The organism is uncultured Nostoc sp. (assembly GCF_964245575.1).
Taxonomy (GTDB): Bacteria; Cyanobacteriota; Cyanobacteriia; order Cyanobacteriales; family Nostocaceae; genus Nostoc.
In genome coordinates this window covers 1-42,303 of the sequence record NZ_CAXTNP010000027.1, presented here as the reverse complement: position 1 = coordinate 42,303, position 42,303 = coordinate 1, and the positions used below count along the sequence as shown (strand labels likewise).

40 protein-coding genes, 1 tRNA gene and 2 pseudogenes are annotated in these 42,303 nt (G+C 41.8%); 23 read left to right on the top strand and 20 right to left on the bottom strand.

Annotation, left to right across the window (positions count from 1 at the left end):
- From ACFFAP_RS06960 to alr, 14 genes and pseudogenes are all read right to left on the bottom strand, one after another.
- Positions 1-1,579 (bottom strand): NACHT domain-containing protein (locus tag ACFFAP_RS06960; RefSeq protein WP_375510534.1); only part of this gene is annotated, 1,579 nt, incomplete at its 3' end.
- 72 nt (positions 1,580-1,651) lie between these two features.
- Entirely contained in the window at positions 1,652-1,882 is a 231-nt protein-coding gene (locus ACFFAP_RS06955; protein WP_375510533.1) for a hypothetical protein, read from the bottom strand.
- A 607-nt stretch (positions 1,883-2,489) separates the two neighbouring features.
- Complete coding sequence (locus tag ACFFAP_RS06950; protein ID WP_375510532.1) at positions 2,490-5,513, bottom strand: response regulator; 3,024 nt, start codon at positions 5,511-5,513, stop codon at positions 2,490-2,492.
- 306 nt (positions 5,514-5,819) lie between these two features.
- Positions 5,820-8,645, bottom strand: a complete 2,826-nt coding sequence (locus ACFFAP_RS06945) for a methyl-accepting chemotaxis protein (protein WP_375510531.1) — start codon at positions 8,643-8,645, stop codon at positions 5,820-5,822.
- Positions 8,646-8,705: 60 nt separating this feature from the next.
- Positions 8,706-9,203 (bottom strand): chemotaxis protein CheW, encoded by a 498-nt coding sequence (locus tag ACFFAP_RS06940; RefSeq protein WP_375510530.1) that lies wholly within the window; start codon positions 9,201-9,203, stop codon positions 8,706-8,708.
- A 4-nt stretch (positions 9,204-9,207) separates the two neighbouring features.
- Positions 9,208-9,585 (bottom strand): response regulator transcription factor, encoded by a 378-nt coding sequence (locus ACFFAP_RS06935; protein ID WP_375510529.1) that lies wholly within the window; start codon positions 9,583-9,585, stop codon positions 9,208-9,210.
- A 207-nt stretch (positions 9,586-9,792) separates the two neighbouring features.
- Positions 9,793-10,860 (bottom strand): response regulator, encoded by a 1,068-nt coding sequence (locus ACFFAP_RS06930; protein ID WP_375510528.1) that lies wholly within the window; start codon positions 10,858-10,860, stop codon positions 9,793-9,795.
- A gap of 345 nt (positions 10,861-11,205) precedes the next feature.
- Positions 11,206-11,607, bottom strand: a complete 402-nt coding sequence (locus ACFFAP_RS06925; protein ID WP_375510527.1) for a hypothetical protein — start codon at positions 11,605-11,607, stop codon at positions 11,206-11,208.
- Between the two features lie 129 nt (positions 11,608-11,736).
- On the bottom strand, positions 11,737-11,928 hold the full coding sequence (locus ACFFAP_RS06920; protein WP_375510526.1) for a hypothetical protein: 192 nt from the start codon (positions 11,926-11,928) through the stop codon (positions 11,737-11,739).
- Positions 11,919-12,131 carry a hypothetical protein gene (locus ACFFAP_RS06915; protein WP_375510525.1) on the bottom strand — a complete coding sequence of 71 codons (213 nt, stop codon included), beginning with the start codon at positions 12,129-12,131 and terminating at the stop codon, positions 11,919-11,921. Before ACFFAP_RS06915 ends, ACFFAP_RS06920 begins: the two co-directional genes overlap by 10 nt.
- A 310-nt stretch (positions 12,132-12,441) precedes the next feature.
- On the bottom strand, positions 12,442-12,903 hold the full coding sequence (locus tag ACFFAP_RS06910; protein ID WP_375510524.1) for a DUF29 domain-containing protein: 462 nt from the start codon (positions 12,901-12,903) through the stop codon (positions 12,442-12,444).
- A 300-nt stretch (positions 12,904-13,203) separates the two neighbouring features.
- A pseudogene (locus tag ACFFAP_RS06905) lies at positions 13,204-14,289 on the bottom strand (ISKra4 family transposase).
- Between the two features lie 161 nt (positions 14,290-14,450).
- A tRNA-Leu gene (locus ACFFAP_RS06900) sits at positions 14,451-14,532 on the bottom strand.
- 108 nt (positions 14,533-14,640) lie between these two features.
- Positions 14,641-15,828, bottom strand: coding sequence for an alanine racemase (alr, locus tag ACFFAP_RS06895; protein WP_375510523.1), 1,188 nt, complete (start codon positions 15,826-15,828; stop codon positions 14,641-14,643).
- Positions 15,829-16,235: 407 nt separating this feature from the next.
- On the opposite strand from alr, the gene ACFFAP_RS06890 reads away from it, so the two are divergent.
- The 11 genes from ACFFAP_RS06890 (at position 16,236) to nuoH (ending at position 25,185) form a co-directional block, all read left to right on the top strand.
- The gene (locus ACFFAP_RS06890; protein WP_069070622.1) at positions 16,236-16,733 is read left to right on the top strand and encodes an HNH endonuclease; all 498 of its coding nucleotides are present in this window, start codon (positions 16,236-16,238) and stop codon (positions 16,731-16,733) included.
- Complete coding sequence (locus tag ACFFAP_RS06885; RefSeq protein ID WP_375510522.1) at positions 16,730-17,062, top strand: hypothetical protein; 333 nt, start codon at positions 16,730-16,732, stop codon at positions 17,060-17,062. Before ACFFAP_RS06890 ends, ACFFAP_RS06885 begins: the two co-directional genes overlap by 4 nt.
- A gap of 503 nt (positions 17,063-17,565) precedes the next feature.
- On the top strand, positions 17,566-18,849 hold the full coding sequence (locus tag ACFFAP_RS06880) for a bifunctional oligoribonuclease/PAP phosphatase NrnA (protein ID WP_375510521.1): 1,284 nt from the start codon (positions 17,566-17,568) through the stop codon (positions 18,847-18,849).
- 135 nt (positions 18,850-18,984) lie between these two features.
- Positions 18,985-19,128, top strand: coding sequence for a UPF0175 family protein (locus ACFFAP_RS06875; protein WP_375510535.1), 144 nt, complete (start codon positions 18,985-18,987; stop codon positions 19,126-19,128).
- 96 nt (positions 19,129-19,224) lie between these two features.
- Complete coding sequence (locus ACFFAP_RS06870; protein ID WP_375510520.1) at positions 19,225-19,695, top strand: DUF29 domain-containing protein; 471 nt, start codon at positions 19,225-19,227, stop codon at positions 19,693-19,695.
- 105 nt (positions 19,696-19,800) lie between these two features.
- Positions 19,801-20,211, top strand: coding sequence for a RusA family crossover junction endodeoxyribonuclease (locus tag ACFFAP_RS06865; protein WP_375510519.1), 411 nt, complete (start codon positions 19,801-19,803; stop codon positions 20,209-20,211).
- Positions 20,208-21,470, top strand: coding sequence for a hypothetical protein (locus ACFFAP_RS06860; protein ID WP_375510518.1), 1,263 nt, complete (start codon positions 20,208-20,210; stop codon positions 21,468-21,470). The genes ACFFAP_RS06865 and ACFFAP_RS06860 overlap by 4 nt, the downstream gene beginning before the upstream one ends.
- On the top strand, positions 21,463-21,852 hold the full coding sequence (locus ACFFAP_RS06855; RefSeq protein WP_375510517.1) for a type II toxin-antitoxin system VapC family toxin: 390 nt from the start codon (positions 21,463-21,465) through the stop codon (positions 21,850-21,852). Before ACFFAP_RS06860 ends, ACFFAP_RS06855 begins: the two co-directional genes overlap by 8 nt.
- 157 nt (positions 21,853-22,009) lie before the next feature.
- The gene (gene sixA / locus ACFFAP_RS06850; protein ID WP_375510516.1) at positions 22,010-22,504 is read left to right on the top strand and encodes a phosphohistidine phosphatase SixA; all 495 of its coding nucleotides are present in this window, start codon (positions 22,010-22,012) and stop codon (positions 22,502-22,504) included.
- 107 nt (positions 22,505-22,611) lie between these two features.
- Positions 22,612-23,748 carry a citrate synthase gene (locus ACFFAP_RS06845; RefSeq protein ID WP_375510515.1) on the top strand — a complete coding sequence of 379 codons (1,137 nt, stop codon included), beginning with the start codon at positions 22,612-22,614 and terminating at the stop codon, positions 23,746-23,748.
- Positions 23,749-24,066: 318 nt separating this feature from the next.
- Positions 24,067-25,185, top strand: coding sequence for an NADH-quinone oxidoreductase subunit NuoH (gene nuoH, locus ACFFAP_RS06840; RefSeq protein WP_375510514.1), 1,119 nt, complete (start codon positions 24,067-24,069; stop codon positions 25,183-25,185).
- 7 nt (positions 25,186-25,192) lie between these two features.
- On the opposite strand, the gene ACFFAP_RS06835 is transcribed toward nuoH, so the two are convergent.
- Positions 25,193-25,432, bottom strand: a complete 240-nt coding sequence (locus ACFFAP_RS06835; RefSeq protein ID WP_375510513.1) for a hypothetical protein — start codon at positions 25,430-25,432, stop codon at positions 25,193-25,195.
- 5 nt (positions 25,433-25,437) lie between these two features.
- Between ACFFAP_RS06835 and ndhI the strand changes: the two genes are divergently transcribed.
- The 5 genes from ndhI (at position 25,438) to ACFFAP_RS06810 (ending at position 28,194) form a co-directional block, all read left to right on the top strand.
- Positions 25,438-26,022: an NAD(P)H-quinone oxidoreductase subunit I gene (gene ndhI, locus ACFFAP_RS06830; protein ID WP_190890175.1), complete on the top strand. Its 585-nt coding sequence runs from the start codon at positions 25,438-25,440 to the stop codon at positions 26,020-26,022.
- Positions 26,023-26,102: 80 nt separating this feature from the next.
- The gene (locus ACFFAP_RS06825) at positions 26,103-26,717 is read left to right on the top strand and encodes an NADH-quinone oxidoreductase subunit J (RefSeq protein ID WP_375510512.1); all 615 of its coding nucleotides are present in this window, start codon (positions 26,103-26,105) and stop codon (positions 26,715-26,717) included.
- Positions 26,718-26,776: 59 nt separating this feature from the next.
- Complete coding sequence (gene nuoK / locus ACFFAP_RS06820; RefSeq protein WP_006199065.1) at positions 26,777-27,082, top strand: NADH-quinone oxidoreductase subunit NuoK; 306 nt, start codon at positions 26,777-26,779, stop codon at positions 27,080-27,082.
- 6 nt (positions 27,083-27,088) lie between these two features.
- Positions 27,089-28,009, top strand: a complete 921-nt coding sequence (locus tag ACFFAP_RS06815; RefSeq protein ID WP_375510511.1) for an NAD(+) kinase — start codon at positions 27,089-27,091, stop codon at positions 28,007-28,009.
- Positions 28,010-28,023: 14 nt separating this feature from the next.
- A complete protein-coding gene (locus ACFFAP_RS06810) occupies positions 28,024-28,194 on the top strand; it encodes a hypothetical protein (RefSeq protein ID WP_375510510.1) in 171 nt (56 codons plus the stop codon).
- On the opposite strand, the gene ACFFAP_RS06805 is transcribed toward ACFFAP_RS06810, so the two are convergent.
- A complete protein-coding gene (locus tag ACFFAP_RS06805) occupies positions 28,168-31,833 on the bottom strand; it encodes a response regulator (protein ID WP_375510509.1) in 3,666 nt (1,221 codons plus the stop codon). The two genes, ACFFAP_RS06810 and ACFFAP_RS06805, sit on opposite strands and share 27 nt — an antisense overlap.
- Positions 31,834-32,189: 356 nt before the next feature.
- Between ACFFAP_RS06805 and ACFFAP_RS06800 the strand changes: the two genes are divergently transcribed.
- Positions 32,190-32,423: a hypothetical protein gene (locus ACFFAP_RS06800; RefSeq protein WP_375510508.1), complete on the top strand. Its 234-nt coding sequence runs from the start codon at positions 32,190-32,192 to the stop codon at positions 32,421-32,423.
- 629 nt (positions 32,424-33,052) lie between these two features.
- Here the strand turns inward: ACFFAP_RS06800 and ACFFAP_RS06795 are convergent.
- The 3 genes from ACFFAP_RS06795 to rsmI all read right to left on the bottom strand — a co-directional run bounded on the left by ACFFAP_RS06795 (position 33,053) and on the right by rsmI (position 35,614).
- The gene (locus tag ACFFAP_RS06795; RefSeq protein ID WP_375510507.1) at positions 33,053-33,985 is read right to left on the bottom strand and encodes a hypothetical protein; all 933 of its coding nucleotides are present in this window, start codon (positions 33,983-33,985) and stop codon (positions 33,053-33,055) included.
- A gap of 55 nt (positions 33,986-34,040) precedes the next feature.
- On the bottom strand, positions 34,041-34,319 hold the full coding sequence (locus ACFFAP_RS06790) for a GlsB/YeaQ/YmgE family stress response membrane protein (protein ID WP_196525526.1): 279 nt from the start codon (positions 34,317-34,319) through the stop codon (positions 34,041-34,043).
- 434 nt (positions 34,320-34,753) lie between these two features.
- On the bottom strand, positions 34,754-35,614 hold the full coding sequence (rsmI, locus tag ACFFAP_RS06785; RefSeq protein WP_375510506.1) for a 16S rRNA (cytidine(1402)-2'-O)-methyltransferase: 861 nt from the start codon (positions 35,612-35,614) through the stop codon (positions 34,754-34,756).
- A gap of 101 nt (positions 35,615-35,715) precedes the next feature.
- On the opposite strand from rsmI, the gene ACFFAP_RS06780 reads away from it, so the two are divergent.
- From ACFFAP_RS06780 to ACFFAP_RS06755, 6 genes are all read left to right on the top strand, one after another.
- Positions 35,716-36,606: a sugar kinase gene (locus ACFFAP_RS06780; protein WP_375510505.1), complete on the top strand. Its 891-nt coding sequence runs from the start codon at positions 35,716-35,718 to the stop codon at positions 36,604-36,606.
- Positions 36,607-36,773: 167 nt separating this feature from the next.
- Positions 36,774-37,634 (top strand): 3'(2'),5'-bisphosphate nucleotidase CysQ, encoded by an 861-nt coding sequence (locus tag ACFFAP_RS06775; RefSeq protein ID WP_375510504.1) that lies wholly within the window; start codon positions 36,774-36,776, stop codon positions 37,632-37,634.
- A gap of 397 nt (positions 37,635-38,031) precedes the next feature.
- Positions 38,032-38,343 (top strand): RNA recognition motif domain-containing protein, encoded by a 312-nt coding sequence (locus ACFFAP_RS06770; protein WP_375510503.1) that lies wholly within the window; start codon positions 38,032-38,034, stop codon positions 38,341-38,343.
- A 123-nt stretch (positions 38,344-38,466) separates the two neighbouring features.
- Positions 38,467-38,661, top strand: a complete 195-nt coding sequence (rpsU, locus tag ACFFAP_RS06765) for a 30S ribosomal protein S21 (protein ID WP_069073011.1) — start codon at positions 38,467-38,469, stop codon at positions 38,659-38,661.
- A 577-nt stretch (positions 38,662-39,238) separates the two neighbouring features.
- Positions 39,239-40,315 (top strand): alpha/beta hydrolase, encoded by a 1,077-nt coding sequence (locus ACFFAP_RS06760; RefSeq protein WP_375510502.1) that lies wholly within the window; start codon positions 39,239-39,241, stop codon positions 40,313-40,315.
- A gap of 619 nt (positions 40,316-40,934) precedes the next feature.
- A complete protein-coding gene (locus ACFFAP_RS06755; protein WP_375510501.1) occupies positions 40,935-41,654 on the top strand; it encodes a hypothetical protein in 720 nt (239 codons plus the stop codon).
- 552 nt (positions 41,655-42,206) lie between these two features.
- Here the strand turns inward: ACFFAP_RS06755 and ACFFAP_RS06750 are convergent.
- Positions 42,207-42,303: pseudogene (locus tag ACFFAP_RS06750) on the bottom strand (photosystem II protein D1); the annotation flags it as partial.

Sequence of the window (42,303 nt, the reverse complement as noted above, 5' to 3'; positions counted from 1 at the left end):
CAGTAGTTGATTGCAGCAGTTGCACCAAGGCGGCGATCGCTTTTGTGCGGTCTGTTTGTTGCAGTGCTGATTTAACTTCCTTTTCGATTGAACTGCGACTGTTAATTGTCCACTCGGCAATTTGCCTTACTATTTCATCTGCTTTCAAATAATCTCTAAACTCTGTAATTCCTGCGGCAGCTAAAAAATAGGCGCGATATTCATAAAATTTTTGACATCCATCTTTAAAATTAACTAAAGCATCAATAAACTGTTGCTTTTGCTGGTTGAGGTTTTCTTCTCGCCCTAACCAAAGTAATATTGTTTGCTTCCATTGCGGCTCAAAGATACGATAAGTTCCTTGATCGGGATTTTTGGGAACGTGGTTGAGAAAGAAATGCCAGTCATCAATTGCTTTAGCAGCAAAGTACTCTTGAAATGAGGCATGAAAGAAAGCGTAAACAGGTTTTCTATTTGTATCTATCCCTACCCTGTTCAGCCAGCCGCGATTTAGTGCCAATTTCAGCAGCGAGTTTTCATTATCAGCATCTCCCAAAAACTGACTAACAAAATCCTGCCGCAAACGAAAACGGGTTACTTCTTTGTCTATAGCTTCTTTAGCTAATTTCCCCAACTCGACATTGAGTTGCTGACGCTGGTCAGAATCTGTAACAAATTCCTCTTTTTTCCAGTTGTAGAAGTCATCAACAAATTGCTGATAGAGTCCCGCTTGAGTATCCGGTAATTTGCCATCTCCTGCTTGCCAATTTAAGCACAGCAGCGTCAACCGCAGAGGATTTTTCACTAAATCCTGAATCCGTTCCTTACCTGATTCTTTCAACGCAGTACATAACTGCTTCCCAGTTTCGGGAATAGCAGTGAACCATTTGTCAATAAATTTCTCTTGTTGTGGATAAGAAAAATCTAAACTGCGATAAATATCAAAATTATCAAGTGCATTAATGCTGCCATCCCACAGATTAACCCGACAAGTCAGCACAATTCGCGCTTGAGAAATTAACCCTACTTCACGGAATTGTCGAGCAATTTCTGTTAGAGGATTAGATGCGGACATTTCATCTAACCCATCTAGCAGCAACCACACATTATTTTGATTAAACAGAGCAACAAAATCATTCTCTAGTTGCTCAGTGGCTTCAGCTTTACCTATTTTCTCAGCCACCTGAGTTAACCAAGTCTCGAACAGATAAGATTTTAGTTCCTTCTCTCGCAAATCTGCTAAAGATACCCAAATCACAATCGACTGGTGAATCTCACGAGATACCCACTCAGCAATCTGCTGTAACAGTGTTGTCTTTCCTGCTCCGGGTTCGCCAATAATTGCAATCCGCTTACCTTGACTTTTAGGCGTGTTCTTCTGTTTGAGAACTTCTTCAAGAAAAGCATCATGCTCAAATGTTTTGGTGATTTCTGTCTCCTTGTACAGTTTTGACCCCTGTTCTGGAGAAATATCACCTTGACGCTTCGATACTTTTTTGCGCTCAACTAATCCCAGTGGTACGTAAACATCATCAACTTGCAGGGCGATTCCTTCAGTTGATGTCAGAGGATTTGTAGTCAGCTTTCGCCGTTCTGCCAACAATTCACGGCAGACTTTGCGCCAGTCATCGAGAGTTAACTTTGTCCCATCCTCCCCTTGAGACGACTGTAGTCAAAAGTTGAAGTTATTAGTTTGGTTATTTATTTGTCCTTGATTTACAACCCCAATTTTTTCTGCTAGCTGCGTCAGATTTTGAATGGTTGGCTGTTGAGACTTGAGAGTATTTTCGATTTCTTGAATTTTTTGAGTGAGCTTTGGTTCTGCTTTTGCTGCTGCTTCAACTTCCACAACAGCTTGAGCAATTTCTGGGTCTGTGTCTGCTGCTGCTTTCAGTTCCAGCACTGCTTGACCATAATCTAAACGCTGCGGTTCATTTCCTTCAACAGCAGTGGTGAGTAATGGCGATTTATTCTTCTGGCGGAGTAATTCTATTAACTAACCAGGAGCCATCGATACAGCATGACCAATGTTTTTGCCGATTTCCTCCTGCGCTTTAGTCCAAAGCGTAGTTGCGATCGCAGTAGCAACAGCCGTCAGTGTTACAGTTACCATAAATTCACCATAGATCACGCGATGTCAGCAATTACTTCAAGCTTGACAAATACCATTTCGCAAAACCTTGGCGATTATTGCCAAGATAACTCAGTATATCACGCAATTAATTAGCAATTATCCAGTTAGGTTCTTAGTTGCAAGGAAGTAGCGAATTGCAAAAATCGTTAATTAACTCTATTGTGGAGAATCCATTGTGGAGAGTGCGATCGCTTAATTCATACTACTTGTCTGTGCGCGGACTAAGGAAAAAGTCAAATTTTTAACCCGCGCAGGCTGGTTTTGTTTGTGTAGCCGTGACTTCTAATCGCCAAGGCAGTAGAAGTTAAAACAAACAGTGCGTTACGCCAAAGGCTAACGCACCCTACGAAAATATATGAAACCTAGTTATGAATTATTAATTAGAAGCTGCCTTTTCTGCTACAGCACGAATTATTTCCTCCAGCGTTTGGAGTAATTCTTGCTCGTTATAAGGTTTAGAAAAGTAAGCCTTAGCACCCAATTGCATCGCCAATTGCCGATGTTTATTGCTGCTACGAGAAGTCAGCATCGCAACAGGAATATTTTTTGTATTAACGTCTGAATTTATCTTACCTAAAAAACCATAACCATCAAGGCGAGGCATTTCAATATCACAAATTACCGCCTCAACTATCAATCCACTATGGAGTTTTTCTAAGGCATCTTGACCATCTTTAGCTTGCTCTACTTGATACCCTCCTTTTTCAAGGGTCAGCGCTAAAAAGCGGCGAACATTAATCGAGTCATCTACGATTAAAACTGTGCCTTTCTGCTTAACAGATGCGGCTGATATTTTGTTTTCATCAAATATCAGGAACGGTGTTTTTAACCTTGCTGATGGTAATTGAGTACCTCTAGGAGTCCGCCGATTTGTAGCAATCCAATACAGCAACTCATTAATATTAACTAGTGGCACTACTCGACCATCACCAAGAATTGTGCAGTTGCTAAAGCCTTCAGGTAAAGGTATATTTCCCTCGACTTGGCGAATAGCAACTTCCTGTTCACCCCAGCAACGGTCTATTTGGATTGCTACTGGCTGATTATTACCTTTGACTACTAAGACGCTGTTAGCATTAATTGCTGCCGGAGCTTCTAATTCTGAGCGATCGTAGCGCAGGCAATTAAACTCTAAATATTGAGTCAGGCGAATCAGTGGTAGCATGTTTCCTTGCCAATTTAGAACTTCGCTACCTGCCATTTGGAAAACTCGCTCGTCTTGGAGTAAGGATATTTCTGAAATGACATCTGTGGGAAATGCCAATAGCATTTTGTTGATTTCTACCAGCAGAACTCGTGCCACGGAAAGTGTAAATGGTAGTGATAAGGTGAAGGTAGTACCAACTCCTGGTTCCGTATCAACTTTCACATCTCCTCGAATTAGTTTAAGGTTGTTACGAACCACATCCATACCGACACCGCGACCAGATAATGCTGTGACTTGTTCGGAGGTGGTAAAACCTGGTTCAAAAATTAGTGATAACAGTTCTTCATCACTAGCATTAGCGAGTAGAGAAGCATCCAATCCCATAGCTAGGGCGCGGGTACGAATTTTTTCCAGAGAAATGCCCCAACCATCATCACGGATAGTAATCAGAGTGCGATTGCTGCGGTGAGTAGCTGTAATTTCAATCAATCCTTGTTCTGGTTTACCCAGAAGGCGGCGAGTGCTAGAGTCTTCGATACCATGATCGAAGGCGTTCCTTAAGAGATGCATTAAAGGTTCGTTTAATGCTTCTAAAATGCTGCGTTCAATTAAAGTGTTGCCACCTTCAATTTTTAACTGGACATTTTTCCCATACTCTACATTTAAATCGCGCAAAGCTCTAGGAAAACGTTCAATTAAATCGGACAGTGGCCGCATTATGATGTGATTTAGCTTTGTTTGTAACTGTTTGGATGTTTTGTTTATTTTACGAGCAATTTGGTCTGTATCATCTACACTGAGTTGCACATCAGTTGTAACTTCCTGTACCTGAACAATGGTTTCCATAACTTCCTGCGATCGCAGGTTTAAATCGTTATAGCGATCCATTTCTAAGGCATCAAATCCCCTGTCTATGTTTTGTGTTTCATGGCTATTTTCAGCTTGTACTCGCATCCTAGCAGCTTGAGTGGAAATTTTGTCATAAGCTATACGTAATTCCTGGTTTTCTCGGTCGAGAACTTGGACTCGCTGGTTTAAGTTCCGAACGAGTTTGCGTAATCTTTCTAGTTGCGAGTTTAACCCGTTTCGCTGGACAATCAGTTCGCCAAATAAATCATTAATTTGCTCTAGTTGTTTGCTGGGAACTCGGACACTATTTTCATGAGTTTCCCGCTCTTTCGCAACGCCATTTGGCTCCCCTTTGCCTTCGCTAAATCTGGCATCTGGAGGATTATTTTCTCTGGCAAATATTGTATTGTGTTCAGTGACATTGACAGCATTAACATCATCTGCAAATTCTGCATCTAAAAATGTAAAGTTAGCAGCGATACCTGCGCCAGGCTGCGCCAAAGCTTCATGATTAGTCCAATTTTCTCTAGTGTTTTCTAGCGGCCAAATAGATGTTGAAACTACTTCTGTGTCTGTGGCGATATCTGGTATTATTTCGGCTGGTAATAGTGGCTGAGATTGCTTATAACTAGCAAAGTCAAGTTCTGTAGGCAAGTTATCTAGTTGATTTGTCAACACCAAAGCTTGCGATCGCCGCCATGCTTGCAATGCTAACTGGGCAATTTCGGGAATGCGCGAGCTGCTAACAGTTTCCAATAGTTGCGTTACTGACTCACAAAGCTTGGTAAAAGCTGCCAACTGGAGCATTTCACCCAAACCGCCCAATTCAGCTGCCATTATGACAAGTTCTTCATGCAATCCGGGCTGTTTGCTATCTGCCAATATAGATTCTAGGCGTTGCAAACACTCTTCTACTTCTGTGCCAAATAGCAAGGGAATAACGTCTTGGCCATCTTCTGGCGATAGCATGGTTGAGGCATCCTCAGGGGTGGGGTCACCCAAGCGATCGTGCAACTCATCAAAAATTGGGTAACAAAAGGTTGCTAACCACGCATCTTCGACAACATTTCCTTCTGCTAGCAATTCTACAATCTGACGTAGCCAGTCAACTCCAGATAGCAATAAACTTTGCAACTGGGTATCAATTTCGAGAGAATTTTTTTTAGTTTTTAAAACTTTAAAGGAATCTTCCAGACGGTGAGCTAAATCACTTAGTGATCTAAATCCCATCATCCCCGCACCACCTTTGATAGAATGAGCGGCCCGGAGTGCAGCATTGATTTTATCTAAATCGATGCGATTACTAGTATCGATTTCCAGTAATACCCCTTCTAAGGTATTCAAGTAATCAGTTGCTTCTTCCAGAAACTGCATCTGGATTTCTAGTTCTTTGTCTTGTAACATGGTTTTTTTCCTTAATTATTGGTCATTGGTCATTGGTCATTAGTCATTAAGTAGGACGACGTAAATAATTAAAGGTTTGTAGTGAAGGCTTTAGCCCTCAAAGTAGGGCTTTAGCCCTCACTACAAACTAATTTGAATATTTTTTACATGAGTTAGTATAGTTTGAATTATTCTCACCGACTTACTTAGTCATTAGTAATTGGTAACTAGACTTTGGACAAATGACAACGGACAAATAACAAAAGTCATTTGTCATTGGTCACTAGCAAATAATAAATGACTTTTGACAAATGACTTTTGACAAACTTAACTAACTTTGAAAGCCTCGACAGTCTCTTGTAACTGATGAGAAATCTCCACAGTTTGTTGCAGAGATTCGGAAACTTGGCGAGAAGAATCGCTGGTGCGTTGTGATACAGCAGCGATATCTTTCATCAATTGGCTAACACTTTGCGATGTTTCAACCTGAGATGCAGTTGCAGTGGAAATCGACTGCACTAAGGAGTCAATTTCACGCGATACATCTAAAATTTCACTCAGACTTTGTTTAGCCTCCTCCACAATTCGAGTTCCTTCTACCACTTGGCTAGTGCCTATTTCCATCGCCTGTACCACTTCACTGGTTTCTTGTTGAATATTTTCAACAATTTGTTCAATTTCTTGAGTTGCTGCGGCACTCCTAACTGCTAGTTCGCCGACTTCTTCAGCCACTACGGCAAAACCTTGACCTTCTTCACCCGCACGCGCTGCTTCAATACCGGCGTTAATGGCTAGTAAGTTAGTTTGAATAGCGATTTGGTTAATCAAGGAAACCACGCGAGAAATTTGTTGCGAAGATTCTCCCAAACGTTTCATTTTCTTAGCAGTTTCACCCACAGTTTCCCGCAAAGACAGGATGTTTTGTACTGTTAAATCCATCGCGTGTCCACTCTTAGTAGCGGTGTGAGCCGCATGATTGGCAACGAAAGCAGCTTTTTCGGCGCTTTCGGCTACGGACTGCATGGATTCGGTCATTTGGTCAACAGCATCCAAGGTACGGTTGATTTCGGCAGCTTGGGTGAGTGCTTCCTCTGCTAAGTGGCTGATGGCTCCTTCATTAGAGCCAATGGCAGCATTCACATGGATAGCAGCTTGTTGAACTTGGGTAACAATATCCCGGAGGCTTTCTACAATGGAGTTAAAAAAGTCGGCAACAGTGCCTATTTCCCCAGCCGTCACGTCTGCACGTACTGTCAAGTCGCCTCTGGCTGCACCTTCTACATTATTGAGCAGTTCTAAAAGTTGCTGTTGCAGTGTTTCTTTTTGATGCCGTTCGTCGTCAGAACCAACTACTGCAACATTCCTAGATTGTATCTCTTCTAATAACTTGGCTTGTTCTAAGGCATAGCCAATTTGAGTTGCTATCTGTTGAAACAAGTCAATTTCCGGCTGTTGCCAAACACGAGGATTTTCGCAATGATGAGCAATTAATAAGGATAAAAGCTGGCCTTGGGCAAGAATTGGTACGATCAAATTACCTTTGACAGCAAATTTTTCCAAAAATTGGACGTAATCGGCAGCATTTTTCAAGCTTTGGTCTTGATGAATGTTTGCAATTGCTTGCACCTGTCCATAGTGATAAGTTTCTATATAACGTTCCCGAAAATAAGGATCGTCAATTTTCACTCCGAGCATTTCCGGCCAATTACCAGTTACTGATTCAGCAACGACAACACCATCCCCAGTATTTTGATTCAGACTATAAATAATTACCCGGTCTGTTTTTAGCGATCGCTGAACTTCTTTTACTGCTGCGTGATAAATATCTTCAGTTTTGAGACTTCTCCGAATTCGTAAGGTGATATCTGTTAGTAATTTTGCCCCTTCAACGTCCAGTTCCTGTTCTTTAACTAAGACTTGCAATTGTTCGGCCATCTGGTTGATATTTGCACTCAATACCCCTAATTCGTCTTCTCTTGCAATTTCCAGACGGGTATTGAATTTACCTTGAGCAAGCTTTGCTAATACCGCAGTCGCATTTAAAATTGGCTGTGTAGTAAGTTTAGCTAACCGAGATGCGATCGCAGCTACAATCAATGCTGTCACTGCTGTACCGATGGCTATAATCCACAACAATTGTCTTTGCGGCTCAAATACAATTGCTGTGTCTGTGGATAAAAGTACTTGCCAGTTTAAATCTGGTAAGCCATCTAACTTACTCGCTGGTACGTAGCTGACTAGTTCTTCTTTTTTGTAAGTTTTGGGAACTTGTATAAAACTATCTACCTTATTGGCTGTTACCAGTTTAGGTAAACTAGAATACTCTCCCTTTGCCTCTTTCCCTAATAATTCCTTTTGTGGACTCAAGAAAACTTTTCCTGAAGCATCGAGCAAATGGTATTGTTGCCCATTGGCTACGTAGTTTTTGATGACTTCCTCTAAAGATTTTACGGGCATCCGCGCTCTTACCACACCAATGGTTTGGCTCGTCCTTGTCTGTTTCACAGGTGCAGCTATATAAATATTCACTACACCAGTATTTTTTGCTGCTTCAGGTTTACTGATGACAGGAATATCTTTTTGTAAAGCGTCTTGAAAGTAGGTACGGTCTTTTTGGTTGTCCAGGGGTTCGCCTGTGGATTGGACAATCAAGTTACCTTGGCGATCAAAAACAGCAATACTGTCATAAACTTTGTAGGCTTCGACAACTCGATCTAGAATTGCTTGTTTATCTTGAGTGGTAATATTTACACTAGCTTGGGGACTTGTCAAAAAAAGTAAACTTGAGATGATCTGAATATCTCCGTAGCGTCCCAACATGAAACGGTTAACTTTATCACTCAAGCCAATGGCTTCAGCTTGTTGAGATTGGGTAATTTGCTTAGTAATTGATTTGTTGGCGAAGCTAAAAGCGATCGCGCCGATGCCCAATATTGGGATTGTACCGATTGCGATCGCTAAAATAGTCGCTTTCTTAGCCAATCCGAGTTTTGCAAAAGAGGCAATAGCCTGATTTAGTAAAGAATTATTAGCCGTTTTACTAGTAGTTTTACTTGGTAGCTTTATGACACTACCATTTATTTTTTGGGATGAAATCAGTGATGCTCGATTTTGAGCGCCACTACCTTGATTCGCATTGGTTTTATTAAACATAAAAGTAATTCTCCTAACTATGTGAATAAGAACACTAAAAATCTTTTTTAGTAATACACCCTAATCACTGCGGAGAATAGAAGACTGCACAATTGCCTGAGCATCTAATACCAGTAATATTTCTTCTTGTTGCACAACGCACCCACATAAATAAGGAACTAAACTGGATGCCACTTGTCCTATAGGAGAATGAATATGATCAGGGATGAACTTAGTCGTACCTTTTATTTCTTGCACAACTAAACCCAACACCAATGATTCGACTTGAATAACGATCGCACTGTACTGCCGCAGTCGATAATCTAGGGATTCTAAATTGAGCATTCTTGGCAAATCAACAACCCAAATTATCCGACTCCGCCAATTCATCAATCCTAATATACAGGAGGGCATATTAGGCATTGAGGTTACAGATTCAATAGGCACAATAATTGCTTCTTGCGTATGTTTCATTGATAAAACAGCAGCAGTCTGTTGATTTAGCTGAAACTTCAGATAACCCTCTGCTAAATTATTTTGGGTTTCTTTTGAAGGAAGTGTAATGTTTATACTAGTCATTGATTCAAATTACCACTGATTTAATAGTGCGTAGCAGATGTTCGCGGGTATAAGGTTTAGTTATGTAGGCATCTGCACCTTGTCTCATCGCCCATAATCGGTCAATTTCTTGATTTTTTGAACTACAAATTACAATTGGCACTTTTGCAGTAATCGGATTTCTTCTCAGATAACGACATAATTCAAATCCGCTCATTTCTGGCATTACTACATCAGTAACGATCGCATCTGGTTTTTCTAACACAGCTTTTTCTAAACCCTCTTTTGCACCACTTGCTTTAATTACGTTGTAACCACTTTCTTTCAGATAATGACTCATCAATTCCAATTCACTGGGAGAATCTTCTACAATCAGAATTGTGCCAAGTAAAGTCAGACTCACTATTAAATCTCCTAAAAAATAACTGAAGGCTATTAAATTTGGTTATATAAGACTCCTCTTTGATTTTTGAAAAAACTCGCCCTTAATTCAAAAGGGCTGATTCCCTAGTAGAGATGCAATTAATCGCATCTCTACTCCCTACTTCCTCCCTACACAAATAAGTTCAAAAATCAAATCGCATTTCTATAGTTATTGGTTGTTACTAAATTAACCAAGATGTTTAAAAACCATTTTTAGCAATTCTGATTGTGTAAAAGGCTTAGTTAAATATCCTGATGATCTGACTAGTTTCGCCTTTGCCCTGTCGATAAATCCTGTTCTACCAGTCACCATAATGATAGGCGTATGTTTAAAAGCTGAATGTTTTCGTAATAAGGAACATAGCTCATAGCCATCTAAACTTGGCATCTCAACATCTAGCAATATCAGATCGGGTTTACTCCGAATAATTTGCATTAAAGCCTTGACAGGATCGTTAATCATCACCACTGAAAATGTTTTTTCATCCAAAAAGTGTTTGATGGAATTTAAAACTGTTTGGCTATCATCAATGCAGGCAATTGTATATAGTTTTTTGCCAACAGGTAGCTGAGTAGTTTTATTATTTTCCGGAATATCAAAATTGATTGGTATCGGTAACTTTTGCCCAAGTTTTATTTGCACTTGTGGCTGAACTTGAGACGGTTGTATTTTAGACAAAACTTGGGAAGCCCCACCAGCCGGAATTGATGACTGGATATTTTGCCGATTTCGTAACTGCTTTTGACAGTGTTCAACAAGTAACCGCAAATCCAGGCGACAGAACTTTGGTAATTCATCTAAAGAGCTTTCTGGGCTGAATTCATAGCTACCTTCTTTTAAGCATAAAAATGATTCCAGTACTTCTTTTGCTAATTCGTCTATCAGGCTTGCTGCTTGCACAGAGGTGATATAGTCCTGATTTACCAACCAACAAATAGCTTGGTAATCCGCATTGGGTATTGATTGATGTTCATTCTTCGTCTCAAACATCAGCCGCATCTGCACACGAGTGGCGCTGTTGAGAGCAGGAATTTGCTGGCTCAAGCGTCGCAAGTGACTGTCAAGCCGCTCAAACAGTTTATCTGAATAGGAGGCATAAGTAAGTTTACCGTCCTCTAGATAAATTGACCAAGAAACTATTCCAGTAGATATATTTAAGCACCCTGTAACACGCCGACTGGTTAATTGTGCCAACAGAGATAGCGGATGTAGTTTCTGGAACAACCTGTAGCTACCTATAGGAGTTATGCTCATTTTGCTTTTACTTCAGCTAAATTCGATATGTGTAAGTTAAATTTGTATAGAGTTATTCCACAATTGAAATCAAGTAAAAAGCATCAATTTTTTGTATTTTTAACTAAATCAGCTTATTTCTAGACTTTGTGGTGAAACTCAACGAAAACAGCGTTATTTTCAAACGATCAAATCTCAGTAAATTCGTAAATTATGATTAATTTACTTTCTGTTACTGAGATTTACAGACATTTCTGGACAATAAGACATAAAAATGTCAAGACTAGATGAAGCCACTTTCCATTGAGTAACCCCAATCTGACCACAGGAATAATACTGATTTTGTAGATAGTGATATATTTGGATTTATGTATTTACACTGAAGTTCAATCTAGTCTTTAAGCAAGTAAGGACTAGATGAAGCCACTTTTCATTAAATATCCCCGTTGTGACTACGGAGATAATACTGATTTTTTTGACAAAAATAAAACATAATTCAGAAGGGCTAGTAACCGTATCAGAAAAAGGGTTGAAATTAATCGGCGTCTTCAGGTAAATTTTTCTGGTTGTCCAAAATGCGCGATCGCACAGCAAGATTATTCTTTGGTAACAAGCGATCGCCCGCTCTAAATTCTCAGTCTGCTCTCCTCTGATTTTGTTAGCGTAAGCAAGACCGAGATTATTTTGCGTCCCTGCCCAATTTTGGGGAAAAGCTTGCTCGGTGTAGACCATCAGCGCTACTTCATAGCCAGTGATGGCAATTTCCATATTGCTGGCTTTGTCACCCGAGGGGAATTGTGCTATTAAATTGCTAAAATTGACAATAACTGCTGCTAGGGATTTCCCGTTATTTGCTTCTGCTTCCCACCGTGTATTTCTCCCCCAAAGGCGCAATATTTATGCTAACACCCCGTCGAGTTTGTCTGGATTCTTTGCCAGCAACGGGTAAACTACCTGGGTATTACCTCTACTTTCTGTAGTTGCTTGGATTACCTCCATCAAGAATTGGGCATATGTTCGTATCTCCTCCTCACTGAGAGATTGCAAATCTAATGTAATATCTAGATTCAACGTTTCCTTTAGTTGCATTGCAAAACGTTGGCACCCCAATTCGCTTTATTCTCATCTCCCTGCTGTGAAAACATCGCCCCCTTCGCTTCTAGCGTTTGCAAGAAGCCAAAATCCACTAATTCTTGGCTTGCTACCAAAGTCTCTAGGATTTCATCGTGACTACGGCAATTTAACAGGTTTTGAATGAGGTTGAAATACTCTTGCTGGCGTTGTTCGTTCATGGCTAAAGGCGTGAGGTATTATATTACACTTTGAGCATGAAAAAAATTTAATATCAGCCCCATAGACTCTGCAAAAGTTTAGAGTCTTATCACAGGCCATACTTTTCCGATACCGATTACCCTACACCTAACATTACAAAAAAAACTAGCTACTGAAGCTTTTAAGATTATCCCTTAATTGTTTATGAATGCTTTGGTGTAGCCCGCCACAGGCATCACCCACTGACAGTTTCAAATGACTTAAGGATGCGGATTCGCCATTTAAGCGCCAATTTACAGATTATGCTGTGGGTTAAATATCAACAATCCACTAATTAGGTAAAAAGTCTTCATCTAAACATTCATCCGCAGTAAACGGAGAGTCTACCCCAAAAGTATCAAGCGATAAACCAGTTTCATCACTGGCTTGTTTTCTCGCATCTTGATAACACTCAATCCAAACTTCTTGGAAATATGGTTTTAAACTAGGACTATCCTTAAAAGTTATTCTCAATCTGCGGCGATGTTCTCTAATAGTTCCTTTCCAACTATTAGAACGTTTTTCTGGCTGATATTTATATTTTAGTAGATGCATTAATAGAACAACTAAATTACTCGCAAGCACGTGTTTTTCACTTCTTGCCATGCATTCAATCTCTTCAATCAGATTTTCTAAATCAATCTCAGAAAATCTGCCTTCTTTTAATTGTTTAGCTGTTGTCTCTATCCACAGATAAAAATCTTGGTCGTAAAGATGAGAGTTTGTAAAGACCGTTGGTTGAGGCGCTGTCATCTGATTTTTAAACCTCCCAAAATCCAACTATTAAGGTTGATTTAATTCCGCTCTTGCTATGCCCGTGATACATCTAATATACGTTGCTTTTGGGCTGACTCTAAGTGGAAGTTGAGACTTAACGAGCAACAGAGTGAGTATATGATAACAAAATCTTTAGCAATCCGATTTGATTTTTGAGATCACGCAAGAAGTGAGCGATCGCAAAGTTAAAAAACACAGATAACAATCTTCTTACGCCAGCAAAGTATAGCTCTACTGGACTTTACTGCTGGGAGCATCTCACCTTTGCAAAAATATTTAGGTAGTAAGCTGACCATTGAGATAGGCAGATCGCAGTTGTAGCATTCGAGGCACGTTTGCTAATTTCCACTGTGCTCCAGAAATTTTTAACCGCTTACCGATCTGTTTAACCGCAGATTCTACAGCGCCAGAACCAATAGAGCATAAGCCTTCTTCTCATAAATACTCATAGTTAACAATTCCTTGAGAATGCTTTTTAAGATAGTTGATGAAGTTTTGGGCGGGCTTTTTTTTCAAATCGACAAATAGTGCGTAGGCGTAGCCCGCCGCAGGCATCGCTGACTCAATCTGACCCAGCCAAAGAAAAGTCTCTGCGGCTTTTAAACGTTTGATTGAGCCACCAACCTTGTAGAGGTTTTCCTTCAAGTGATACCAGTCTAAGATTTCCTGCCTTTGTTGCTCACTACCAATCTCCTGAAACAGATTCCAGACTCCATCATGCCCATCTCCCAAACAGACCAGAGGGGAAAGAAGACGTTGACTATTAACCCAATCTGTTAGGGACAGATTATCTTGGAAGAATGTACCGTAGTAAATACCTTGCAGGCGAACCGCTTTATAGTCTCGCCAATAGCTTTCTACACCCTTGACTTGAGAACGCAAACGGACTTTTCCTCCATCAATACTAACCTCTGATACTCCTTGAAGAGTCTGCGGCTCCTGAAAGTCCTGCCGATGAACCAGTCGTTGTAAGGTGCTGTGAGATAGTTTCATCCCTGTCAATTTCAATATCTTTTTCACCATCTTGAAATGATTCGTTTCCACTCAACAGCAGACAATTTTTTTCAAATAGTGGACTTAACTGGCTATAAGGCTTTAATCCCAATACTTCTGCTTGTTTATCCGTGACTGTAACCTTTCCCAAAACGCTCTTGACTATTCTTTTTCTACCTTTTTCTGTCCCTGTGACTTGTTTGATAAAAAAAAAGCAATTTTTGGACTTACTTGCTCTAGCATCTTGGTTCGTACTGCTTTTTCTAAACTCTCAAAGCTTTTTAGTTCTTCAGTCTGGGTGTTCCGATAAAGAATTTCTGCCGCTTCCACCAAGCAGGCTTCTAGGCGTTGGGAGTCTTCAGGGGTCATAGTAGTTGCATTTGCCACTCGTGAAGGAGAGTATAACTATTTTCCCTCACCTACACCTATATTTGCAAAGGTGAGATGCTCCCTTTACTGCTTGGAGTTGAGGATGAATTTACCAAAAGTGCATGAGCCTATTGACTCATGCACTTTCCGTAAATTAAAAATGCGGATGAAAGGACTTGAACCTTCACTCCTTTCGGAACTAGAACCTAAATCTAGCGCGTCTGCCAATTCCGCCACATCCGCATCAGTTTCCTATCATACCATGAGAAATTATTTTTGGGAATAGGGAGTGGGGAGTGAGGGAGTAGAGGAAAAGTTGCAGTAAATCTTTTTCCAATGCCCCATGCCCAATTACATCACCGCAACACGAGGCAGACGATGCTTAAACCCACAAAGAATTTCCCAAGAAATAGTGTTTAGTTGTTCTGCCCAATCGTCTGCTGAAATGTTTTCTTTTCCCTGTTCCCCTAGCAAGGTGACTACTTCCCCTTCTTGCATATTGGGTATAGCACTCACATCCAGCATCAACTGATCCATTGTAATTGCCCCAATTTGCGAAACTCGCTGACCGCGAATTAACGCCTGCATTTTGTTGGAAAGACTGCGAGGCACACCGTCAGCATAGCCAATTCCGACGACAGCGAGGCAAAGTTCACGCGGGGCAATAAATTGATGCCCGTAACTAACAGCAGTTCCTGCGGCAATTGTTTTAACTTGGGTGACTCTTGCTTTAAGTTGCAAAACCGGCTTGAGATCGATCGCATTTTGTAAATGGGTTGCTGGGTAGAGTCCGTAAACAGCTAAACCTACTCGCACAATGTCGTAGTGCAATGCCGGATTTGTAAGTGCGGCGGCTGAGTTTGCCAAGTGCAAGCAAGGTGGTTCAATTCCCATTGCTTTGATTTGAGCGATCGCTTCCTCAAATCGTCTATGCTGTTCTTCCATTGCCGTAGTATCAGGATCATCTGCTGTTGCCAAATGAGAATAAATACTGGCAATAGATAGATGTGGTAAGCGCTGTACTAATTGCACAAATTCACCAGCTTGCTGCCAATTAGTTCCCAACCTAGACATTCCCGTGTCTAATTTGATGTGTACGGGCACTGGAGAACCATGATTCATGGATTCTAGGATATCGGAAAATACTAAAGCTTGTTTAGGGCTACAGAGTGTGGGCTGAAGTTTCCAATGTGCGATCGCATGAATTTGCTCTGGTGTATGAGTTGCCCCTAAAATCAAAATGGGTCCTTCAATCCCGCCTTCTCGCAATTGAATAGCTTCTGGAACTGTAGCGACTCCCAGCCAACTAGCTCCCGATTCGATTGCAGTTTGGGCGACTGTTACCGCTCCATGTCCATAGGCATCAGCTTTTACTACTGCCATCAACTCAGTACGTGGCGATAAAAACTGCACCAATTGCTGTATATTGTACGACAACGCCCCTAAGTCAATTTCTACCCAGGCTCGTTGCGAAAACCAGGCGTAGGTGTCGCACTGCTGATTAGGAACTACACCAGGGATTTGTTTGCGACTTAACATTTTTACTGACTCCTATCCCACCACGGCTAAACTTCCAAGTTATCTATACACGCTTACTAAAGCGAGATCAGATTAAATAGGAAGTGTAACCTTCATATTGGAATTGATACAAGATGTTGCAGTATGTAAAGTAAAAGTTGAGAGTTACAGCAGATATCAAGTTGGTAGGTACACAAGGATTCGTCTGTTACCCAGGTATAAAGCGTGTTTTACTCCTAAATTCTGTATTCTGAATTCTGAATTCTGCTGTATGACTTGAGAGCAAAGCCAGAGACGCTCCTGACTTCTAAACTTTTAACTCATAACTTAATCTCCGAATTATCCCGAAAGTATAATTTATTCTCATCCTCCTAGAGGGTGTATTTGTGTTAACATTTATGTAAAGCTAATACCCTGAGCGCAGATAAATGGGGAAGGTTTTAGTCTTAAACGCATCTTACGAACCTCTCAATATAACGAGTTGGCGTCGTGCTGTGGTTCTGTTAATCAAGGGCAAAGCAGAACGCGTGGAACACAACGGCAAATTCCTGTACTCGGATTTTCCGTTGCCGACCGTAATCCGGTTGCGTCATTACGTGCGTGTTCCTTATAAAGAAATTCCTCTGACTCGCCGAAATATATTGCACCGTGATGGTCATGCCTGTCAATACTGTGGTTACACAGGGGATGAGTTGACCCTAGACCATGTAATACCGCGATCGCGCGGTGGGGGCGATACCTGGGAGAACATTGTGACCGCTTGTGTCCGTTGCAATGTTAAAAAAGGCAGTCGCACTCCCCATGAAGCTCACATGCCTTTGCGTCATCCCCCCCGCCAACCTTATAGCAGCCTCTATTTCGAGGTCAGCAAACATCTTAAGAGTGGACTGCATACAGAGTGGCAAAAGTATGTTATAGGTCTTTGAGCAAAAAAGCAGAGGAGCAAAGGAGAAAGAAGAAATACCTTTTTGCTTTGGGACATGCCAATAACTTTAGTTATCGATTGTTGAAAAATTGGTGGCTATATTTGGTTGCAACGAATGCGATCGCGTCTCCTAAACAGGCGCAATGCCTCAACGCTCAAGCCTCTGCATTTGTGTATGGGGCTTGTTCTTTGCTCCCTGGCTTCTCCCAAGGGGAGACGCTAAAAGCGATCTGCCTTCTTGCACTAGTACAGCGCGGCGTCAATCAAGCTACGATTTTAAAACTCGCATTTGCCTTAATATATAAAACTTTTGAATGCGTGAATGCGTGAATGCGTGACTTTTGCCTTGCGGTACTAGGCTTCGCTCTAAATTATCAGAATTTTCAAAGGGGATAGGAAACACGCGTTGTTCAATAAAAATAATTGTTAATTGCTCAATAGTCATAAGAATGAGATTATTGAGCATAAGACTATTTCAAATATCAAGGACTAGCCCTAAACTAGCCCTAAAGTATAAGATAGAAATTATACCCTAAGTCAGATTAAAATCCTACTAATTGAATTTACGAAAGACAAAAAAAGCTCCATCTTACAGATTTATGCTGTCAGATACAGCCCTATATACTAAACTTCCTTGTTTCCAGCACCTATAGACCGTCTAGTGGAATTTACTTCATTATTGAGCGCTGCGGTGACTGACAAAAATATACTTAGATGTATAGTGCAATGTCCTGATATTTTTGCGAAGATCAAAATAATGTGGCTAAATTCAGTGAATTGCTGATCGTAGTATTTCTGAATTAAAAGAGCCTCACACTTTAAAAAAGTTCCCTATGTACTTGAATTCTCCCGTTACTCAGTTTGAGAGTTTGTCATCGACCACAGAGCCAAACCCAGAGGAACCTGAAATAGAGAAAGCGCCAGTGGAAGTTTCATTTAAAAGTCCGTCATTACCGCCACCGGTAGGTGAAGGAGCTATATATCTGAGTCAGCGTGGTAATTCCCTGGCACAACAAAAGTCAGAAGAACTGCAAAAAACCCTTCTGGCACACCGACACGATCGCCAACTGGTAATTCTGCAAGATTTTCCTGATCCTGATGCCCTTTCCTGTGCCTGGGCTTATCAGTTAATTGCCCAGCAATATGATATTAAATGTGAAATCATTTATGCTGGTGCATTAAGTCATCAAGAAAATATTGCCTTGGTGAGGCTGACTAATTTACCTATCCAACGCTGGACGCCGCAAACCTTGAAAACCAAAGATTTGTCATCTTATCAAGGTTTTGTATTAATTGATAACCAGGGAACCACTTCACAGCTACTGGCAGCAGTGCAGCAGGCTAGAATTCCCCTAGTAGTCCTCATCGACCATCACAGTATCCAAGGTGATCTGCAATCGGAGTTTGAGGATATCCGTCCCTATGTAAGAGCGACAGCAACAATTTTTACCCAATACCTCCAAACGGGATTATTGGCATTAGATAGCAGCATAAATCAACACGTCAAATGCGCTACTGCCTTGATGCATGGCTTGCGATCGGATACAAATCGGTTAATGCAAGCGCAAGAAGAAGACTTTATGGCAGCTGCGTATTTAAGCCGATTTTATGATGCCCAATTGCTAAACGCCATTTTACAGGCGAATCGTTCCAAGCGGGTAATGGATGTGATCGAGCGATCGCTAAAAAATCGCATCGTCCAAAATAACTTTTCCATTGCTGGTGTTGGTTACTTACGCTACGAAGACCGCGATGCCATCCCCCAAGCGGCTGATTTTCTCGTCACCGAAGAAAACGTCCACACCGCCGTAGTTTATGGCATTGTTCACGATGAAGACGATGAACTGGAAATAGTTATTGGTTCCCTCAGAACCAGCAAACTTACCCTTGACCCCGATGAATTCATCAAAGAAGCCTTTGGACAAGATAGTGCAGGGCGCTTTTTCGGCGGTGGAAGGACAAGCGCAGGCGGCTTTGAAATTCCAATGGGCTTCTTATCTGGCAGCAACGAAAATTCCGCATACGCGAAAATGAAATGGGAAGTATTCGACGCTCAAATTAAGCAAAAACTGCTGAGGTTAGTTAATCCGAGAGACAACCCAATTCAGTCGGAGTAGAGGGAAAGAATAAGGCAAACTCCTAACTCATGCTGGAGTCAAAGTGTTTGGTTATATGAGCGCGTTATTATAATCCTAAGCAAAGCAGCGTAGATATTATCATGTACCAACTCACTTTGACTATTCCAGAAGAAACTGTATTGGCTCTCAATTGTATTACCAGAACAGCTACAAAGTGAAGTTATTCTTGCTGCTATAAAGTTATACGAACTTGGCAAACTCTCTTCAGGAGCAGCAGCTAACTTAGCAAGTATTCCCAAAGTTTTATTCCTTTCATAACTAGCAATATATGACATCAGCACCTTCAAACTCACGGAGGCTAAACTGATTGAAGATTTAGTTCCTGCCTAATGTTATTTGTGAAAGAAGAATGCCATGAAGATTATAGAACTGCAAATGTTACAAAGTCTGTATGAGCAAGATTTTTTTGCTTGGGTAGAGCAGACAGCAGAACTTTTGCGCTCGCACGACTGGGACACGTTGGATTTAGAACACTTAATTGAGGAAGTGGTGGACTTGGGTAAGAGTCAACAGCGTGCCTTGCAGAGTGCGTTGCGGTTAGTATTGTCGCATTTGCTGAAGTGGAAGTATCAAGCCGAACGTCGTAGTCACAGTTGGCAAGTGACCATTACCCGTGAGCGACTGAATATAGATGAATTGCTGCAAGAAAGTCCTAGCTTGCGGCGTTTTTTAAATGATGCCGAGTGGATTAATACTACCTATCAAAGAGTGCGGCGAGAGGCAATGGTGGAAACGGGTTTATCAGAGGATAACTTTGCGATCGCTTGTCCCTTTTCTGTCGATGAGATTTTAGACTTAGACTTTTATCCTAACGCTGATGAATAACTATGTAGAATTTTTGTATAAGTATAGATATGCTCAATATGATAAGGAGTCATCTGTGAAAATTGCTGTAAGCTTGAAAACTTTTTATCAAGATATGCACTTGGAATGCGAATAATACCTTTTGAATTTCTCATTCCCAGACGACCTGTTTCGTTACAGACAAAGAAAAGAGAAAATCTTCAGGCATGGAAGAATTTTGTGCGCGTTGAAGCCCAAAAGGTTTGGAAAGATAACAGTCCTATTAAAGACGGCGATTTACAACTGACGTTAGTTTATCTTTGTGATGAGTTTCCGGCTGACATTAATAACATTATCAAGCCAATTCAGGATGCACTTGTAGACTTAGTTTTTGAAGATGATAGTTTAGTATCAGATGTAGATAGTCATCGTCGGTTTATGTCTGAGCCGATTGATATTATAAATCTACCTTTTTTATTACAGCGTGCTGTCATCACAGGTAAAGAGTGTGTTTATGTAAAAGTGAGTGAATCTCAAACACTGGAAAAATACTTATGATTAACAATACTAAAACTCTATATGATGAAAAAGTAAAATTTCTGGCAGAGAAGTACGAAAATCAAGGATTTCGTGTTTTATTTAAACCCAAAACAGATGAATTACCATTCGATTTGGGTAACTACCAGCCAGATATGATTGCTATTAAAGATGGCTCAGGTTTGGTAATTGAAATAAAAACCAGCCTCAGCCGAGTGTCAGTTGATAGTTTACAGGCTTTAGCAGAGGAAGTAAGTAAACATCCAGACTGGCGTTTTTTATTGGTCACGCTTGAAGACATAGAAGCTAAGTCATTACCTGGAACATCCGAACAACTTCCTTCATGGCAAGATTTAGCTGATCGTTTTCACGAAGCTCATAAGCTGATTGAGAATGATGAAATTGAACAAGCCTTTAAAGCAGCCTTTCTTTTGCTATGGAGTACTTTTGAGGGGGCGTTAAGAAAGCGAGCAGTTGATGTGTCAATTCCTATTGAACGTTTTCCAGTTATAGGATTACTAAGACATCTGTACTCTTTGGGAGAGTTATCAATCTCTCAATTTGACCTTGCTCAAGCTTGTTTTGAAGGTCGTAATTGTCTTGCTCACGGATATGTTGAAAACCTAAATTTGCCAGTTGTACATAATTTTGACAATTTGGTTCGTGAATTGTTAGCGGAATGGACAACTGATAGTTTAGAAGAGTCGTGGCTTGATTCATCATTATCATTAGCTAAAGATTTAATAAATGATAAAAAACTAAAGAAGGAATTAAGCGACGAGCCGATTGTAAAAAGTTTAGAACTCGCTATTAGTCAACTTTCATCAGAGTATCTAGCTGCTTTTCGTGCCTGGTTTGGGGAATTCGATGCAGCATCCTTGGATAAACGAGAAGAATTAAGGAGAAATTTAATCAATCAGAAAAGCAATCTCATCTCACTAGAACTACTAGAACTAATGAGAGATTCAATAAATGAGAGAAGTGAGAAAAAAATAAAGAAGGACTTAAACAACAAGCAGGTTATAATAATCACAAACGTCGAATTCGCTGTTAGTCAACTTTCACCAGAGAATCTCGCGGCTTTTCGTACCTCGTTTGCAGAATTCGATGCAGCAGCTTGGGATAAACAGATTCAAATTGAACCTGCCTCCCAGTCACCAGATTTTGACTTGATAAATGATAGCTTTATTGGCATGTGGAGCGATCGCCAAGATTTAGCTGATAGTACTGCTTGGGTACGTGGTATTCGAGAAAATGAGTGGTCAAAGTCACATGACTAACTCAACCATCGTTGATACTGATATTCTAATTGATGCAGGTCGCGGTGTTCTCGAAGCAGTAAAGTGTTTGCAAAATCTGAAAGCTAGTTCTGGCTTGGCAATTAGCATAATCACACAAATGGAACTAATGGTTGGTTGTGCTAACAAAGCAGAGCTACAAACATTAGAAAATTTCCTTAAGCAGTTTTACATCATTAAGATTGACCAGGCTGTATCTGATACAGCAGTTGATTTATTGCGGTCTTATCGGCTCAGTCATGGTTTAGTCATTCCTGATAGTCTTATTGCAGCTACAGCAATAGTGGGAAATTACCCGTTTATCATAAAAAACCAACGCGATTACAGATTTATTCAAGGTTTAAACCTATTGCCATATCCATAATACTTAGAATGTATAACACCTTACTGTAAAGGACAGATGGCAGGTCAACGAATACGTAATAATGATTAAGATTAGGATAGATTAAGTCACACCAGACTTAATCTATCCTAACTCAGTACGGGCTATGCCCCGCTATGCTAATAATAATATTAAAAATATGGAACTATACTTAATTCGTCATGGCATCGCCGAAGACAAGGGATTAGGCATCAAGGATGAGGAGCGCAGCCTTACCAAAGAAGGAAGGCAAAAAACTGAGAAAGTTGCCCAGAAACTTGTTAAATTGGGATTAAACTTTGATTTAATTCTCACCAGTCCCTTAGTGCGGGCCCGCCAAACGGCTGATATTCTTATAGCAGAAAAACTAAGCTCCCAGTTAGAGGAATCTAGCCACCTTACCCACGACGGTCAAATTTCTAGTTGGCTAAAAGACTGGTTAGAACCGAGGAATTATTCCCAAAATACCCAACTGGCGCTCGTTGGACACGAACCTGATTTGACCAAATGGGCAGAGATTCTCCTGTGGGGGGAAGTCAAAGCAAGCTTAGTCTTGAAAAAAGCAGGTATGATTGGGATAAAACTACCAGAAACAGGTTCTGCTCTGGGTCGGAGTCAGATGTTTTGGTTGACACCACCCAAGTACCTGCTATAACAGTTTTTCAACATTTCCAATTGTTGTTAGAAGGGCTACTGTTATGGCGACAATAATTTCTGGTAAGTTAGCTTGATCAGATATTTCACAAAGCGAATGGTGGTGCCATGATGGTGTGTGAATACAAGCCTGGTTTAGAAGGCATTCCCGCCGCTCAATCAAGTATCAGCTATGTTGATGGGCAAAAGGGAATACTAGAATATCGTGGCATCCGGATTGAAGAATTAGCAGAAAAAAGTACATTCCTGGAAACTGCTTATCTTTTAATCTGGGGCGAACTGCCAAGCAAGGAAGAACTGGAAACATTTGAGCATGAAGTTCGTTACCACCGACGGATAAAATACCGCATTCGGGACATGATGAAATCCTTTCCAGAAAGCGGTCACCCAATGGATGCGCTGCAAGCCTCTGCTGCTGCTTTAGGCTTGTTTTATTCGCTCCGGGATTTACATAATCCTGCCTACATTCGAGATTCGGTGGTGCGCCTGATAGCTACCATTCCCACGATGGTAGCGGCGTTCCAACTGATGCGAAAAGGCAATGATCCGGTACGTCCCCGTGATGACTTAGACTATTCCGCTAACTTTCTATACATGCTCAATGAGCAAGAACCCGATCCTCTGATGGCGCGGATTTTTGATATCTGCTTGATACTTCAAGTTGAACATACAATGAATGCTTCCACTTTCAGTGCCAGGGTGACAGCTTCCACCTTAACTGATCCTTACGCTGTGGTTGCTAGTGCCGTGGGAACCTTGGGAGGGCCCCTGCATGGTGGAGCCAATGAAGAAGTAATTCAGATGTTGGAAAAAATTGGCTCTGTGGAAAATGTCCGTCCCTACATAGAGGATTGTCTGCAAAGTAAATCTAAGATTATGGGCTTTGGACATCGTGTCTATAAAGTGAAAGACCCACGAGCCACAATCTTACAAGGTCTAGCAGAGCAACTGTTTGAAAAGTTTGGGCATGACAAGTTCTATGACATTGCCCTAGAAATGGAACGCGTGGTAGAGGAAAAAATCGGTAGCAAAGGGATTTATCCCAATATTGACTTTTACTCAGGTTTGGTGTATAGAAAGATGGGGATTCCTACAGACTTGTTTACACCAATATTTGCGATCGCTCGCGTTGCTGGTTGGTTAGCCCACTGGAAAGAACAACTAGCAGAAAACCGGATTTTCCGTCCTACCCAGGTTTACAACGGTCGGCACGAAGTTACTTATACCCCAATTGACCAACGGTAACTGGGGATTGGGGATTGGCACAGGGGCAGGGAGGAGGTGGGAAAACTCTTCTCTTTTATCTTCCCCTGCAACGCCAGCAACGCCAGCTCCCTCATGCCCCCGTCTCCTCAATAGCAATCTCAATGCCAACCATAAGTAGAAGTTCTCATCTCGCTTCAGGGTGCTAAAACCATCCAACGATATACTAGGCATGGGAATTAGCGACAAATCTTCAATCAAGCGTCATCTGGGCAAAAATTAAAAATGGGTGAATTTACAGGTATTAATTCAACTAATAGTTGTAATTCACTATGACTTGATGTCTTAAAGAGTGGAAACATGAACTCAGGAATTGACCTCCAAGGAACTTTTATTGAATCCCTCCGGGATTTAGGTATACCAGCAGGAACAGCCAAAGCGATTTGGATGCCACTGCCAATGATACTGATGCTGATTGGGGCAACAGTGGGGGTATTAGTTGCTACTTGGCTAGAACGAAAAATCTCTGCCGCCGCACAGCAGCGAATTGGGCCAGAATACCAGGGGCCTTTTGGGTTGCTGGTACCTGTAGCGGATGGTTTGAAGTTGGTATTTAAAGAAGATATAGTACCAGCCAAATCTGACCCCTGGCTGTTTACCCTTGGCCCAATTATTGTTGTGATTCCGGTGTTTCTGTCATTCCTGATTGTCCCCTTTGGGCAGAACATCGTAATTAGCAATGTGGGTATGGGCGTATTCTTGTGGATTGCCTTATCAAGCATTCAACCCATCGGTTTATTAATGGCTGGCTACGCATCTAATAATAAATACTCCCTCTTAGGGGGGTTGCGGGCAGCAGCGCAATCTATTAGTTATGAAATTCCTTTGGCGTTGGCGGTGTTAGCGATCGCTATGATGTCTAACAGCCTCGACACAGTTGATATTGTCAATCAACAGTCTGGCTACGGTATTCTGGGCTGGAACATTTGGCGACAACCAATCGGTTTTCTGATCTTTTGGATAGCCGCCCTAGCTGAATGCGAACGATTACCTTTTGACTTACCCGAGGCGGAAGAAGAAATCGTCGCAGGCTATCAGACTGAATACTCAGGTATGAAATTCGGTCTTTTCTACCTGGGTTCTTACGTTAACTTGATCCTTTCTTCCCTACTAGTAGCAATTCTCTACTTGGGTGGTTGGGACTTTCCCCTTCCCCTCAACCTGATTGCTGGTTGGCTGGGAGTCAGTGAAGTAAATCCGGTGTTCCAGATAGTAACTGCTGCTTTGGGGATCACGATGACCGTGTTCAAAGCCTATTTACTAGTGTTTGTCGCCATCCTGTTGCGCTGGACAGTGCCACGGGTACGGATTGACCAACTGTTAGATTTAGGATGGAAGTTTTTGTTGCCAGTTGGCTTGGTTAATCTCCTATTAACCGCCGCCCTGAAACTAGCCTTTCCCTTCGCCTTCGGCGGGTAAACCAATTTTAGATTTTAGATTTTAGATTTTGGTGAGGCAGTGCGGTCTTCTCACATTGGGAGAGGCTAGCGCCAAGGGGGTTTCCCCCAGGAGCAACTGCCGTTAGCGCAGCAGTAGCGTTAGCGAAGCGGTAGCGAGGAACGAGCGTCCGTAGGAGCGTCACCCGTTCGTGCAGCGTCTTTGATAGGAGAAGGGATTGAATCTGAAATCTAAAATCCAAAATCCAAAATCCAAAAGAGAGAGTCATACACAATGCTAAAGTTCCTGAAACAAGTTGGTGATTACGCCAAAGAAACGGTACAAGCTGCGCGTTACATTGGTCAAGGGCTTTCTGTTACCTTTGACCACATGCGGCGGCGTCCGATTACCGTACAGTACCCTTACGAAAAACTAATTCCTGGCGAACGGTTTCGCGGTAGAATTCACTTTGAATTTGATAAGTGTATCGCCTGCGAAGTCTGTGTTCGCGTTTGTCCAATTAACCTGCCTGTAGTAGATTGGGAATTCGACAAAGCCAGCAAAAAGAAAAAACTCAACCACTACAGCATTGACTTTGGAGTTTGTATCTTTTGCGGTAATTGTGTGGAATTTTGCCCCACTAACTGTCTATCCATGACAGAAGAGTATGAGCTTTCCACTTACGATCGCCATGAATTGAACTATGACAGCGTAGCGCTAGGTCGTCTGCCCTACAAGGTAACAGATGACCCGATGGTTACACCACTGCGCGAACTAGTTTATCTACCCAAAGGCGTCCTCGAACCACATGGACTGCCCGCAGATGCACCACGTGCGGGTGCGCGTCCAGAAGACCTGGTAGAACAAACAGAAAAATAAATATCATTAGTCATTTGTCCGTTCCTAATGACCAATGACCAATGACTAATGACTAATCCAATGACTAAGGACAAAAAACAGTGAATCTAGCAGAAGGAGTACAGTTTGTATCGCTTGGCATACTAGGCGTGATGATGATTGGGGCGGCCATTGGTGTGGTGCTGTTCTCCAACATCGTCTATTCTGCCTTTTTGCTGGGGGGTGTGTTCATCAGCATAGCGGGAATCTACCTGTTGCTAAATGCTGATTTTGTTGCAGCTGCACAAATACTGATTTACGTTGGGGCGGTTAACGTGTTGATTTTGTTTGCCATTATGTTGGTGAACAAGCGGGAGAATTTCGTAGCATTTCCCAACTCTTGGGTGCGGAAAGTATTAACAGGTCTAGTCAGTGTCGGATTGTTCGGTCTTTTAAGTACAATGGTGCTGGCTACTCCTTGGGCTTACTCAGCTGCTCCTGTGGCGGGTGGTGAAAGTTCTATAGTTTTAATTGGAGAACATTTCTTCACTGACTTTTTACTGCCTTTTGAACTGGCTTCCATTTTGCTGCTGATAGCAATGGTAGGAGCAATTATTTTGGCACGCCGCGAGTATTTGCCAGACTCATTGACAACATCTGATCTACGGCGAACTGTTTTAACTTTGCAAGAACGCCCCAGAGAACTAGTATCAACAACCAGCGAAACAAAAGAGTAATATTTGCGACTTCATTCGTAGATAAACAGCCAGTTTTTTCAGGAGGGATACCCAGATTCATGCAACTCCAGTACTTTTTATTACTAGCAGCAGCTTTATTCTGCATCGGCATCTACGGTTTAATTACCAGCCGCAACGCTGTGCGGGTGCTGATGTCAATTGAGTTACTGCTCAATGCTGTTAATCTGAATTTAATGGCATTTTCCAACTTCCTTGACTCAACATTAATTAAGGGTCAGGTTTTCACAGTATTTGTGATCACCGTGGCCGCAGCCGAGGCGGCGGTGGGTTTAGCGATCGTGCTTGCCATTTATCGCAACCGCGATACCGTCGATATGGAGCAGTTTAATCTCCTGAAGTGGTAATTGTGCGTGCAACTCAAGCAGGTAATCATTGCTTATAAAGCGCGGGATGCCCGGAGTAAAGAATGGGCAGAAATCTGTGCTAAACAACTAGAAAGCCGCGAGTGCCATGTGTTGATGGGGCCTAGCGGGCCAAAAGACAACCCCTATCCTGTCTTTTTGGCTTCGGCGGGTCAACCAATCGATCTCGCGTTGGTACTCGGTGGTGATGGTACTGTTTTAACTGGTGCCAGACATTTAGCCCCAGCTGGCATCCCTATTCTGGGAGTGAATGTGGGAGGTCATCTGGGGTTTTTAACTGAGTCAGTGGAAGAGTTTCAGGATACTGAGAAAGTTTGGGATCGGCTGTTTGAGGATCGCTATGCTATCCAACGACGGATGATGTTACAAGCTGCTGTGTATGAGGGTCACGGGTCTAATTTAGAACCAGTGAGTGAGCATTATCTGGCTTTGAATGAGTTTTGTGTCAAACCCGCCTCCGCTGACCGGATGATTACTTCAATCCTGGAAATGGAAATCGACGGTGAGGTAGTCGATCAGTACGTCGGGGATGGGTTGATTATTTCCACTCCCACAGGTTCCACAGGTTACACCGTTTCTGCTAATGGGCCAATTATGCATGATGGTATGGAGGCGATTACCATCACTCCCATTTGTGCAATGAGCCTTTCTAGTCGTCCCCTCGTTTTACCCCCTGGTTCTGTGGTGAGTGTTTGGCCTTTGGGGGATTACGATTTGAGTACCAAGCTGTGGACAGATGGGGTTTTAGGGACTTCAATTTGGCCGGGACACCGCGTTGATGTGCGGATGGCAGATTGTCGGGCTAAATTTATTATTTTGCGCGAGAACAATTCCTACTATCAAACGCTGCGGGAGAAGTTGCTTTGGGCAGGTACAAGGGTTCACTATAGCAATAATCACCGTAATTAATTAAGTATTTTAGAGTGCATTTACCGCAGATTGCGATAGCACCGCCCCCCGTAAGCGATCGCAATCAGAACACCGCAGCGATCGCAATCAAAATTATCCAAACCCCTGGATTTATCCGGGGGCTTTCTGCTTTTTTTCTTCCCCTACTCCCCACTCCCTTACCGATACAGCCAAACTCGCAGTAGTGAAAGCAGTTGCTCAGTATCTACAGGTTTGGTAATGTAGTCAGAGGCTCCAGCTTCGATGCACTTTTCGCGATCGCCTGGCATAGCTTTAGCAGTTAAAGCAATTATTGGTAATGAACGAAACTGTTGTTGCTGGCGGATGGCGCGGGTGGTTTCGTAACCATCCATTTCCGGCATCATAATGTCCATCAAAACTATATTAATCTCAGAATTAGTTTGCAGTGTCTCTATGCCATCTCTGCCATTTTCGGCAAACAGCACTTGCATTTGATAGCTTTCTAAAAAGCTGGTGAGGGCAAAAATATTTCGGAGGTCATCATCCACAATCAAAATTGTCCGATTCGCCAGCACCGGATCATTTTGGTGTAGTTGTTCTAGCATTTGACGCTTTGGTGGGGGCAAATTTGCTTGCACTCGATGCAAAAACAGGGCAGTTTCGTCTAACAACCGCTCTGGCGATCGCACATTTTTAATGATAATTGTCTCTGCTAGTCCCCGTAGTTGCGTTTCTTCTTGTCGGCTGAGTTCTTTGCCTGTGTAAACGATGATCGGCAGTTTCAAAAGCCTGGGTTCTTGCTTTATTTGCTCAATTAGTGTAAAGCCGCTCATATCGGGCAGACCGAGATCCAGTACCATACAATCAAAGTGATGCGATCGCAAAATCAACAGGGCTTCTGCTCCCGTCCCCACTGCTGTACTCTGGACATCACCATTACCAATCAGTTCGATAATACTTTGGGCTTGTACGGGGTCATCTTCTACGATTAAGAGATTTTTTACCTGACGCTCAATAAAGCTTTTAATTTCTGTCAATACTTGAGTTAGCGCTTCTGGAGAAACGGGTTTTTGTAGATAGGTAATCGCTCCTAGCTGTAATCCCCGTTGCTGTCTTTCATCAACAGAAAGTATATGTACTGGTATGTGTCTGGTGTCGGGCTTATGTTTCAGACGATCCAGCACCGTCCAACCATCCATCTCTGGCATGTGGATATCTAGCATAATTGCATCGGGCTTAAACTGTTGCGCTAGTGCCAGACCTTGTTTGCTCTGTAAGGCAACAATCGTTTTAAAGCCCTGCTCACGGGCCATATCTAGTAAGATACGGGCAAATTTATCGTCATCCTCAATAATTAGCAAAATGCGATCGCCCGGTTGAATGATTTCCCGGTCATCTGGGATATCGTTGAGTAAGCTGGGAAGGACTTTCGCGGATGGAAAGATGTCTACAGTTGTCGGTCTGTTTTCGACTATTGGCACTTCTTTTATGAGCGACGCTCCACGGAGCTTGCTTCCTCCTACTGGTACGGAGACGGTGACTTGAGGAGGTGGTGGAGTGAGAGTATTTTTATCCTTCCCTTCATGTCGTCTGGGCAAGTAGAAGGTGAAGGTGCTTCCCTGGCCTGGTTGACTGACTAGTTCAATTCTCCCGCCCAATAGTTGAGCCAGCTCGCGGCTGATGGACAAGCCCAAGCCAGTTCCCCCGTACTTGCGGCTGGTTGTGCCATCTGCCTGCTGAAATGCCTCGAAAATAATCTTCTGCTTCTCGTCTGGAATGCCTATGCCTGTGTCGCTAACTGCAAAAGCAATCATGGGATTATCAACTTCGCCTGCCTCAGTTGCTATGCCAATTTCTAACTCTACCCCTCCCTGTTCAGTAAATTTAAAGGCGTTAGCTAAAAGATTTTTCAACACTTGTTGCAGACGTTTGGAGTCGTTATAAATTGTCGGTGGTAATTTTTCATCTCGTTCAATAGTAAAGCTGAGTTGTTTATTGTGGGCAACTTGCCGGAAAGTCTGCTCTAGAGATGTCTCCAAATCTGCAAGAGCAATTTGCTCAATATCGAGCGACATAGTACCCGACTCAATTTTTGCCAAATCTAGAATGTCATTGATCAACTCCAGCAAATCAGTTCCAGCTGAGTAAATAGTCCGGCTGTATTCTACCTGTTTGTCGGTCAAGTTGTTAAGAGAGTTATCTGCTAGCAGCCTTGCTAAAATTAACAGGCTATTTAGCGGTGTCCGTAACTCGTGGGACATATTCGCGAGAAATTCTGACTTATATTTGGAAGACAACGCCAGTTGTTCAGCTTTTTCTTCAAAAGACTGCCTCGCCTGCTCAACTTCTTGGTTCTTGCGGGCAACTTCCCGATTTTGAACTTCTAACAATTCTGCCTTTTCTTCTAGCTCCTCATTTAATTGTTGTAGTTCCTCGTTAGACTGTTTGACAAGAAATTGTGATTCCTCCAACTCCTGCGCCTGTTCTTCTAGGCGTTGATTGCTTTGCTGTAATTCTTCTTGCTGACTTTGCAGTTCCTCTGTTAAAGCAACAGACTCTTCAAGTAGTTGCTGAGTTTGCAATTGTGAGGCGATGTTATTTAAAAATACACCCAGATTTTCACTCAATTGCTCTAAAAATCTCAGATGCAACTCGTTAAAAGGCCCAAAAGAGGCAAGTTCAATTACGGCATTTACCTGCGTCTCAAACAGTATAGGCAAGACAATAATATTTAGCGGTGGAGCTTCTCCCAAGCCGGAACTGATCCGGATATAGTCACTAGGAACTTGCGTTAAAAGGATTCTTTGTTTTTCTAAGGCGGATTGTCCCACCAATCCCTCACCCAAGCGAAACTGATTTGCCAGGTTTTTACGCTCTTTGTAAGCATAACTACTCAACAACTTCAGTATAGGCTGGTCGGCGATTGAGTCCATCAAATAAAAAACGCCCTGCGATGCCCCAACCAGTGGTGCTAAATTCGACAATATCAGGCGAGATACACTTTCTAGATTTCGCTGCCCTTGGAGCATCTGGGTAAATTCAGCCAAATTAGACTTTAGCCAGTTTTGCTCGTCATTTTTTTTATTTGTGTTTCGCAGATTAACGATCATCTGGTTGAAGGTGCGTGTCAACACACCAATTTCATCCTGGCGATCGCTATGTGGTAAACTCACCCATAAATCCCCATCCGCCATTTTTTCTGCCAAATCAGAAACTCGCCTCAGAGGTGCTGAAATATGTCTGGTCAAGGCGAATCCGATCAAAGCTAAAATTAAAGAAAATAAGGGAATACTATATAAAATGCTGGCGATCGTTTGCCGAGAAGCTGCTTGTGCCTTCTCAGAGCGCTGTTTCAGCAGTTTATTCTCCTCAGTTTTCATCGCCTGGATAACTTTGCGGATCTCAGCCATCAGCTGCTTGCCTCGGTCTGTCAGAACAACCTTCTGGGCAGCTTCAAAACTTTGGTTCTGACGCAAGTCAATGGTTTCTTTGAGTTCAGCCAGCTTTTGATCGATTAGTGACTGTAAAATATCAAGCCGACTCTGTTGCTTGGGGTTATCTGCTGTTAACCTCTGAAGTTCATTAACTTTTTGATTCAGTACTTGAATGGCAGCGTTATAAGGTTCTAAATAGCGCTGTTCTCCAGTAAGAATGTAACCACGCTGCCCAGTTTCAGCATTTGTCACTTGCAAGTTGAGGTCTTCAAGCTGACTTAACACCTGGTAGGTATGGCTTTCTTGGCGCGAAGTTTCAATTAGCTCATTGGTGCTTTGGTAAGAGATTAGACCAATAGTGGACAGAGTTGCCAAACTCAGGGCAAAACTAATTCCAATTTTTGTTCCAATCTTCAAACTTTTCAACATTATTCCAGGGAAATATTCCAAGAATTTATATTTTTGGCACTATTCTGATTATGTTTTTGCTATACAGATTTAAAAAATTTACTTTATATATGTCTAATTTTTAGACTCAAAATAATATTAACTACATTCTAATATTTATCTCAATACATTTATATGCATATTCGGCTTTTTTGGAAAAAACTTTATCATAATAATATATTTTTATTTTTATTTTAACATTATCTCTTGAAATATTATAATTTATCTCCAAAGGAATAGCCGCAATTTTTTTGATTGAATCTGGCGATAGATCATTAAATACTTGTTGTTAGATTATAAATTCAATAACAGAGTTCCACTAAAGAATGGTGGTTTTTATGAGCGCAGTACTTGACCTAACAAGACCAAAATTTTGCAAACGACAAAAGGTAGAATTTATCGGTGGATTGGGAACCATAATACAATCCTGTCCTAACTCTGGATACTGGTCATATCTCATAGAAATGGAAATGGGTTCAGAGCCAGAAATGGGTATAATTGGTTATGAAACTGCAATTTTACTATTTGAAACAGATATTACCCTACCCCAAGATGAGCCTGTTGCAGCTTAAAATGATCTTTGTTAGCAAAAACTGATTTGAGGATATTAAGTAATTTAACGATCGCTGAATATTTTTTTGTAATGCTTAAACAGCTTTTAGCGCTGAGAAAAATTCTGCTAATGCTACCCAAAATTCGTAATTAATAATCCCCTACAGCTAGGCATAAAGTAGTGGTATGGCATTTATAATGCAATACGCTTGGGTTAATGATTTTTGGTGTTAATTTTAGGTATGTAGAGACTAGCAATTGCAACGTCTCTTGCATTGGATTTGGGGCTTAACTGAAATGTATTGATTTATAATGGTCAAATTAAATATAAAACTCACCCTGCTTCAAGATTTCCTCTCCTTAGTAAAGAGAGGAATTGAGGGGGAGGTTTTATCTTATATTTAATTACACTTACTTAATTTTAGTTCTTTCAAACAGTATTTATTTGGGTGCAAACTCAATTTTTTAAAAGGCAACTTATTATATTTAGATGATCATGTCATTTTTAAGAAAAATAATATACTTTCCTAAAAATTATCGGGAATATGTACAATTCCGACATGGTGTCAAATCTCTTCAGATTAACTTTGACTTTAAGTAACGCTCATCGGAGAAGCCTTTTTAAAGATAATCAAGTATTAACCCAAGCCTATTGCCTAAGAACCTGGCGATCGCTTCTAGTCGGATTGACTACAGATGGGCAATAGATACAAAAATGCTGAATTTTGTTAGTCTCTAAAATAGCTCTTGCACCTGCCATATAGATATCAGTACTATTTAGGACTAATAAGTAATTCCCAAGGGCTATTTGATGTTCATAATATTTGGCTATATCCTCAGAAATTCCTAAAGTAGTGTAGTTATTTTTGAAATTGCTGATATCTATCTCAGTAATACCATTCAGTGTGTTTGTATCCTTAGCAATCACCGAGACTTGATCCATAGGAAAGCCAGCAATTTTTAGTTCAGTAAGTGCTTTTTCTGTGTCTTGGCGCGTAGAAAAAACACCAACTGCATTTTTATAGCGACTATTTGGGGTTAAGTATGGCTCATAAATGCTCCACTGTTGAATATCACGGCGATTAAAAACCCTCTTAGCAAGACGAATCTCTATATCTATGCCGTTTACTATCACCAAATAGTAACCTTTGCAAATTAGATCGCTGTAAGCCTGTGCTTGCTCTTTAGGAATTTCTAAACCTAGCAGCACCCCATGCAAATCACCTGCGGTTGCATTGATCGCACCACCAGTTAAAGTGGCATCTATCGCTGTTGCTTTCGATCCGGCTAGAATAACTCGTCCTATATCAGGAATTACCCAGAGGACTAAATCGCCTAATAAGCCAGTAACAACGCCCAAAGCACTACTTATAAAGGCTTCAGCATCTTCTGAGGATGTATTATTGCCAGTGCGATCTTTAACTTCAACACTAGCAATATCGCTTTCTTCTTCTGCATTCCGTGCAATTAAAGAAATTTTGTGCATGGGAAAATTAGAAGTTTTTAGTTCCTGAAGTACCAATTGTGCATCGGAACACTTAGCGAAAACTCCTATAGTTGTTCGCTCTTTTTCTAATGTCATTTTATTGGTTTGTTGCCGATTGAAGGGATTCCCAAGAGTGTTAGGTTTGAGGTAATTACACAGCTCGGCGAGTCAGTAAACCCCAAAGGAAAATCAGTAGCATAGCACCAAGAACAGCAAATAAAATGCTTCCAAGGGAGAAAGCTCCAGCAGATGCGGCGGCTGCCGAACCACTTCCTAGTAAAGTTTGACCTAAGTAACCCCCGACTACTGCTCCAAGTATTCCTAATACAATGGTGGAGAGAATACCACCACCTTGGGTTCCTGGATAAAATAACTTAGCTAATGCACCGGCAATTAAACCCAAAACTAGCCAAGCAATAATGTTACCCATTGAATTTCTCCTTCCTTAAGAATCTTATTTGTTTGCTTTTGACTATTTCATATTAAAGTTTTCCTGCCAAATTTCTGATCTATCTAGAGAACTAATATCAAAAATCTTTAGATATCATTTGAATATTCACTCCTTTGTCTTTGAGGATGAATATATAAATTTAGTATTTGACTCTAAATTACGGTTTTGTATAACTTAGAGTCGAGAGCATCACTTTTGCAAATATTGTGATTCTACAAAAGCGGTACTAGTACACCAGGGCGTAAATAAACATACCCCTCGGGTTCACTAGTCGCCTGCGGAGGGTTTCCCTCCTGGAGCGCTGGTTCACCATTTCTAATGGCGTAAGAAGCTCGGAATACAATTATTATGCGTAACTTTTGAATGCGTGACTTCCCGGTAGGAGTTGACTTCCGCCTTGCGGTACTAATTGCTCACAACTCAGGAGTGAGAACTATAGAAAGAGCAAGTTGATAAAGTTGGCGACGGGGAAGGGAGGTAAATTTGGCTAACTGACGGCTAGCTTGCGATCGCGATATCCCCTGACTAATTAACTGCTGCAATTCGGCTTTCAATTCCTCTTGTGTCAGTTGGGGCTGACTGGCTGGAATTCCCGCCACTACTAATGTATATTCACCTTGGGGTTCTCGTTGGCTGTAGTAAGCGATCGCTTCGGCAATTGTCCCCCGCCAAAATTCTTCATACAATTTAGTTAACTCCCGCCCCAGCACAATTTGGCGCTCGCTTCCCCAAACAAGAGCTAAGTCTTGTAAAGTATCTCGTAAACGGTGGGGCGATTCGTAGAAAATCAATGTGCGAGATTCTGTTTGCAGAGATTCTAAATGTTCTTGTCTGTGTTGACTTTTAGCAGGGAGAAAGCCTTCAAAGACAAACCGATCCGTTGGTAATCCAGCTGCACTCAATGCAGTAATTGCTGCACTAGCGCCAGGAATCGGAACTACTCCAATTCCCGCCTCAATACAGGCTTTCACCAGTTCATATCCAGGATCGGAAATACCTGGCATTCCAGCATCACTCACCAGAGCGATCGCTTTATTGTTAACTAAATGCTCTAATAATTCTGGGATGCGGCTGGTACGATTGTGTTCGTGGTAACTCACCTGGGGAGTCTTAATTTGAAAATGCTGTAATAGTTTCCCTGTGTGACGGGTGTCTTCTGCAGCAATGATATCCACAGTCTGTAAAATTCGCACCGCCCGAAAGGTTATATCTTCCAGATTGCCTATTGGTGTGCCGACAATGTAAAGTGTTCCTGGTTTTGGATCGGTTTGCATGAGTAAGAGTTAAAAGTTAGGAGTTAGGAGTTAAGAGTTAAGAGTTAAGAGTTTGGAGTTAAAAATAATAATTTATGCACCTATACGAAAATATATGACAAATGGATAATTTCCAATCCAAAATTCAAAATCCAAAATCGGCTCGTGGGTTATTTGTAGGTTTAGTAACTTTAGATTTGATTTACCTTGCTGATGCCCCTAAGAATAATCAGAAGATTGTTGCTACTGACTATACTGTGGCAGCAGGGGGCCCAGCTACAAACGCAGCTGTGACTTTCAGCTATTTAGGAAATCAGGCTACAGTCTTGAGTGTAGTGGGTTCTCACCCAATGACACAGCTAATTCGGGGTGATTTGGCAAATTACAAAGTTGCGATCGCAGACCTTGAGCCTACCACTGATTTAGCACCGCCTGTCTCCTCAATCATTGTCACCCAAGCCACGGCTGAACGAGCTGTAATTTCCATCAATGCTGTCAAAACTCAAGCCAACAGCGCATCTATCCCGCCAGATATTTTGCAAAATGTCGATATAGTACTGATTGATGGACATCAAATGGCGGTTAGTTATTCCATAGCCCAAATGGCTAAAGCCAAGAATATCCCAGTAGTAATTGATGGTGGGAGTTGGAAGCCTGGATTTGAGCAAATTCTGCCTTTTGTAAATTACGCCATCTGTTCGGCTAATTTTTATCCCCCTAACTGCCAGACTGGAGAAGACGTTTTTACCTATCTGGGCGGATTTTACATTCCTCACATCGTTATTACCCATGGACAAAAACCAATTGAATACTTGAGTTGCACTAAAACTGGTATCGTAGATGTACCGCAGATTCAAGCGGTTGATACCTTAGGGGCAGGAGATATTTTCCACGGTGCTTTTTGTCATTACATTTTAAGAGAAAGCTTTACTGATGCGCTGACACTAGCAGCTAATATTGCTGCTGATTCCTGTAAATTTTTTGGCACTCGACGCTGGATGGATTTAAAATAATTCGTAATTCATAATGGGCTACGCTCTAAGCAAAGCTATGCCGCAGGCTTTACGTAATTTGTAATTTAAGACTTTGAATTACGAATTAGAAATTAGTAATTAGTTAAATTAAGTATCCCTGTGCCTCCCGAATCACGTTATACAAATTTTTAATTCAGGTCAAATTAATGAAAGACTTACAAGAAATATTAGCGATCGCTCGTGAGATAGGTTGGGATGCAGCAGATATACTGCGATCGTATTATCACGGGACTGCAAAAGACCCTGACTTAGAAGTACAATATAAACAAAATGAACCTGTTACCGTTGCCGATGTAGCTGTCAGTCAATACATTTTGCAGAGACTACAAGCAACTTTGGGTAATGAAGATTTTGCTTATATCAGCGAAGAAACCTATCAATCTGCAAGTGGTATAGCACAGCTTTCCACCCCTTGGGTATGGATAATTGATCCTTTGGATGGTACACGAGACTTTATCGAAAAAACTGGAGACTATGCAGTTCACATTGCTTTAGTTAAGGAAACACGCCCAGTTTTGGCAGTTGTGGCAGTACCAGAGGCTAAAAAGTTATATTACGCTACCAAAGGCGGGGGTACATTTGTAGAAACTCGTGATGCTTCTGTTCCTATACAAGTGTCGTCAGGCAAACGAATTGAGGATTTAACCTTAGTCGTTAGTCGCTCTCACCGCAACCAACGCTTAGATTACTTACTACAAAACTTACCCTGTCAAAATCAGAAAGCTGTGGGTAGTGTAGGCTGTAAAATCGCTACCATAGTCGAGCAACAGGCAGATATCTACATTTCCCTTTCCGGGAAGTCTGCGCCCAAAGATTGGGATATGGCAGCACCAGAACTGATTTTAACAGAAGCCGGGGGTAAATTTAGCCACTTTGACGGCGCTGCGTTGCAGTATAACACCGGTGATATCAATCAATGGGGAGGTTTGCTCGCTAGTAACGGCGAATATCACGAGGTGCTGTGTAAACAAGCAGAAAGGATTTTAGAGCAGTTCGAGCATAGCTAAATGGGGTATTTAAGGATAAATATTTTTTAATTTGCTTTGAAGAGAGTTAGCCATGTTATGATTAGCCTGACTACCGATAATAATCTTTACCCCTTAGGGCGCAGCTTAATTTTCAAAACACAAAATACCAGGGCGATCGCTAGTTGATTCCGATTTGCTGTTAAAAGTGTAACTTTTAATAATACAAGCAACAAAAGCTAGTCTTTAGAGAAGTCTACAAACCTACCCTTAAGGTTTGATTTGTGAATAAAATTCACAATAAGACGATATTCAAAGGCTGAAGGCTGTGCTAGACTCATGGATATAAAGATTATTTTCGGTTGAGTAACTCGTTTTGATTTCTAAAAAGTGTCTCTCCGAATTTAACTCTCTACACTCCCTGAATTCGGAGATTTCTATGTCAATTTACGTCGGAAACCTGTCCTATCAGGTTACAGAAGAGGACCTAAAGCAGGCTTTTGCAGAATACGGAACAGTAAGTCGTGTTCAACTACCCACAGATCGGGAAACAGGCCGGCCGCGTGGGTTCGCTTTTGTGGAAATGGAATCAGAGACACAAGAACAAGCTGCCATTGATGCACTGGATGGTGCTGAGTGGATGGGACGTGATTTGAAAGTGAACAAAGCTAAACCTCGTGAGGAAAGAAGCAACTCCTCTCGTGGTAGCTGGGGTGGCGGTAATGCCCGCCGCAACAATAATCGCTACTAAGTCGATTCCTAAAAATTTCACATTTAGAGTCTCCAGCAGATAAAGCCAAAGGCTACACTCTGCTGGAATATTTTATTTGGTATCTAGTTTTGAACTATTCATCCACATTAAGGAGGAATGAGAATGACACAAGTAGTTTTAGGGGAGAATGAAGGTATTGAATCAGCCTTAAGAAGATTTAAACGGGAAGTTTCTAAAGCAGGAATTTTCCAAGATATGAGAAAAAAGCGTCACTTTGAAACACCCATAGAAAAAGAGAAGCGTAAAGCAATTGCTAGGCACAAGCAACGTCGTCAACAACGTTCTCGCTTCAATTAAAAAGTCCAAGCAAATTTGCCCTTCGATTTAATATCCAGCCAGCATCTCTTTATTATTGCCATATCTCCAGGCAAGCGACAAGTAATTAGGCATACATCAAAAAATAACACTGTTCGTAGTAGCGCTGTATTGACTTTCAGCGCTATTAGCCGTAGAGATTTTCAATTGCGTAAGGATTATTATGTTAAATAGCAACCAAAACAGAGCAAATACCACCTTGCTTCAATGTAAACGCTTTGCTTAACTTTTTTGTATTCAAAATCACATCTGCATTTAGCTGTAGTTTATTCCACTACAAGAACTTAGGCTTTACTGACCAATGCTAGAGGCAGGATTGTTTCTAGCTTTTTAAGATTAATACTGATGAGGTACTTTAAAAGGTTAAGTAAGTCTCTTCAATGCCATCCAGAAGTAAGCTTACTGCGATCTGAGCCACTTATAACAGGCTTATAATATAGTGCTTCAGATGATGTCGTTAGCAATGTCTACGACGGGCTATTCGGCGTCGCGTGGAATTGGATGGAAAACCAGTCAGACTTAGGTTGAACTTCTGCTGTGATCCTTTTTGGAGGAGTTTGTGAATCATAAAATATCGAGAAGAGAGTTTGCCACGCTAGCAGGGTCAGGGGTGGTAGCGATCGCCTTAGGTAGCCCACTTCTGGCAAAGTCAGCAGGGGCTGTATCCACACCTGATGCCCAGATGAAAGCTGTATTAGATGAACTTACCTCTTTTAACGCACCGCCCATTGAGAAGTTGTCGCCCATGAATGCTCGCAACAACCCAACTGTGGCAGATGCAGTTATAGGCGTACTTGCCAAACGTCGCAAGCCTGCGGTGGAAATGGTCGGGGATGTCAACCATCAACTTATACCAGGGCCGGGGGGCGATCTTCTAGCGCGTATTTATCTACCAAAGGGAAAGGGGCCCTTCCCTGTGCTGGTCTACTTCCACGGTGGCGGCTGGGTAATCGCCAATTTAGATACCTATGATTCATCGTGCCGCGCTTTGACTAGTGCAGCTAACTGTATGGTTGTATCTGTCGCCTATCGCCAAGCCCCAGAACATAAGTTTCCCGCCGCTGCGGAAGATGCTTATGCTGCAACTCAATGGGTTATGGCGAATGCTGCCCGAATCAATGGCGACCCCAAGCAGGTTGCAGTCGGCGGCGAAAGCGCAGGTGGCAACTTGGCAGCTGTCACCTGCCTAATGGCACGTGACAGAGGTGGTAAGATACCTGTGCATCAGATGCTAATCTACCCTGTTACCAATTACGCCTTTGACACACCCTCCTACCAGGAGAATGCTAACGCCAAGCCGCTCAACAAAGCGATGATGATCTGGTTCTGGAGTCAATATCTAAATAGTCAGTCTGACGGCAGTAATCCCTATGCTTCACCACTGCAAGCAGAAAACCTACGTGGTCTGCCACCTGCGACCGTGATTACGGCAGAAATTGACCCACTGCGTAGTGAAGGAGAAGCCTACGCCAAGCGTTTGCGTGAAGCGGGTTCCCCTGTAAAGGCAATCAATTATAACGGCGTGACTCATGAATTCTTTGGCACCGGAGCAGTAGTAGATAAAGCGAAGCAGGCGGTTAAGGAAGCAGCAGGCGGACTGCGCTCTGGATTTATGAGTAACACTACTAAAAGCTAGTAAATCAGACAGCGCAAGTAGCCGTGATCATAGTGGCAAGGGTTAAACCAAATCGATACGCCACGCCAATTAACATCGCCATTGGATGAGATTTCAAAAGGAGATGGTGCCTGCATAGCCACTTGCTTGACTTTGTGAACGGTAACTAATCCTAAATGGGACAGAAGCTGGGTAAACTTAACTTCTGTCCTTTCCATTTTTAGAGCCGACAATATATATTCTCATTTAGAGAAGTTTATTGAGATAAAGTTAAATAGCCGTGTGTTTAATGCACTTCTGTGCACCCCTACCTTTTACCTCATTTGATAAAGAAGCACTATATTTGTTGAGTTCCATTTGCAAAACTCAACTCGCAGCAATATAAATGTATTCTTCCTCTATACCCATAAAGTATTGTAGATATCATTATCATAATTCATAATGACTAATTCGTAATTATTACACCATAGCTAAAACTAGGAGCTTTAAATGAGGAATATAAATTGTTTTTCTGCATCAATTAATTGCAGGGCATGAAACCTGAATTAATTACGAATTACGTTAGCAAGTCCTTGATCGTCACTACGAATTACGAATTATTTGCTTAGTCTGCAATCCTTGGCTCTGGATTTTCAAGAAAATGTTACGACTTTATCATTTATTATTAGGTGTTATTTTGCTGGTGTTAATACCAGTGGGAGCAAAATTTATTCTCCCCCAATTTTCTGCACCCAAAGTGGTAAAGTCCCCTGCTGTTGCGAAACTTCCCAACCCTAATGAGGGAAATATCTGGCAGAAAATCCTGGGAAATACTGCTGCTCCAACTAACTGGCAAGTTGCTGCTTGCAAGGGAAATGCGCCTTTATTGTGTGTCTCCTCCAAAGGGGAACTTTTGGGTACAGTTGAGATTAACGTTTACCCATTAGTAAACAACGAGGATTTCCAAAAGAAACTCGTAGCAGCCGGTATTCCACCTGGTTCCCAAGTAGACTACCAAAGTTCCAAATACCAAACCCAGGTATTAGCAGCACTCAAGGCTTGGGTTGGAGATCACTACGCTGCTTTTGCCAAAGATCGTCAGGGTGAATATGGAAAAGAGATTACTTTTTCAGCCTACCCACCCCAAGCAGTACCCGTTGGTAAGCTTCAGGGAATCCGCTATGGGTTCGCCGGACTTAAGCAAAAAGGTGGAGTACAAGAGCAACATATCGGTCATGTTGCCTTTGATGGCAATAAACTTTACGTAATGACCACTGCCTTTGACCCAGGTTCGCAAACAGGTAAGTTTGAGAAACTGGAAAACTTGGCTATTTTTCAACCTTACTTATATGCGATCGCAGCAGATTTACGTTTACCCTAATTGGCATGGGCAATTCAATTTTAGATTGACGATAGCGCAGCGTAAAGCCTTCTGTTCTGCCAAGGGGAGACGCTGCGTGTAGCAAGATCCACAAAGTGGTACGGCATGGCTTCGCTATGAGCAAGTCTGTGAACGTCTTTTAGATTGAAATTTAATCCAAAATCCAAAATCTAAAATCTAAAATTACTACTCTCCACCCCCCACTCCCAATCAACCTAAATCTCAGCCACCGCCCGTTCAATTAAGCGACGTGCTAAAGTTTGCGTGCCGGTGTGTTCATAATAATTCGTTGCGTGTAAAATCATTCCTGGCTTGTCCTTATACTTGAGCTTTGAGGCAATTATCTGCGCTGCTAGCAATTATTACCCGTAAAATTTACTTTTTGATAATTATTACCTAACTTATAAACTATCGCGGTCTAGTTTTGATGCAACACCCATCATTTTGCACTTCAAAAAAATGTACCAATTAACCCAATGCAAAAACGCTCTCCCAAAAGGGGGGGCGTTTTTTACTTATAGATAATCGTGAAGATGGTATCTCAGATTATGATTAACCGTTGATAGCAGGAGCAGTCAGAGCCACAGGAGCAACATCACCAGCAGCTAAATCTAAGGGGAAGTTGTGAGCGTTACGCTCGTGCATTACT

Excerpts from the sequence above, each read along its gene's own strand:
- rsmI (WP_375510506.1), bottom strand. The coding sequence starts at position 35,614 with ATGCAAACCGATCCAAAACCAGGAACACTTTACATTGTCGGCACACCA.
- ACFFAP_RS06950 (WP_375510532.1), bottom strand. The coding sequence starts at position 5,513 with ATGTTACAAGACAAAGAACTAGAAATCCAGATGCAGTTTCTGGAAGAA.
- ndhI (WP_190890175.1), top strand. The coding sequence starts at position 25,438 with ATGCTAAAGTTCCTGAAACAAGTTGGTGATTACGCCAAAGAAACGGTA.
- ACFFAP_RS06790 (WP_196525526.1), bottom strand. The coding sequence starts at position 34,319 with ATGGGTAACATTATTGCTTGGCTAGTTTTGGGTTTAATTGCCGGTGCA.
- ACFFAP_RS06795 (WP_375510507.1), bottom strand. The coding sequence starts at position 33,985 with ATGACATTAGAAAAAGAGCGAACAACTATAGGAGTTTTCGCTAAGTGT.
- ACFFAP_RS06805 (WP_375510509.1), bottom strand. The coding sequence starts at position 31,833 with ATGTTGAAAAGTTTGAAGATTGGAACAAAAATTGGAATTAGTTTTGCC.
- ACFFAP_RS06835 (WP_375510513.1), bottom strand. The coding sequence starts at position 25,432 with ATGACTCTCTCTTTTGGATTTTGGATTTTGGATTTTAGATTTCAGATT.
- ACFFAP_RS06930 (WP_375510528.1), bottom strand. The coding sequence starts at position 10,860 with ATGAGCATAACTCCTATAGGTAGCTACAGGTTGTTCCAGAAACTACAT.
- ACFFAP_RS06755 (WP_375510501.1), top strand. The coding sequence starts at position 40,935 with ATGTTACGACTTTATCATTTATTATTAGGTGTTATTTTGCTGGTGTTA.
- ACFFAP_RS06845 (WP_375510515.1), top strand. The coding sequence starts at position 22,612 with ATGATGGTGTGTGAATACAAGCCTGGTTTAGAAGGCATTCCCGCCGCT.
- ACFFAP_RS06915 (WP_375510525.1), bottom strand. The coding sequence starts at position 12,131 with ATGAACGAACAACGCCAGCAAGAGTATTTCAACCTCATTCAAAACCTG.
- alr (WP_375510523.1), bottom strand. The coding sequence starts at position 15,828 with ATGTTAAGTCGCAAACAAATCCCTGGTGTAGTTCCTAATCAGCAGTGC.
- ACFFAP_RS06920 (WP_375510526.1), bottom strand. The coding sequence starts at position 11,928 with ATGCAACTAAAGGAAACGTTGAATCTAGATATTACATTAGATTTGCAA.
- ACFFAP_RS06910 (WP_375510524.1), bottom strand. The coding sequence starts at position 12,903 with ATGACAGCGCCTCAACCAACGGTCTTTACAAACTCTCATCTTTACGAC.
- ACFFAP_RS06775 (WP_375510504.1), top strand. The coding sequence starts at position 36,774 with ATGAAAGACTTACAAGAAATATTAGCGATCGCTCGTGAGATAGGTTGG.
- ACFFAP_RS06855 (WP_375510517.1), top strand. The coding sequence starts at position 21,463 with ATGACTAACTCAACCATCGTTGATACTGATATTCTAATTGATGCAGGT.
- ACFFAP_RS06865 (WP_375510519.1), top strand. The coding sequence starts at position 19,801 with ATGCGAATAATACCTTTTGAATTTCTCATTCCCAGACGACCTGTTTCG.
- sixA (WP_375510516.1), top strand. The coding sequence starts at position 22,010 with ATGGAACTATACTTAATTCGTCATGGCATCGCCGAAGACAAGGGATTA.
- ACFFAP_RS06940 (WP_375510530.1), bottom strand. The coding sequence starts at position 9,203 with ATGACTAGTATAAACATTACACTTCCTTCAAAAGAAACCCAAAATAAT.
- rpsU (WP_069073011.1), top strand. The coding sequence starts at position 38,467 with ATGACACAAGTAGTTTTAGGGGAGAATGAAGGTATTGAATCAGCCTTA.
- ACFFAP_RS06770 (WP_375510503.1), top strand. The coding sequence starts at position 38,032 with ATGTCAATTTACGTCGGAAACCTGTCCTATCAGGTTACAGAAGAGGAC.
- ACFFAP_RS06925 (WP_375510527.1), bottom strand. The coding sequence starts at position 11,607 with ATGGAAATTGCCATCACTGGCTATGAAGTAGCGCTGATGGTCTACACC.
- ACFFAP_RS06890 (WP_069070622.1), top strand. The coding sequence starts at position 16,236 with ATGGGGAAGGTTTTAGTCTTAAACGCATCTTACGAACCTCTCAATATA.
- ACFFAP_RS06880 (WP_375510521.1), top strand. The coding sequence starts at position 17,566 with ATGTACTTGAATTCTCCCGTTACTCAGTTTGAGAGTTTGTCATCGACC.
- nuoK (WP_006199065.1), top strand. The coding sequence starts at position 26,777 with ATGCAACTCCAGTACTTTTTATTACTAGCAGCAGCTTTATTCTGCATC.
- ACFFAP_RS06800 (WP_375510508.1), top strand. The coding sequence starts at position 32,190 with ATGAGCGCAGTACTTGACCTAACAAGACCAAAATTTTGCAAACGACAA.
- ACFFAP_RS06860 (WP_375510518.1), top strand. The coding sequence starts at position 20,208 with ATGATTAACAATACTAAAACTCTATATGATGAAAAAGTAAAATTTCTG.
- ACFFAP_RS06780 (WP_375510505.1), top strand. The coding sequence starts at position 35,716 with ATGGATAATTTCCAATCCAAAATTCAAAATCCAAAATCGGCTCGTGGG.
- ACFFAP_RS06870 (WP_375510520.1), top strand. The coding sequence starts at position 19,225 with ATGAAGATTATAGAACTGCAAATGTTACAAAGTCTGTATGAGCAAGAT.
- ACFFAP_RS06945 (WP_375510531.1), bottom strand. The coding sequence starts at position 8,645 with ATGTTTAATAAAACCAATGCGAATCAAGGTAGTGGCGCTCAAAATCGA.
- nuoH (WP_375510514.1), top strand. The coding sequence starts at position 24,067 with ATGAACTCAGGAATTGACCTCCAAGGAACTTTTATTGAATCCCTCCGG.